At 66.1% G+C, this 56,504-nt stretch carries 53 protein-coding genes, 1 tRNA gene and 1 pseudogene; 41 read left to right on the top strand and 14 right to left on the bottom strand.

What is annotated here, in order from left to right; all coding sequences use genetic code 11:
• Positions 1-666 precede the first annotated feature (666 nt).
• The 23 genes from ACIP1U_RS26815 (at position 667) to ACIP1U_RS26925 (ending at position 25,950) form a co-directional block, all read left to right on the top strand.
• Positions 667-1,794, top strand: coding sequence for a branched-chain amino acid ABC transporter substrate-binding protein (locus ACIP1U_RS26815; protein WP_400321713.1), 1,128 nt, complete (start codon positions 667-669; stop codon positions 1,792-1,794).
• Between the two features lie 257 nt (positions 1,795-2,051).
• A complete protein-coding gene (gene livH / locus ACIP1U_RS26820; protein WP_400321716.1) occupies positions 2,052-2,978 on the top strand; it encodes a high-affinity branched-chain amino acid ABC transporter permease LivH in 927 nt (308 codons plus the stop codon).
• Between the two features lie 35 nt (positions 2,979-3,013).
• Positions 3,014-4,273, top strand: a complete 1,260-nt coding sequence (locus ACIP1U_RS26825; protein WP_400321901.1) for a high-affinity branched-chain amino acid ABC transporter permease LivM — start codon at positions 3,014-3,016, stop codon at positions 4,271-4,273.
• An 8-nt stretch (positions 4,274-4,281) separates the two neighbouring features.
• Positions 4,282-5,061 carry a high-affinity branched-chain amino acid ABC transporter ATP-binding protein LivG gene (gene livG, locus ACIP1U_RS26830; RefSeq protein ID WP_400321718.1) on the top strand — a complete coding sequence of 260 codons (780 nt, stop codon included), beginning with the start codon at positions 4,282-4,284 and terminating at the stop codon, positions 5,059-5,061.
• Positions 5,061-5,762: an ABC transporter ATP-binding protein gene (locus tag ACIP1U_RS26835; RefSeq protein ID WP_400321721.1), complete on the top strand. Its 702-nt coding sequence runs from the start codon at positions 5,061-5,063 to the stop codon at positions 5,760-5,762. The genes livG and ACIP1U_RS26835 overlap by 1 nt, the downstream gene beginning before the upstream one ends.
• A gap of 591 nt (positions 5,763-6,353) precedes the next feature.
• Entirely contained in the window at positions 6,354-7,763 is a 1,410-nt protein-coding gene (gene leuC / locus ACIP1U_RS26840) for a 3-isopropylmalate dehydratase large subunit (protein WP_400321724.1), read from the top strand.
• Positions 7,764-7,777: 14 nt separating this feature from the next.
• Positions 7,778-7,909, top strand: coding sequence for an entericidin A/B family lipoprotein (locus ACIP1U_RS26845; protein ID WP_022535977.1), 132 nt, complete (start codon positions 7,778-7,780; stop codon positions 7,907-7,909).
• A gap of 10 nt (positions 7,910-7,919) precedes the next feature.
• On the top strand, positions 7,920-8,570 hold the full coding sequence (leuD, locus tag ACIP1U_RS26850; protein WP_116322287.1) for a 3-isopropylmalate dehydratase small subunit: 651 nt from the start codon (positions 7,920-7,922) through the stop codon (positions 8,568-8,570).
• A gap of 22 nt (positions 8,571-8,592) precedes the next feature.
• On the top strand, positions 8,593-9,660 hold the full coding sequence (gene leuB / locus ACIP1U_RS26855; protein ID WP_400321728.1) for a 3-isopropylmalate dehydrogenase: 1,068 nt from the start codon (positions 8,593-8,595) through the stop codon (positions 9,658-9,660).
• Positions 9,661-9,759: 99 nt separating this feature from the next.
• Complete coding sequence (locus ACIP1U_RS26860; protein ID WP_012353360.1) at positions 9,760-9,891, top strand: hypothetical protein; 132 nt, start codon at positions 9,760-9,762, stop codon at positions 9,889-9,891.
• A 90-nt stretch (positions 9,892-9,981) separates the two neighbouring features.
• Positions 9,982-11,118 carry an aspartate-semialdehyde dehydrogenase gene (asd, locus tag ACIP1U_RS26865; protein ID WP_400321732.1) on the top strand — a complete coding sequence of 379 codons (1,137 nt, stop codon included), beginning with the start codon at positions 9,982-9,984 and terminating at the stop codon, positions 11,116-11,118.
• A gap of 291 nt (positions 11,119-11,409) precedes the next feature.
• Positions 11,410-14,241: a FimV/HubP family polar landmark protein gene (locus ACIP1U_RS26870; protein WP_400321734.1), complete on the top strand. Its 2,832-nt coding sequence runs from the start codon at positions 11,410-11,412 to the stop codon at positions 14,239-14,241.
• 128 nt (positions 14,242-14,369) lie between these two features.
• Positions 14,370-15,188, top strand: coding sequence for a tRNA pseudouridine(38-40) synthase TruA (gene truA, locus ACIP1U_RS26875; RefSeq protein WP_400321737.1), 819 nt, complete (start codon positions 14,370-14,372; stop codon positions 15,186-15,188).
• Complete coding sequence (locus ACIP1U_RS26880) at positions 15,175-15,906, top strand: phosphoribosylanthranilate isomerase (protein ID WP_400321740.1); 732 nt, start codon at positions 15,175-15,177, stop codon at positions 15,904-15,906. Before truA ends, ACIP1U_RS26880 begins: the two co-directional genes overlap by 14 nt.
• Positions 15,907-16,034: 128 nt before the next feature.
• Entirely contained in the window at positions 16,035-17,228 is a 1,194-nt protein-coding gene (gene trpB / locus ACIP1U_RS26885) for a tryptophan synthase subunit beta (protein ID WP_400321743.1), read from the top strand.
• Entirely contained in the window at positions 17,228-18,154 is a 927-nt protein-coding gene (locus tag ACIP1U_RS26890) for a DNA-methyltransferase (protein WP_400321745.1), read from the top strand. Before trpB ends, ACIP1U_RS26890 begins: the two co-directional genes overlap by 1 nt.
• 1 nt (position 18,155) lies before the next feature.
• Entirely contained in the window at positions 18,156-18,956 is an 801-nt protein-coding gene (trpA, locus tag ACIP1U_RS26895) for a tryptophan synthase subunit alpha (RefSeq protein WP_400321748.1), read from the top strand.
• A gap of 175 nt (positions 18,957-19,131) precedes the next feature.
• The gene (accD, locus tag ACIP1U_RS26900) at positions 19,132-20,004 is read left to right on the top strand and encodes an acetyl-CoA carboxylase, carboxyltransferase subunit beta (RefSeq protein WP_400321751.1); all 873 of its coding nucleotides are present in this window, start codon (positions 19,132-19,134) and stop codon (positions 20,002-20,004) included.
• A 147-nt stretch (positions 20,005-20,151) separates the two neighbouring features.
• Positions 20,152-21,462, top strand: a complete 1,311-nt coding sequence (folC, locus tag ACIP1U_RS26905) for a bifunctional tetrahydrofolate synthase/dihydrofolate synthase (protein WP_400321754.1) — start codon at positions 20,152-20,154, stop codon at positions 21,460-21,462.
• A gap of 67 nt (positions 21,463-21,529) precedes the next feature.
• Positions 21,530-22,252 (top strand): SPOR domain-containing protein, encoded by a 723-nt coding sequence (locus tag ACIP1U_RS26910; protein WP_400321757.1) that lies wholly within the window; start codon positions 21,530-21,532, stop codon positions 22,250-22,252.
• A gap of 42 nt (positions 22,253-22,294) precedes the next feature.
• Entirely contained in the window at positions 22,295-22,792 is a 498-nt protein-coding gene (locus ACIP1U_RS26915; protein ID WP_400321902.1) for a CvpA family protein, read from the top strand.
• A 109-nt stretch (positions 22,793-22,901) separates the two neighbouring features.
• Positions 22,902-24,431 (top strand): amidophosphoribosyltransferase, encoded by a 1,530-nt coding sequence (purF, locus tag ACIP1U_RS26920; protein ID WP_400321759.1) that lies wholly within the window; start codon positions 22,902-22,904, stop codon positions 24,429-24,431.
• 313 nt (positions 24,432-24,744) lie between these two features.
• Entirely contained in the window at positions 24,745-25,950 is a 1,206-nt protein-coding gene (locus ACIP1U_RS26925; protein ID WP_400321761.1) for an O-succinylhomoserine sulfhydrylase, read from the top strand.
• A 6-nt stretch (positions 25,951-25,956) separates the two neighbouring features.
• On the opposite strand, the gene ACIP1U_RS26930 is transcribed toward ACIP1U_RS26925, so the two are convergent.
• Positions 25,957-26,241 carry a hypothetical protein gene (locus ACIP1U_RS26930; RefSeq protein ID WP_400321764.1) on the bottom strand — a complete coding sequence of 95 codons (285 nt, stop codon included), beginning with the start codon at positions 26,239-26,241 and terminating at the stop codon, positions 25,957-25,959.
• Between ACIP1U_RS26930 and sugE the strand changes: the two are divergent.
• Positions 26,235-26,568 (top strand): annotated as a pseudogene (gene sugE, locus ACIP1U_RS26935) (quaternary ammonium compound efflux SMR transporter SugE). The gene ACIP1U_RS26930 and the pseudogene sugE overlap by 7 nt on opposite strands.
• 29 nt (positions 26,569-26,597) lie before the next feature.
• On the opposite strand, the gene ACIP1U_RS26940 reads toward sugE, so the two are convergent.
• The 3 genes from ACIP1U_RS26940 to rpsU all read right to left on the bottom strand — a co-directional run bounded on the left by ACIP1U_RS26940 (position 26,598) and on the right by rpsU (position 28,782).
• On the bottom strand, positions 26,598-27,461 hold the full coding sequence (locus ACIP1U_RS26940) for an ABC transporter permease (RefSeq protein WP_400321765.1): 864 nt from the start codon (positions 27,459-27,461) through the stop codon (positions 26,598-26,600).
• A gap of 13 nt (positions 27,462-27,474) precedes the next feature.
• The gene (gene nodI / locus ACIP1U_RS26945) at positions 27,475-28,386 is read right to left on the bottom strand and encodes a nodulation factor ABC transporter ATP-binding protein NodI (protein ID WP_400321767.1); all 912 of its coding nucleotides are present in this window, start codon (positions 28,384-28,386) and stop codon (positions 27,475-27,477) included.
• 183 nt (positions 28,387-28,569) lie between these two features.
• Positions 28,570-28,782 carry a 30S ribosomal protein S21 gene (gene rpsU, locus ACIP1U_RS26950; RefSeq protein WP_010814647.1) on the bottom strand — a complete coding sequence of 71 codons (213 nt, stop codon included), beginning with the start codon at positions 28,780-28,782 and terminating at the stop codon, positions 28,570-28,572.
• A 485-nt stretch (positions 28,783-29,267) separates the two neighbouring features.
• On the opposite strand from rpsU, the gene ACIP1U_RS26955 reads away from it, so the two are divergent.
• From ACIP1U_RS26955 to ACIP1U_RS26975, 5 genes are all read left to right on the top strand, one after another.
• Positions 29,268-29,657: a cupin domain-containing protein gene (locus tag ACIP1U_RS26955; protein WP_400321771.1), complete on the top strand. Its 390-nt coding sequence runs from the start codon at positions 29,268-29,270 to the stop codon at positions 29,655-29,657.
• A 48-nt stretch (positions 29,658-29,705) separates the two neighbouring features.
• Positions 29,706-30,683 (top strand): Bug family tripartite tricarboxylate transporter substrate binding protein, encoded by a 978-nt coding sequence (locus ACIP1U_RS26960; RefSeq protein WP_400321773.1) that lies wholly within the window; start codon positions 29,706-29,708, stop codon positions 30,681-30,683.
• A gap of 20 nt (positions 30,684-30,703) precedes the next feature.
• Positions 30,704-31,870: an acyl-CoA dehydrogenase family protein gene (locus ACIP1U_RS26965; RefSeq protein ID WP_400321776.1), complete on the top strand. Its 1,167-nt coding sequence runs from the start codon at positions 30,704-30,706 to the stop codon at positions 31,868-31,870.
• A gap of 12 nt (positions 31,871-31,882) precedes the next feature.
• A complete protein-coding gene (locus ACIP1U_RS26970; RefSeq protein ID WP_400321779.1) occupies positions 31,883-33,046 on the top strand; it encodes a CaiB/BaiF CoA transferase family protein in 1,164 nt (387 codons plus the stop codon).
• A 99-nt stretch (positions 33,047-33,145) separates the two neighbouring features.
• Positions 33,146-33,913 carry an IclR family transcriptional regulator gene (locus tag ACIP1U_RS26975; protein WP_400321782.1) on the top strand — a complete coding sequence of 256 codons (768 nt, stop codon included), beginning with the start codon at positions 33,146-33,148 and terminating at the stop codon, positions 33,911-33,913.
• 87 nt (positions 33,914-34,000) lie between these two features.
• Here ACIP1U_RS26975 and ACIP1U_RS26980 read toward each other — a convergent pair.
• The 3 genes from ACIP1U_RS26980 to fdxA form a co-directional block, all read right to left on the bottom strand.
• A tRNA-Asn gene (locus ACIP1U_RS26980) sits at positions 34,001-34,076 on the bottom strand.
• A 212-nt stretch (positions 34,077-34,288) separates the two neighbouring features.
• Entirely contained in the window at positions 34,289-35,398 is a 1,110-nt protein-coding gene (locus tag ACIP1U_RS26985) for an NAD(P)/FAD-dependent oxidoreductase (RefSeq protein ID WP_400321785.1), read from the bottom strand.
• 86 nt (positions 35,399-35,484) lie between these two features.
• Positions 35,485-35,808: a ferredoxin FdxA gene (fdxA, locus tag ACIP1U_RS26990; protein WP_400321787.1), complete on the bottom strand. Its 324-nt coding sequence runs from the start codon at positions 35,806-35,808 to the stop codon at positions 35,485-35,487.
• A gap of 307 nt (positions 35,809-36,115) precedes the next feature.
• On the opposite strand from fdxA, the gene ACIP1U_RS26995 reads away from it, so the two are divergent.
• From ACIP1U_RS26995 to rmuC, 6 genes are all read left to right on the top strand, one after another.
• On the top strand, positions 36,116-36,655 hold the full coding sequence (locus ACIP1U_RS26995) for a hypothetical protein (protein WP_400321790.1): 540 nt from the start codon (positions 36,116-36,118) through the stop codon (positions 36,653-36,655).
• A 68-nt stretch (positions 36,656-36,723) separates the two neighbouring features.
• Positions 36,724-37,899: a nicotinate phosphoribosyltransferase gene (gene pncB, locus ACIP1U_RS27000; RefSeq protein WP_400321793.1), complete on the top strand. Its 1,176-nt coding sequence runs from the start codon at positions 36,724-36,726 to the stop codon at positions 37,897-37,899.
• A 92-nt stretch (positions 37,900-37,991) separates the two neighbouring features.
• Complete coding sequence (locus tag ACIP1U_RS27005) at positions 37,992-38,678, top strand: lactate utilization protein C (protein ID WP_400321796.1); 687 nt, start codon at positions 37,992-37,994, stop codon at positions 38,676-38,678.
• 165 nt (positions 38,679-38,843) lie between these two features.
• Entirely contained in the window at positions 38,844-40,280 is a 1,437-nt protein-coding gene (locus tag ACIP1U_RS27010; RefSeq protein ID WP_400321799.1) for a sodium:proton antiporter, read from the top strand.
• Between the two features lie 4 nt (positions 40,281-40,284).
• Complete coding sequence (locus tag ACIP1U_RS27015; protein WP_400321802.1) at positions 40,285-41,280, top strand: 2-hydroxyacid dehydrogenase; 996 nt, start codon at positions 40,285-40,287, stop codon at positions 41,278-41,280.
• 50 nt (positions 41,281-41,330) lie between these two features.
• Positions 41,331-42,827, top strand: a complete 1,497-nt coding sequence (gene rmuC, locus ACIP1U_RS27020; RefSeq protein ID WP_400321805.1) for a DNA recombination protein RmuC — start codon at positions 41,331-41,333, stop codon at positions 42,825-42,827.
• A gap of 86 nt (positions 42,828-42,913) precedes the next feature.
• Here rmuC and ACIP1U_RS27025 read toward each other — a convergent pair whose 3' ends face one another.
• From ACIP1U_RS27025 to ACIP1U_RS27045, 5 genes are all read right to left on the bottom strand, one after another.
• The gene (locus ACIP1U_RS27025) at positions 42,914-43,195 is read right to left on the bottom strand and encodes a hypothetical protein (RefSeq protein WP_116322258.1); all 282 of its coding nucleotides are present in this window, start codon (positions 43,193-43,195) and stop codon (positions 42,914-42,916) included.
• Positions 43,196-43,377: 182 nt separating this feature from the next.
• On the bottom strand, positions 43,378-44,676 hold the full coding sequence (gene glp, locus ACIP1U_RS27030; RefSeq protein WP_400321808.1) for a gephyrin-like molybdotransferase Glp: 1,299 nt from the start codon (positions 44,674-44,676) through the stop codon (positions 43,378-43,380).
• Positions 44,677-44,725: 49 nt separating this feature from the next.
• Entirely contained in the window at positions 44,726-45,325 is a 600-nt protein-coding gene (gene mobA, locus ACIP1U_RS27035) for a molybdenum cofactor guanylyltransferase MobA (protein ID WP_400321811.1), read from the bottom strand.
• Positions 45,326-45,343: 18 nt separating this feature from the next.
• Entirely contained in the window at positions 45,344-46,468 is a 1,125-nt protein-coding gene (gene moaA / locus ACIP1U_RS27040; protein WP_400321814.1) for a GTP 3',8-cyclase MoaA, read from the bottom strand.
• Between the two features lie 227 nt (positions 46,469-46,695).
• Positions 46,696-49,830: a ribonuclease E/G gene (locus ACIP1U_RS27045; protein WP_400321817.1), complete on the bottom strand. Its 3,135-nt coding sequence runs from the start codon at positions 49,828-49,830 to the stop codon at positions 46,696-46,698.
• Positions 49,831-50,644: 814 nt separating this feature from the next.
• On the opposite strand from ACIP1U_RS27045, the gene ACIP1U_RS27050 reads away from it, so the two are divergent.
• Genes ACIP1U_RS27050 through ACIP1U_RS27065 form a run of 4 tightly spaced genes read left to right on the top strand, consistent with a single transcriptional unit; the run spans position 50,645 to position 53,946 of the window.
• Entirely contained in the window at positions 50,645-51,649 is a 1,005-nt protein-coding gene (locus ACIP1U_RS27050; protein ID WP_400321820.1) for an RluA family pseudouridine synthase, read from the top strand.
• Between the two features lie 30 nt (positions 51,650-51,679).
• Complete coding sequence (locus ACIP1U_RS27055; RefSeq protein WP_400321822.1) at positions 51,680-52,339, top strand: HAD-IA family hydrolase; 660 nt, start codon at positions 51,680-51,682, stop codon at positions 52,337-52,339.
• Entirely contained in the window at positions 52,332-52,730 is a 399-nt protein-coding gene (locus ACIP1U_RS27060) for a Rieske (2Fe-2S) protein (RefSeq protein WP_400321825.1), read from the top strand. The genes ACIP1U_RS27055 and ACIP1U_RS27060 overlap by 8 nt, the downstream gene beginning before the upstream one ends.
• 55 nt (positions 52,731-52,785) lie before the next feature.
• On the top strand, positions 52,786-53,946 hold the full coding sequence (locus ACIP1U_RS27065; RefSeq protein WP_400321828.1) for a S49 family peptidase: 1,161 nt from the start codon (positions 52,786-52,788) through the stop codon (positions 53,944-53,946).
• A 66-nt stretch (positions 53,947-54,012) separates the two neighbouring features.
• Here ACIP1U_RS27065 and ACIP1U_RS27070 read toward each other — a convergent pair whose 3' ends face one another.
• Together ACIP1U_RS27070 and ACIP1U_RS27075 are read right to left on the bottom strand one after the other, a co-directional pair.
• Entirely contained in the window at positions 54,013-54,744 is a 732-nt protein-coding gene (locus tag ACIP1U_RS27070) for an SAM-dependent methyltransferase (RefSeq protein WP_400321830.1), read from the bottom strand.
• 16 nt (positions 54,745-54,760) lie between these two features.
• Positions 54,761-55,360: a Maf-like protein gene (locus ACIP1U_RS27075; RefSeq protein WP_400321833.1), complete on the bottom strand. Its 600-nt coding sequence runs from the start codon at positions 55,358-55,360 to the stop codon at positions 54,761-54,763.
• A gap of 195 nt (positions 55,361-55,555) precedes the next feature.
• On the opposite strand from ACIP1U_RS27075, the gene ACIP1U_RS27080 reads away from it, so the two are divergent.
• The gene (locus ACIP1U_RS27080) at positions 55,556-56,146 is read left to right on the top strand and encodes a YceD family protein (RefSeq protein ID WP_400321835.1); all 591 of its coding nucleotides are present in this window, start codon (positions 55,556-55,558) and stop codon (positions 56,144-56,146) included.
• A 117-nt stretch (positions 56,147-56,263) separates the two neighbouring features.
• A complete protein-coding gene (gene rpmF / locus ACIP1U_RS27085; RefSeq protein WP_029046300.1) occupies positions 56,264-56,443 on the top strand; it encodes a 50S ribosomal protein L32 in 180 nt (59 codons plus the stop codon).
• Positions 56,444-56,504: the final 61 nt, after the last annotated feature.

The following is a 56,504-nucleotide window of genomic DNA, read 5'->3' on the forward strand; positions in this document are numbered from 1 at the left end:
CCGCACCCCGGGCTGGATCTCGCAGTGGGAAGAGATGATCACCGATCCGGAATACAAGATCGGCCGTCCGCGCCAGCTGTTCGTCGGCGCCGCCACTCGCGACGTGCCGGACGTGGCTAAGCGCTAAGCGCAGTTCATCCGATCCGCTGCGCAGTGCAGCAATTGCAGACGCCCCGGCCCGCCGGGGCGTTTGTCTTTTCTGCGCCGGTGCGCCTTGTGCAGCGCAACGACGGCAAGGGCAGGAAATTGCACCTTGAATGGTCCAGGGCGCAATTAGTGGAAAATTGTGTCGCGTTTTCCCAATGGGGTTCCGCATTTATTGTGCGATTGTCGCGTACCGCAGGAAATTTGACCCTATAATGCGGGCTGCTTTGCCGACGGCAGCCGGGCCATCCCTCCGGCATGTGGTGCGGCAAGCGGGGCAGGCGAATCGCTTGCGCAATAGAGAACGCATCAAACGTTGTCTTTCCGAACCTTGGTCCCCATACCACAGCGGGACTGACACATGCCGGGCCCCGCATCTCTTGAGCTTTTCCGCAGGCCCGTCTTCCGCGTCTCGGACCGCTTTTCTGCCGTTCCGATCTCTGTAGTCCGCGGGTGTTGTTCGATTGCGCAGGTCATTCCGTTTCTGCCCGGATGACCCAAACATAAATCGAGGAGCTCCTGATGACGCTGTCCTGCCTTACGTCCCGCATCACTTCCATTTCGCTGGCCGCCATGCTGGCCACCTTTGGCGCCGCCGCCAACGCCGAAACCGTGAAGATCGCCATTGCCGGCCCGATGAGCGGCTCGGTGGCGCAGTACGGCGACATGGTCAAGGCCGGTGCGCTGACCGCCATCGAACAGATCAATGCAGCCGGCGGCGCCGGCGGCAACAAGTTCGAAGTGGTGATGATGGACGACGCCTGCGAACCCAAGCAGGCCGTCGCGGTGGCCAACAAGATCGTCAGCCAGAACATCAAGTACGTGATCGGCCACGTGTGCTCGGGCTCGACCATCCCGGCCTCGGACATCTACGAGAACGAAGGCATCGTGATGGTTACGCCGTCGGCCACTGCGCCGCAGCTGACCGAGGCCAGGAAGCGCAAGTTCATCTTCCGCACCATCGGCCGCGACGACCAGCAGGGCCCGGCCGCCGCCCAGTACATCATCGGCAAGGTCAAGCCGAAGAAGGTGGCCGTGCTGCACGACAAGCAGTCGTACGGCCAGGGCATCGCCAGCTCGGTGAAGAAGGACCTGGAAGCCGCCAAGATCCCGGTGGCCGTGTTCGAGGGCATCAACGCCGGCGATTCGGATTACTCCGCTGTCATCACCAAGCTGAAGGCGCAGGGCGTGGACTTCGTCTACTTCGGCGGCTACCACCCGGAAATGGGCCTGCTGCTGCGCCAGGCGCGCGAGCAGGGCGTGAAGGCCACCTTCATGGGCCCCGAGGGCGTGGGCAACAAGGACGTGACCGCGATCGCCGGCCCGTCGTCGGAAGGCATGCTGGTGACGCTGCCGGCCGACTTCTCGGCCGACCCGGCCAACGCCGGCCTGGTGAAGGCTTTCGCCGACAAGAAGCGTGACGCCAACGGTCCGTTCCAGATGCCGGCCTACGCCGCCGTCAAGATCATCGGCGACGCCATTGCCGGCGCCAAGAGCACCGACCCGGCCAAGGTCGCGGCGTACATGCACAAGAACGCCTTCACCACCCCGATCGGCAAGGTCGAGTACGACGACAAGGGTGACCTGAAGTCCTTCAAGTTCGTGGTCTACACCTGGCACAAGGACGCCAGCAAGACCGCGGCGAACTGAGGCGCTTCATATCCCGAAGGGTTGCTCCCCTCTCCCGCTTGCGGGAGAGGGGCAGGGGGCGAGGGCGGGCGGATCAAAGGCTGAGGCCTGTGGGTTCAAACCGTTGGCCCCGCTTGATGTGGCTCCTCGCTAAACCACCCCTCACCCCGGCCCTCTCCCCATGCGGGGAGAGGGAGAACACCTTGCTTTGGCAAGTTCGAATGGTTTTGGTGCATCCCTGCTGAGGCCAGCTCTGCGGCTTCGAGGTTTCCCCCCCAATGAATGAATTCCTTCCACAGTTCACCCAGCAGCTGGTCAATGGCCTGACGCTGGGTGCGATCTATGCGCTGATCGCCATTGGCTACACAATGGTCTACGGCATCATCGGCATGATCAATTTCGCGCACGGCGAGATTTACATGATCGGTGCCTATGTCGGCCTGGTCACGCTCACCGCAATCGGCGCCCAGGCAGGCTACCCCCTGCCGCTGGTGCTGGGCGCCGCCTTGCTGGTCTCGGTGCTGGTCACCGGCGTCTACGGCTTCGCGGTCGAGCGGGTGGCATACCGGCCCTTGCGCGGCGGTCCGCGGCTGGTGCCGCTGATCTCCGCCATCGGCATGTCGATCTTCCTGCAGAACTATGTCCAGATCGGGCAGGGCGCGCGCGACGTGTCCGTGCCGGTGCTGATCTCTGGCGCCATCGAATTCCAGATGGGCGGCGACTTCACGGTGACCGTGCCGTATTCGCGCCTGCTGATCGTGGGCGTGACGCTGGTGATGATGATCGCGCTGACGATGTTCATCGGCCGTTCACGCATGGGCCGCGCCTGCCGCGCCTGCGCTGAAGACATGCGCATGGCCAACTTGCTCGGCATCGACACCAACAAGGTGATCTCGTTCACCTTCGTGCTGGGCGCGATGCTGGCCGCCGTCGGCGGCGTGCTGATCGGGCTGAGCATCGGCAAGCTCAATCCCTTTATCGGCTTTATCGCTGGCATCAAGGCCTTTACCGCGGCGGTGCTGGGCGGCATCGGCAGCATCCCGGGCGCGATGCTAGGCGGCGTGCTGCTGGGCCTGGCGGAAACCTTCGCCTCGGGCTACATGCCGGCCGAATACAAGGACGTGGTTGCATTCAGCTTGCTGGTGCTGGTGCTGCTGTTCCGTCCGACCGGGCTGCTGGGCAAGCCTGATGTCGAGAAGGTGTGAGGGAGGGCGAGACCATGACTAACCAAGTTTCTGCGATGTCCGCCGGGCAGGCAGCGCGCGGCGCCACGCCGGGCCAGTCGCTGAAAAACGCGATCACGGCAGCCGTGATGACGGCGATTCTGACCATCCCCATCCTGGGCCTGCAGCTCAGGCTGGAAGGCTACAAGGTGGTGCTCGAGCCGCACTGGCGTCCGGTATGGATTGCCGTGGCGGCGGTGTTTCTGTTCCAGCTGTTCAAGCCGATGCTGTCGCGTGCCGGCAGTGCCGTGCGCCTGCCGTCGATTCCGCAGCTCGGTATGCGCCAGCAGCGCGTGGCGATATGGGTGCTGCTGGCGGTCGGGCTCGTGTGGCCGTTCTTCGGCTCGCGCGGCGCGGTCGACGTGGCCACGCTGGCGCTGATCTATGTGATCCTGGGGCTGGGCCTGAATATCGTGGTGGGCTATGCCGGCCTGCTCGACCTGGGCTACGTCGGCTTCTATGCAATCGGCGGCTATACCTATGCGCTGCTGAACCAGCATTTCGGGCTGGGCTTCTGGGAATGCCTGCCGATCGCAGCGGCGATGTCGGCGACCTTCGGCTTCCTGCTGGGCTTCCCGGTGCTGCGGCTGCGCGGCGACTACCTCGCCATCGTGACGCTGGGCTTCGGCGAGATCATCCGCCTGCTGGCCAACAACCTGACCAGCCTGACCGGCGGCCCGGATGGTGTCTCGGGCATTCCCAAGCCGTCCGTGTTCGGCATCGAGATGGCGCGCAGCGCGAGCGTGGAGGGTGCCAAGACCTTCCATGACCTGATCGGCCTGGACTACAGCGGCCAGCACATGGTGATTTTCCTGTACTTGCTGGCGCTGCTGCTGGTGGGCTTCACGCTGTTCGTCACCAGCCGCCTGATCCGCATGCCGATGGGCCGTGCCTGGGAAGCGCTGCGCGACGATGAGATCGCGTGCCGCTCGCTGGGCCTGAACCCGACCCGCATCAAGCTGTCGGCGTTCACGCTGGGCGCATCGTTTGCCGGCATTGGCGGCGCGTTCTTCGCGGCGCGGCAGGGGCTGGTCAATCCGGAATCGTTCACCTTCATCGAGTCGGCGCTGATCCTTGCCGTGGTGGTGCTGGGCGGCATGGGCTCGCAGCTGGGCGTGATCCTGGCGGCAATCCTGCTGACGGTGCTGCCCGAGGTGGCGCGCGGCTTTGCCGAATATCGCATGCTGATCTTCGGCCTGGTGATGGTGCTGATGATGATGTGGCGTCCGCAGGGCCTGCTGCCCGCGAGCCGTCCCCACGTGGAGCTTCCTCGATGAATGCCCCGATGACTAATTTGCAACAAGCCGAGTTGCTGAAGGTATCCGGCCTGCAGATGCGCTTCGGCGGCCTGCTGGCCGTGGACGGCATCGATTTCGATGTCCGCAAGGATGAGGTCTTCGCCATCATCGGCCCCAACGGCGCGGGCAAGACCACGGTGTTCAACTGCGTCGGCGGCTTCTACAAGCCGACCGCGGGTGATGTCACGCTGGACGGCCACGCCATTGCCGGCCTCCCCAGCCACAAGGTGGCGCGGCAGGGCCTGGTGCGGACCTTCCAGAACATCCGCCTGTTCAAATCCCTGACGGTGGTGGAGAACCTGCTGGTGGCGCAACACCTGCAGGTGCAGGCCGGCATCCTGCGTGGCCTGTTTGCCACGCCGGCCTATCGCCGTGCCGAGCGCGAGGCGCTGGAGCGCGCCGCAGTATGGCTGGAGCGAATGGGCCTGACCAAGGTTGCCAACCGCGAGGCGGGCACGCTGTCGTATGGCCACCAGCGCCGGCTTGAGATCGCGCGCTGCATGATCACCAAGCCGCGCCTGCTGATGCTGGACGAGCCCGCCGCCGGCCTGAACCCGCAGGAAAAGGTCGAATTGCAGCAATTGATCGACCAGCTGCGCCGCGAGTTCGGCATTGCCGTGCTGCTGATCGAGCACGACATGAGCCTGGTGATGGGTGTGTCCGACCGCATCCTGGTGATGGAGCACGGCAAGCCGATCGTGATCGGCAAGCCCGACGAAGTGCGGAACGACCCGCGCGTGATCAAGGCCTACCTGGGAGAGGACTGATGCTGAAGCTGGAACAGGTCCATACCCACTACGGCGCCGTCGAGGCGCTGTCGGGCGTATCGATCGAAGTCAACAAAGGGGAGATCGTCACCCTGATCGGCAGCAATGGCGCCGGCAAGACGACGCTGATGATGACCGTTTGCGGCACGCCGCGCGCCTCGAGCGGGCGCGTGCTGTTCGAGGGCGAGGACATCACCAACCGCTCGACGCACGAGATCATGCGGCTGGGCATGGCGATCTCGCCCGAGGGCCGGCGCGTGTTCCCGAGCCTGACGGTGCTGGAAAACCTGCAGATGGGCGGCTTCTTTGCCAAGCGCGACGAGGTCGAGGCCGGCATCGAGCACGTCTTCAAGCTGTTCCCGCGCCTGAACCAGCGCGCCAGCCAGCGTGCCGGCACCATGTCGGGCGGCGAGCAGCAGATGCTGGCGATCGGCCGCGCGCTGATGAGCCGGCCGCGTTTGTTGCTGCTGGACGAGCCCACGCTCGGCCTCGCGCCGCTGATCATCGCGCAGATCTTCGACATCATCCGGACCATTCGTGACGAGGGCGTCACTGTGTTCCTCGTCGAGCAGAATGCCAACAAGGCGCTGCAGGTCGCGGACCGGGGCTATGTGCTGGAAACCGGCAAGGTGGTGCTGGCCGATACCGGTGCCAACCTGCTGGCCAACGACCGGATCAAGGCTGCGTACCTGGGCGGCTGACGAAGCCGCCCCAAAACCCGGAAGGAGAGAGCGGTTTTGGGTGCGCCCAAGCCGCCCGAGCTAGCCCAAGCAAGGTGTTCTCCCTCTCCCCTCATGGGGAGAGGGTTGGGGTGAGGGGTGGGCTAGCAAGGAACCACCAGAAGCGAGGCCAACGGTTTTTTTCTGGCATGGCGGCCTTCGCAAGGCCTGTGGTTTTATCCAACCCGGAGGCTTCGGCCAGCGCCTGCCCTCACCCCCGGCCCCTCTCCCGCGCGCGGGAGAGGGGAGCAAACCGGCACCACGCCGGCCTTTTCGCCATCCGCGAAAGCCCCCTTTCGCCAATCACATTACATTCCAGGCGTCGTCCCGGCCGGGCAGGGCGCTGATCCCCATACCCCCTGTGGCATAATCGATTGCCAAGTCAAGCATTGCAGCATCGCTTGAAATAACGCTCGCTTCAGGCGGCTTCCGGCGCGATCATCGCGATTGATTGCTATATCGACGCCCGTGTTCGCCACCGCGACCGAAGCGAACAAAAACCCCTGCAAACTACTGCGCGGCCACCGCGGACCTCTCCTGCAAGGGATCGGTCATTCGGCCCGCCATCGCATCATGGCCAAGACGCTCTACGACAAACTCTGGGATGACCACACCGTCCACGTCGAGGAAGACGGCACCACGCTGCTCTACATCGACCGCCACCTGCTGCATGAAGTGACCAGCCCGCAGGCGTTCGAGGGCCTGAAGATGGCGGAGCGTCCGGTATGGCGCATCAGCGCGAACCTGGCCGTGTCGGACCACAACGTGCCGACCACCGACCGCAGCCAGGGTATCGCCGACCCGGTGTCGAAGCTGCAGGTGGATACGCTGGATGCAAACTGCGACAGCTTCGGTATCACCCAGTTCAAGATGACCGATCACCGCCAGGGCATCGTGCACGTGATCGGGCCGGAGCAGGGCGCGACGCTGCCCGGCATGACGGTGGTGTGCGGCGACTCGCATACCAGCACGCACGGCGCCTTCGGTGCGCTGGCACACGGCATCGGCACGTCTGAAGTCGAGCACGTGCTGGCCACGCAGACGCTGCTGGGCAAGAAGGCCAGGAACATGCTGGTCAAGGTGGAAGGCAAGCTGCCGCGCGGCTGCACCGCCAAGGACATCGTGCTTGCCATCATCGGCAAGATCGGCACCGCCGGCGGCACCGGCTACACCATCGAGTTCGCCGGCTCGGCCATCCGTGACCTGACCATGGAAGGCCGCATGACCGTCTGCAACATGGCCATCGAGGCCGGCGCGCGCGCCGGGCTGGTGGCGGTGGACGACGTCACGCTGGAATACGTCAAGGGCCGCCCGTACGCGCCGCAGGGCGTGGAGTGGGAGCAGGCCGTGGCCTACTGGCGCACGCTGCATTCGGATGCGGGCGCAAAATTCGACCAGGTAGTCGAATTGCGTGCCGAAGAGGTCCGCCCACAGGTGACCTGGGGCACTTCGCCGGAAATGGTCATCAGCATCGAAGACCGCGTTCCGGATCCCGAGAAGGAAAAGGATTCGAGCAAGCGCAACGCCATGGAGCGCGCGCTGGAGTACATGGGCCTGCAGCCCAACGTGCCGGTCGAAAGCATCAATATCGACAAGGTCTTCATCGGCTCGTGCACCAACAGCCGTATCGAAGACATGCGCGCTGCCGCGTGGGTGGTGCAAAAGCTGGGCCGCAAGATCGCTGCCAACGTGAAGCTGGCGATGGTGGTGCCGGGTTCGGGCCTGGTCAAGGAACAGGCCGAGCGCGAAGGCCTGGACAAGATCTTCAAGGCCGCCGGCTTTGAGTGGCGCGAGCCGGGCTGCTCGATGTGCCTGGCCATGAACGCCGACCGCCTCGATCCGGGCGAGCGCTGCGCGTCGACCTCGAACCGCAACTTCGAGGGCCGGCAGGGCGCCGGTGGCCGTACCCACCTGGTGAGCCCGGCGATGGCAGCGGCTGCCGCCATCGAAGGTCATTTCGTCGACATCCGCAAGCTGGGCTGAGCGGAGCGCGCCAGATGAAAAGGACCCTGATCGCATTGCTGGCATGCCTGGGCATGCTGCAGCTGGCTGGCTGCAATACCATGGCCGGCCTGGGCAAGGACACGCAGGCCGCCGGCAGCTCGCTCGAGCGCGCGGCCAAGAAGTAAGGAAAGAGACATGGACAAGTTCACTGTACACAGCGGCCTCGTGGCACCGCTCGACCGCGAAAACGTCGACACCGACGCCATCATCCCGAAGCAGTTCCTGAAGTCGATCAAGCGCACCGGCTTCGGCCCCAACCTGTTTGACGAGTGGCGCTACAAGGATGTCGGCGAGCCCGGCATGGACAACAGCAAGCGTCCGCTGAACCCGGACTTCGTGCTGAACCAGCAGCGCTACCAGGGCGCGTCGATCCTGCTGGCGCGCCGCAACTTCGGCTGCGGCAGCTCGCGCGAGCATGCGCCGTGGGCGCTGACGCAATACGGCTTCCGCGCCGTGATCGCGCCCAGCTTCGCCGATATCTTCTTCAATAACTGCTACAAGAACGGCTTGTTGCCGGTGGTGCTGAGCGAGCAGCAGGTCGACCACCTGTTCAACGAGACCAACGCGTTCAACGGCTACCAGCTAACCATCGACCTGGACAAGCAGGTTGTGCTCACGCCGTCGGGCCAGGGCTACGAGTTCGACATCGCCCCGTTCCGCAAGTACTGCATGCTGAACGGCTTCGACGACATCGGCCTGACCCTGCGCCATGCTGACAAGATCAAGGCCTACGAGGCCGAGCGCGTGGCGAAGATGCCGTGGCTGAACAACCGCCTGGTCGGATAAGACTCAACGAGGGAAGACAACAATGAAGATCGCAGTCCTGCCGGGTGACGGCATCGGTCCCGAAATCGTGACGGAGGCCGTCAAGGTCCTGAACGCGCTCGACGAGAAGTTTGAACTGGAAACCGCGCCCGTGGGCGGTGCCGGCTACGAGGCCGAAGGCCATCCGCTGCCGGAGAGCACGCTGAAGCTGGCCAAGGAAGCCGACGCCATCCTGTTTGGCGCCGTCGGCGACTGGAAGTACGACAGCCTGGAGCGCGCGCTGCGCCCCGAGCAGGCCATCCTGGGCCTGCGCAAGCACCTGCAGCTGTTCGCCAACTTCCGTCCGGCGATCTGCTATCCGGAACTGACCGGCGCCTCGAGCCTGAAGCCCGAGCTGGTGGCCGGCCTGGATATCCTGATCGTGCGCGAACTGAACGGCGACATCTACTTCGGGCAGCCGCGCGGACTGCGCGAAGCGCCGGATGGCCTGTTCAAGGGCGAACGTGAAGCCTTCGACACCATGCGCTACAGCGAGCCGGAAATCCGCCGCATCGCGCATGTGGCGTTCCAGGCCGCGGCCAAGCGCGGCAAGAAGCTGTGCAGCGTCGACAAGGCCAATGTGCTCGAGACCTTCCAGTTCTGGAAGGACATCGTGATCGACGTCAGCAAGGAATATCCGGAAGTCGAGCTGTCGCACATGTACGTGGACAACGCGGCGATGCAGCTGGTCAAGGCGCCCAAGAGCTTCGACGTGATCGTCACCGGCAATATGTTCGGCGACATCCTGTCGGACGAGGCCGCCATGCTGACCGGCTCGATCGGCATGCTGCCGTCGGCGTCGCTGGATGCGAACAACAAGGGCCTGTACGAGCCCTCGCACGGCTCGGCGCCGGACATCGCCGGCAAGGGCGTGGCCAATCCGCTGGCGACCATCCTGTCGGCGGCGATGATGCTGCGCTACTCGCTGAACAAGGCCGAGCAGGCCGACCGCATCGAGAACGCCGTCAAGAAGGTGCTGGCCCAGGGCTACCGCACCGGCGACATCCTGACGCCGGGCTGCAAGCAAGTTGGCACCCGCGAGATGGGTGAAGCCGTACTGGCGGCACTGTAAGTCACACACAAGTGGGCACCGCCAGCGCGGTGCCCTGCGCTTTATTTGTCCCCAATTTGCACGGTGCGGCAGCGCCGCAAATTCGTGTAGACTCTGCGAATGGCCCGATTTTCCCAGTCCACCCTGACTGCTGTTGTCGCCCTGACCGCCACCCGCGGCCCGGTCGGCACGATTTCGCTCGGCCAGACCGCAACGACGATTAAAACCATTATTAAAACCGCGATCGCCTAGATCCGTTCGTCGTGCCTGCCCGTCTTCCCCGCGCAGCCACGCCGGGCGAGGAAAATGGCGGGGAAGTAAAAATCACATCCGAGGTAAATCATGATTGTAGGTCTCGTCGGTTGGCGGGGTATGGTCGGCAGCGTCCTGATGCAACGCATGCAGGAAGAGCGTGACTTCGACCACATCGAACCCGTCTTCTTCAGCACGTCCAACGCCGGCGGCAAGGCGCCCGCCATGGCCAAGAACGAAACCACGCTCAAGGATGCCAACGACATCGAGGCACTGAAGAAGTGCGACGTGGTGCTGACCGCCCAGGGCGGCGACTACACCAACGAGGTCTTCCCCAAGCTGCGCGCGGCTGGCTGGAAGGGCTACTGGATCGACGCGGCTTCGTCGCTGCGCATGAAGGACGATGCCATCATCGTGCTGGATCCGGTCAACCAGGGTGTGATCAAGGACGCGCTGTCCAAGGGCGTCAAGAATTTCATCGGCGGCAACTGCACGGTCAGCTGCATGCTGATCGGCCTGGGTGGCCTGTTCCAGGCCGACATGGTCGAATGGATGACCTCGATGACCTACCAGGCCGCTTCGGGCGGCGGCGCCCAGCACATGCGCGAACTGCTGACGCAGTTCGGCACGCTGAACGCGTCGGTCAAGCCGCTGCTGGACAACCCGGCATCGGCCATCCTGGAAATCGACCGCCAGATCCTGGCGACCCAGCACGGCCTGTCGGCGGAAGAAACCAAGCAGTTCGGCGTGCCGCTGGCCGGCAACCTGATTCCCTGGATCGACAAGGACCTGGGCAACGGCCAGTCCAAGGAAGAGTGGAAGGGCGGCGCCGAGACCAACAAGATCCTGGGCCGTGGCGAAGGCTTCCTGGGTGCGACCGGCGCCACGCCGATCGCAGTGGATGGCCTGTGCGTGCGCATCGGCGCGATGCGCTGCCACTCGCAGGCACTGACCATCAAGCTGCGCCGCGACGTGCCGCTGGACGAGATCGAAGGCATGCTGGCTGCCCACAACCCGTGGGCCAAGGTGGTGCCGAACACGCGTGAAGCCAGCATGACCGACCTGACCCCGGCGGCCGTGACCGGCACGCTGACGATCCCGGTTGGCCGCCTGCGCAAGATGCAGATGGGCGGCGAGTACCTGTCGGCCTTCACAGTCGGCGACCAGCTGCTGTGGGGCGCGGCCGAGCCGCTGCGCCGCATGCTGCGTATCCTGATCGAATCCTGATGGGAAGCTGCCTGGTTGCGTCCGTTGCAGCCAGGCAACAGAAAAGACCGCTTTGCCGACAACGCCGCGCCCACGCGCGGCGTTGTTGTATCCGGGCGCCTATTTTCCCGGGCGATGCGTCACAATACGCCGGCATGCGCCCCGGCCCGCAGGGGTCGGCGCCTGCGCGCCGGCTGGTAAGGGGGTGCAACCAAAAGGGGCTGCAACCAGAATACCCCGCCAGCCTGCCGGACCTGTTTATGGGGTCGGTTTGTCGATGTATATCGCTACTAAAACATAACGGAGCATAAGGTGAGTGTGAGCCAACATCGCCGGAAAGATGCGCCTACTGCCCGTCAGCGCTGGTCAACGCTGGCCGTCACGGCACTGGGCCTGCTGCTTGCGCAGCCGGCCGCATATGCCGCGGGGTTCGGGCAATTGCGGGTTCAGTCGAATCTGGGGCAGCCGCTGCAGGCTGAGATCGACATCAGTGGGGTCACGCCCGAGGAGGCTGCCGGGCTGAACGTCAAGCTGGCGTCGCCGGGGGCGTATGCCGCAGCCGGGCTGACCTACCAGCCAGCGGTCAGCACGCTGCGCCTGGAGATCGAGCGCCGCCCGAACGGCAGCTATGTCGCCAAGGTCCGTTCGTCGCAGCCGATCAGCGAGCCGTTCGTCGACATCCTGGTCGACATGAGCTGGGCCAGCGGCAAGGTTTCGCGCGCCTACACATTCCTGCTTGATCCCGCCGGGGCCAAGCCTACCAACGAGACATTCTCGCCGTCGGCGGTGGTGCAGGCGGCAACGCCCGACGCTTCACCCGCCACCGCGCCGCAGCCTGCGGCTGCCGCACCGCAAGCGGCCGTGCAGGAAGCCGCGCCCGCCGCCGCATCGGCGCGTCCGGCTGCACCGGTGCGCCCGGCACGTCAGGCCAGGCGAGCGCCGGCACCGGCGGCCGCAGCCAGCGCCGACATGGCGCCGGGCGGCGGCTATACCGTCAAGCGCGGCGATACGCTGTATGGGATCGCCGGCGAAGCCGTACAGGGCGCCGAATCTGTGTCGCTGGACCAGATGCTGGTCGCGCTCTACCGCAACAATCCCAACGCCTTTATCGGCGGCAACATGAACCGGCTGCGCAGCGGCGCGGTACTGCAGGTGCCGACCCAGCAACAGGCGCAGTCCGTCACGCCCAAGGAGGCGCGTCGCGAAGTGGTTGCGCGCACGCAGGGCTTCGACGCCTATCGCAGCCGCCTGGCGAGTGCCGCCGCGGCCAAGTCGGTCGAGCCCGACAGCGGCCGCCAGCAGTCGGGCAACGTCACGGCGCGCGTGCAGGAACAGGCGGCCCCGGCCGATGGTCCGCGTGACGAACTGAAGCTGAGCAAGGCCGAGCGGGGCGCGCAGGCCGATGCAGCCGCCAAGGCCGAGGCCAACGTCGCGCGCGAGCGCCAGGTCAAGGAAGCCGAGGCGCGCCTGGCGCAGCTGGAAAAGAACATCGGCGACATGCAGAAGCTGCTCGAGCTGAAGAACGCCGAGATCGCCAAGCTGAGCCAGGCCAGCCAGTCTGCGCTGGCCGACAAGGAAAAGGAAAAGGCGGCCGCGGTGGCCAAGCCTGAAGCCGCCGCACCGAACGTGGTGACTGCCCAGGCGCCGAAGGCGGATGCCGTGGAACCGGCGGCAGCGGCGGGCGCTGCTGCCACAGCGGTGCCCGATGCCGCCAGTGCCGCCGCTGTCACTGCCGCTGCACCGGCGGTGGCTGCCGCCGGCGCTTCAGCGCCGCAGGCAGCCGCAGCCGCGCCGGCATCGGCCCCGACAGCCAAGCCGGCGCCGCCTGTGGTGGCACAGCCCGCACCGGTGCAAGAGCCGTCGTTCCTTGACGGCCTGCTGGCCAACCCGATGCTGCTGCCCGGCGGCGGCCTGGTGGTGGCGCTGCTCGGCGTCTACGCGATCTATCGCCGTCGCCAGCAGCAGAAGGAAGGCGAGGCAACCGGCTTCGGCGACAGCATCCTGTCGCAGGAAAGCACGGTGATGGCCGGCACCAATTCGCTGTTCGGCGCCGCCGGCGGCCAGAGTGTCGACACCTCGCAGCACAGCGTGTTCGGCGCCGACTTCCGCATCGGCAACAACACGCCGGAAGCCAACGAGGTCGACCCGATCGCCGAGGCCGAGGTCTATATCGCCTACGGGCGCGATGTGCAGGCGGAGGAAATCCTGCGCGAAGCCCTGGAGAAAAACCCGGAGCAGCAGCCGGTGCGGCTCAAGCTCCTGGAGATTTACAGCAACAGACAGGATGTGGAAGGTTTCCGCGTGATAGCAGAAGAAATGTTCGCCCAGACCGGCGGACACGGTGCGGAATGGCTGAAGGCAGCAGAAATGGGGCGCGCGCTCGAGCCGGGCAACGCGCTGTACCTGGCGGTGACGCCGGACGCCGCGGGTCCGGACACGGCCTCGCCCGCGACGGACCAGTGGCGCACGCAGGACCCTTCACAGGATCCGGCATCGATCCCGCGCCTGGAGCCCTCGCTGGGCGACCTGGCGTTGCCGCTGGACGCCTTCCCGGCGCCCGCGGCGGGCGACCCGATCGTAGCGCCGGCATCGGCGGCGATGGTGTTCGGTACGGATTCGGACCCGACCGAGCCGGCCGTGCGCCTGGATGGCGGACTGGGCCTGGACTTCCCGGCCCGTGCCACCGACCCGCTGGCCGACGATCTGGAGGAGCACGCGCACGACGTGCCGCGCCTGGACACGCCGACCCGTTCGCGCCCGCTGGAGTTCGACATGTCGGGCCTGTCGCTGGACCTGGGCAGTGGGCCGTCGGCCATCAGTGGCTCGCCGGCCGCGGCGGACGAAGCCTTCGCGCCGTTGCCTGCGACGACCATGCTGCGCGATGGCAAGCTGGCCGAGCCGATCGACCTGTCGCGCGTCCCCGACGAGACCAATCCCGACACCGCCCGCGGCGTTTCGCCCAGCACGCTGTCGACCGATGGTGTCGACAGCGGCCGCGATATGCAGATCAAGCTCGACCTGGCCCGTGCCTATATCGAGATCGGCGACAAGGAGGGCGCGCGCGAGCTGCTGCAGGAAGTGGTTGAGCAGTCGCAGGACCCGCTGCAGGCCGAGGCCCGTTCGCTACTGCTGGAAGTGGCCTGAGCTATCATTGACGGTCCGCCGCGGCACACGCTGCCGCGGCCTGAAGCGATGCGCCGGAAGCGTCCCTTCCGGCGCATTTGCTTTTCCGGCGCGCATTGCTTGCCCGCCGCCATGCTTTTTCCCCTGACATGAACCGCATCGCACTTGGCCTGCACTACGACGGCGCCGCCTTTTCCGGGTGGCAGTCGCAGCCGCACCGCAATACCGTGCAGGATCGCCTCGAAGACGCCATCGAGCGCTTCGCCGGCGTGCGCCTGCTTACCACCGTCGCGGGGCGCACCGATGCCGGCGTGCACGCGCTGGGGCAGGTGATCCACCTGGATACCGAGCTGGAACGCGAGCCCTTTTCCTGGGTGCGCGGCGTCAACACCTTCCTGCCCCCGTCGATCGCACTGCAGTGGGCGCTGCCGGTCGATGAAGGTTTCCATGCCCGCTTCCTGGCGTACGAGCGCATGTATTACTACGCGCTCTACACCGGTCCGCACCGGGTGCCAATGGTTCATGGCCGCGCCGGCTACCAGATCTTGCCACCCGGACAACGGCTCGACGCAGACGCCATGCGCGAAGCCGCGGCTTATCTGATCGGCGAGCACGATTTTTCCGCTTTCCGCGCCGCCGAATGCCAGGCCAAGTCGCCAGTCAAGACCATGTACGACGTCACCATCCGCGACGACGGCAACTGGGTGTTCCTGCGCTTCCGCGCCAGCGCCTTCCTGCACCACATGGTGCGCAACCTCATGGGCTGCCTGGTGGCCGTTGGCCGCCGCCGTTACCCCCCGCAGTGGCTGGCGCAGGTGCTGGCCGGGCGCGACCGCAAGCTGGCGGCGCCCACGTTCATGCCGGATGGCCTCTACCTGGTCGGGGTCAAGTATCCTGATGCTTACCCGATCCCGGCGGCGGACCCATCCGCGAGCCTGTTCCATGGAGTGTTCGATGACGCAGCCTGAGGGCAGTGCGGTGCACCTGCCGCAGCGCACCCGCATCAAGATCTGCGGCCTGACGCGCGAGGACGACGTGCGCGCCGCCGTCGATGCCGGCGCGGACGCGATCGGGCTGGTGTTCTACCCGAAGAGCCCCCGCTACGTCGACGTAGCGCAAGCCGCGGCGCTGGCCGAGGCCGCCGGGCCGTTCGTCGCGGTGACGGGCCTGTTCGTCAACGCCGAACTGGAAGACATCGCCCACGTGGCCGAGCGTGTGCCGTTGACGCTGCTGCAGCTGCACGGCGATGAAACTCCGCAGTTCTGCACCCAGGCCGCCCAGCGCTGCAGGCTGCCGTTCCTGCGCGCCGCCCGTGTCCGTCCGGGGCTTGATTTGGTAGAATTTGCCGACCAATACCGTGATGCCGCTGCCTTGCTGCTTGATGCCTTCGTCGAAGGCTACGGCGGTGGCGGCCACGTCTTCGACTGGACCCTGATTCCTCCGGCATGGCTTCCGCCCAATCCTCCGGTTCCGGCAACCGGCAGCCCGAACGCAAGCGGCGCTCCTCGCATCGTTTTGAGTGGTGGGTTGAACGCGCAAAACGTCGCTGGCGCGATTGAACGCGTGCGCCCTTACGCCGTGGATGTCAGCAGCGGGGTAGAGGCCGCCAAGGGCGTGAAAGACCACGCCCGCATTGCCGAGTTTGTGCGCGCTGTCCGCAGCGCCGGGGCCGGATCAGCCGGATAGAAGCCCGATTCGCTCCCCGCATACCGCGCCCGTCCGCTTTTTCCATACCCATGACGGGCATCGCGCACCCAGTCAACCAGGCGAGCCTTGCCGAGTGAGGCAAGGCCGCTGTTCCGAAGAGCCTAGACATGTACGACCTGCCCGATTCCCGTGGCCATTTCGGCCCCTATGGCGGCACCTTCGTTTCCGAGACGCTGGTCCACGCGCTGGACGAGTTGCGCGAAGCCTATGCGCACTCTCAGAAGGACCCGGAGTTCGATGCCGAATTCCGCCGCGAGCTGAAGCACTTTGTCGGCCGCCCGTCGCCGATCTACCACGCGCAGCGCTGGAGCGAGACGCTCGGCGGTGCGCAGATTTACTTCAAGCGTGAAGACCTGAACCACACCGGCGCGCACAAGATCAACAACGTCATTGGCCAGGCGCTGCTGGCCAAGCGCATGGGCAAGCCGCGCGTGATCGCCGAGACCGGGGCAGGGCAGCACGGCGTGGCCACGGCCACCATCGCCGCCCGTTTCGGCATGGAGTGCGTGGTCTACATGGGCGCCGAGGACGTCAAGCGCCAGGCCGCCAACGTCTACCGCATGAAGCTGCTGGGCGCGACCGTGGTGCCGGTGGAAAGCGGCTCGCGCACGCTCAAGGACGCGCTCAATGAAGCCATGCGCGACTGGGTCACCAACGTCGAGAACACCTTCTACATCATCGGCACCGTGGCCGGCCCGCACCCGTACCCGATGATGGTGCGCGACTTCCAGTGCGTGATCGGCGAGGAGGCAAAGGTGCAGATGCCCGAGCTGGCCGGCCGCCAGCCGGATGCCGTGATCGCCTGCGTCGGCGGCGGCTCCAATGCGATGGGCATCTTTTACCCGTATATCGAGCATAAGGACGTGCAACTGATCGGCGTGGAAGCCGCCGGCGACGGCCTGGACACCGGCCGCCATGCCGCTTCGCTGACCGGCGGCACGCCCGGCGTGCTGCACGGCAACCGCACCTACCTGCTGCAGGACGAGAACGGCCAGATCATCGAGACGCATTCGGTCTCGGCCGGCCTGGACTACCCCGGCGTCGGCCCCGAGCACGCCTGGCTCAAGGACAGCGGCCGCGCGCAATATGTGCCGATCACCGACGAGGAAGCCCTCAAGGCCTTCCACGACTGCTGCCGCATCGAGGGCATCATCCCGGCGCTGGAGTCGAGCCACGCGATCGCCTACGCCTGCAAGCTGGCGCCGACGCTGCCCAAGGACAAGCTGCTGCTGGTGAACCTGTCCGGGCGCGGCGACAAGGACATGCATACCGTGGCCGAACGCGCGGGGCTCAAGCTCTGATGCGCGCGCTGCCTCACCCCCAGGGCCTCGCCGTTGGCGGGGCCGACGACTTGCCTGGCGCGTCCGACGCACCCCCGCTGCAATTGTTCCAGGAAGACATGTTCGAGGGCATTGCCCGCCTGCCGGACGGCTCGGTCGACCTGATCGTCGCCGATCCGCCGTACGGGCTGGGCAAGGACTATGGCAACGATTCCGACCTGCTGTCGGGCCAGGCCTACCTGGACTGGTCCGAGCGCTGGATGGACGCGGTCGTGCCCAAGCTCGCGCCCAAGGGCACGCTCTACCTGTTCTGCACCTGGCAGTATTCGCCGGAGCTGTTCGTGATGCTCAAGCGGCGCCTGACGATGATCAACGAGATCATCTGGGACCGCCGTGTGCCCAGCATGGGCGGTACCACGCGCAAGTTCTCGTCGGTGCACGACAACATCGGCTTCTTTGCCAAGGCGCGCGACTACTACTTCGATCTCGACCCGGTCCGCATCCCGTACGACCCCGAGACCAAGAAGGCGCGCAGCCGTCCGCGCTTCGAGGGCAAGAAGTGGCTGGAGGTGGGCTACAACCCCAAGGATCTGTGGAGCATCTCGCGCATCCACCGGCAGGACCCCGAGCGCGCCAACCACCCGACGCAGAAGCCGCTGGAGATCGTCGAGCGCATGGTGCTGTCGAGTTGCCCGCCGGGTGGCCTGGTGCTGGACCCGTTCGCGGGCAGCGGTACCACCGCGGTGGCATGCCAGCGCCACGGCCGGCGCTTTGTCGGCTACGAGATCAACCCGGAGTACGTGCAGGTGGCGTGCGGTCGCGTGGCCGCGGCCGCGCAAGCCATGCCCGCGATCGAGCCTGGTGGTGCTCCAACCCTGGCCACCCCAACCCTGGCCGCCGCCAACGACGACGCCTCGCCGGCGCCGCGGCCTCACCTGATTCCCTGATATGTCCCGTATCCAGAAGACGTTCGCGGCGCTGGCCGCGCAGCAGAAGAAGGGCCTGATTCCATTCATTACCGCCGGCGATCCCGAGCCTGGCCTGACCGTGGCGCTGATGCACGCGCTGGTGGCGGGCGGCGCCGATGTGATCGAGCTGGGCGTGCCATTCTCCGACCCGATGGCCGACGGCCCGGTGATCCAGCGCGCCTCCGAGCGCGCGCTGGCGCAGGGCGTGTCGCTGACGCAGGTACTGCAGTGGGTGCGCGAGTTCCGCCAGACCGATGCCGAGACTCCGGTGGTGCTGATGGGCTACGCCAACCCGATCGAGCGCATGGGCGAAGAGGCCTTTGCCAAGGCCGCGAGCGCGGCTGGCGTGGATGGCGTGCTGGTGGTTGACTATCCTCCCGAGGAGTGCGAGTCCTTCGCCGGGCTGATGCGCGACAACGGCATGGACCCGATCTTCCTGCTGGCGCCGACTTCTACCGATGCGCGCATCGAGGCGGTCGCCCGCGTGGCCAGCGGCTACTTGTACTACGTGTCGCTCAAGGGCGTGACCGGCTCCGCATCAATCGACCTGGACAGCGTGGCTTCGCGCCTGCCCCTGATCAAGCAGCACGCCAACCTGCCAGTGGGCGTGGGTTTCGGCATTCGCGACGCGCAGACCGCGCGCGCGATCGGCAGCGTGTCCGATGCGGTGGTGATCGGCAGCCGGCTGGTGCAACTGCTGGAAGACACGCCGCGCGAGCAGGCGGTGGCGGCACTGCAGGCGTTTATCGCCGAGATCCGCCAGGCGCTGGACAGCAAGTGATCTAATCCGGGCTCGGTGGACCTCGATAAGTGATGCGATGTGCTCAATCTGCGCGCCGCGCTTCGAGGTCACGGGCCCGGCGTGGTAAATTTGCGGGTTGATTCCCTGCCACCTGCCGAAGTGCGCCCTGACACAGGGTTTGCCGGCGGCGCGCAGCTATCCGAAAGGAGCTTTCATGAGCTGGTTGGATAAACTCCTGCCCCCCAAGATTCAACAGACCGACCCCCGTACCCGAAAGGGCATCCCGGAGGGGTTATGGGTCAAGTGTCCGTCGTGCGAGTCGACCCTGTACCGGACCGACGTCGAGGCAAACCTGCACGTCTGCCCCAAATGCGACCACCACATGCGCATCAACGCGCGTGCGCGCCTGGACGCGCTGCTGGACGCCGAAGGCCGCTATGAAATCGGCCAGGAGATCGTGCCGGTCGACGCGCTCAAGTTCAAGGATTCGAAAAAGTATCCGGACCGCATCAAGGCGGCCATGGAAGATACCGGCGAGACCGACGCCATGGTGGTGATGGGCGGTGCCATCCACACCATCCCGGTGGTGGCGAGCTGCTTCGAGTTCGAATTCATGGGCGGTTCGATGGGTTCGGTGGTGGGTGAGCGCTTCGTGCGCGGTGCGCAGGCCGCGCTCGAGCAGAAGGTGCCGTTCATCTGCTTTACCGCCACCGGCGGCGCGCGCATGCAGGAAAGCCTGCTGTCGCTGCTGCAGATGGCCAAGACCACGGCCATGCTGAACCAGCTGAGCGCGAGCAAGCTGCCATTCATCAGCGTGCTGACCGACCCGACCATGGGCGGCGTGTCGGCCTCGTTCGCCTTCCTGGGCGACGTGGTGATTGCCGAGCCGAAGGCGCTGATCGGCTTTGCCGGCCCGCGCGTGATCGAGCAGACTGTGCGCGAGAAGCTGCCGGAAGGCTTCCAGCGTTCGGAGTTCCTGCTGCAGAAGGGCGCCATCGACATGATCGTCGACCGCCGCAAGCTGCGCGCCGAACTGGCGCAGCTGCTGGCGCTGCTGCAGAAGCAGCCGGCCGACGCGGTGGCATAACGTCGCAAATATCGCTGTACTGAAGGCGCGGGTGGTTGACGCGCCTTTCGCCTTTCTTGGACGCCCGCGGCGCCGGCCCTTGACTTTGCGCCCGCCTGCCCGAATCTGGTAGCAAACGCTTTCCTTCGCTTTCCTTGCCCACCTGAAATGCCCGTCTTCCACACGCTCCCCGAATGGCTCACCCATCTCGAAACCGCCCACCCCGTGGGCATCGACATGGGCCTGACGCGTATCACGCGCGTGAAGGAGGCCCTCGGGCTGCGCATCGACGCCACGGTCTTCACTGTGGGCGGCACCAATGGCAAGGGCTCGACCTGCGCGATGCTCGAGCGCATCCTGCTTGAGGCGGGCTACAAGGTGGGCTGCCATACCTCGCCGCACCTGATCTCGTTCAACGAGCGTGCTCGCCTCAACGGCGAGATGGCGACCGATGCGCAACTGCTTCCGCACTTCGAGGCAGTCGAGCGCGCGCGCAACAGCTTTGCCGACCCGGTCAGCCTGACGTACTTCGAGTTCACCACGCTGGCGATCATCCATTTCTTCGCGGCTTCCGGCCTGGACGCGATCATTCTCGAAGTCGGGCTGGGCGGTCGCCTGGATGCGACCAATGTGATCGATACCGACTGCGCCATCGTCACCAGCGTCGATATCGACCATACCCAGTACCTGGGCAACACGCGCGAGGAAATCGGCTTCGAGAAGGCCGGCATCTTCCGCCCCGGCGTGCCGGCGGTCTGCGGCGACCCGATGCCGCCCAAGTCGCTGGTGGCGCATGCCGAGGCCATCGGCGCCGAGCTGTGGCTGGTGGGCCGCGATTTCCACTTCCACGCGGCCAAGGGCCAGGAACGCCAGCAATGGGACTGGAGCGGCGGCGGGCGCAAGCTCAACGGCCTGGGCTACCCCGCGCTGCGCGGCGCCAACCAGCTGCTGAACGCCGCCGCCGCGCTGGCCGCGCTGCAGGCCATGCGCCCGCAATTGCCGGTTAGCGCGCAGGAAGTGCGCAACGGGCTGGCGTTCGTCGAGCTGCCGGGGCGCTTCCAGGTGCTGCCGGGACGGCCCGCGGTGATCCTCGACGTGGCGCATAACCCGCATGCGGCCGCCACGCTGGGGCAGAACCTGGAGAACATGGGCTTCTTCCGCTACACCTATGCGGTGTTCGGCGCGATGCAGGACAAGGATATTGCCGGCGTGCTGCAGCACGTGGCCGACAAGGTTGACCACTGGTGCCTGTGCGACCTGCCGACCGAGCGCGCCGCCAGCGCCGCCGACGTGCTGGCGAAGCTGGAGGGGGGCGGTTTCCGCGCCGGCCCCGACGCCACCGCCGCCTGCTTTTCCAGTCCAGAGGCGGCGTTCCGCGACGCCATGGAGAGAGCGACCGAGAATGATAGAATTCTGGTCTTCGGATCGTTCTATACCGTCGCCGGCGTGATGGCCTATCGGGCCACGCAAGCCAACTGACCTGGCACTGAGCGGCAAACGCAACGACCGGCCCCTGTCAGAGGGGGCTGTCGCACCGAACCAATCTATGGGCCTGCTTTCGCTGTTTTCTTCCCGCAAGGGCAACGACCCGGCACCAGAGCGTGCGCGCCGCCAGCGCAACGACCCGGGTGCAGGCATCGCCTCGTCGCGCCGTCTCGCCGACGAATATGCCGACGACACGCTGGACCCTGAATTCCCGCAGAAGCAGCGCGCGCGCCGCCGCCTGATCGGCGCCGTGGTGCTGGTGGTGGCCGCGGTGATCGTGCTGCCGATCGTGTTCGAGACCAAGCCGCGCCCGGTAGCCGACGATATCGCGGTCAAGGTCAGCGGCGGGCAGGGCAGCAGCAAGCCCCGCGTCGAGCCGCGCAAGGCCGACCCGCTGCCGCCGGCGCCGGCGGCCCGCAGCGACGCCGCGGCGCTCGATGCCGGCGAGGAAATCGTCAATACGGCGGACAAGCCTGCCGACAGGCCCGCCGACAAGCCCATCCAGCGCGCCGAGGCCAAGCCCGACGCCAAGCCTGAGGTCAAGCCCCAAGGCAGCGGCAAGTACCTGATCCTGATTGGCGCGTTCTCGTCGGAAGAGAAGGCGAAGACCTGGCTGGCCAAGCTCAAGGCGAGCAAGGTGCCGGCGTATGTGGAAAAGAAAGTGCTGGCCGACGGCGAGCGCATCCTGTTGCGCGCCGGTCCCTTCAGCGACCGCGACGCCGCCGATGCCGCCGACAAGCGCGTGCGCGCGGCGGGCCTGACCTCGAAGGTAATCGAACAGTAAGGGCCAGCGCTGCCTGGCGCGTGGGCGCGGCAGCGAGCAATGATGCAGCCGACTTTCTTCGACTACGCCGTGGTCTTCATCCTGCTGGCGTCGGGCGCGCTGGGCGTGCTGCGCGGCCTGGTGCGCGAGGTGCTGTCGCTGATCGGCTGGGTGGTGGCATTCTGGGTCGCATTCCGCTACGGCACGGTGGCCGCGGGCTGGATGCCCGAGTCGCTGCCCGGCGGCGAGCTGGCCCGCCACGCGCTGGGTTTCGTGGTGCTGCTGATCGGCACCGTGCTCGGGGCGTCGCTGGCCGGCATGGTGGTCGGGCAGTTGCTGGAGAGCACGGGCCTCAAGCCTGCGGACCGCGGGCTCGGGCTGGTGTTCGGGTTGCTGCGCGGCGCGCTGCTGGTGATGGTGATGGTGACGCTCGCCAGCCTGACGAAATTGCCGGAAGAGCCGTTCTGGCGCGATGCGGTGAGCCGCCCTTACGTGATGCAGGCCTTGGAATCGGTGAAGCCATGGCTGCCGCCGGAGCTGGCGAAGTACGTCAAGACATGACATGAAGCCGGGCATGGTGCCCGGCCAGTAGTACGCAGGCCTTGCGGTCCGGAAGGATAGCCGGACCAGGCTGCGCCCCCTGATTCAAAGCCTTTCCTGGGAGCTTGGCATGTGCGGTATCGTCGGTGTGGTTTCAGCCACGCCTGTCAACCAACTGATTTACGATAGCCTGCTGTTGTTGCAACATCGCGGACAGGATGCTGCCGGCATCGCCACCGCCAACGGCAGTACTTTTCACATGCACAAGGCCAACGGCCTTGTGCGCGATGTCTTCCGCACCCGTAACATGCGCAGCCTGCCGGGCGACGCCGGCATCGGCCAGGTGCGTTACCCGACGGCCGGCTCGGCGTCGAGCGAGGAAGAGGCGCAACCGTTCTACGTCAACGCGCCGTACGGCGTGATCCTGGCGCACAACGGCAACCTGACCAACTGGCAGCAACTGCGCGAAGAGATGTTCCGCCGCGACCGTCGCCACATCAACACGCACTCCGATACGGAAGTGCTGCTGAACGTGCTGGCCGACGAACTGCAGCGTGCCAGCAGCGGCATGGCGCTGGATCCGGACACCATCTTCACCGCGGTGAGCGGCCTGCACCGCCGCGTGCGTGGTTCGTACGCGATCGCCGCGCAGATCGCCGGCTACGGCATGCTGGCTGTGCGCGACCCGTTTGGCATCCGCCCGCTGTGCCTGGGCAGCATCGAGACCCCGACCGGCAAGGAGTGGATGGTGGCCTCGGAGTCGGTGGCGCTGGAAGGCATCGGCTACAAGCTCGAGCGCGACGTGGCAGCGGGCGAGGCGATCTTCATCGACCTGGACGGCAAGCTCTATAGCAAGCAGTGCGCCGACAACCCGGTGCTGACGTCCTGCATTTTCGAGTACGTCTACCTGGCCCGCCCCGATTCGTGTATCGACGGCGTTCCCGTCTACGACGCGCGCCTGCGCATGGGTGACTACCTGGCCGAGAAGATCCGCGAAGAGGTGTCGGCCGGCGACATCGACGTGGTGATGCCGATCCCCGACTCCAGCCGCCCGGCGGCGATGCAGGTGGCCAACCGCCTGGGCGTGAACTACCGCGAAGGCTTCTTCAAGAACCGCTACGTCGGCCGTACGTTCATCATGCCTGGCCAGGCGGTGCGCAAGAAGTCGGTGCGCCAGAAGCTCAACGCGATGGGTGTCGAGTTCAAGGGCAAGAACGTGCTGATCGTCGATGACTCGATCGTGCGCGGCACCACCTCGTTCGAGATCGTGCAGATGGCGCGCGACGCCGGCGCCAACAAGGTGATCTTCGCCTCGGCAGCGCCGCCGGTGAAGTTCCCCAACGTGTACGGCATCGACATGCCAACCCGCAGCGAACTGGTGGCGCACGGCCGCACGCACGAAGAGATCGCAAAGATCATCGGCGCGGACAAGCTGGTGTACCAGGACGTGGAAGCGATGAAGCAGGCGGTGCGCGACATCAACCCGGCGCTGAAGGACTTCGATGCGTCGTGCTTCGATGGCCGTTACGTCACCGGCGATATCGACGAGGCCTACCTGAATCGCCTGGAAACGGCGCGCAGCCAGGCCGACCGTGACGGCACCGGCGGCGACACCGAGCGCTCGTCACTGCACCTGCAGCGCTCCGGCGGCAACGAGTAAGCCGCGCGCCGCGCGCCCGTGCGTTGACGGATGCGAAGCCCGGCCGTAACATGGCCGGGCGTCGATTTGATAGTCAGCTTGCGGACGCGGGTCCAGCCCGAAACAGCTAAAGAGATGGTGGTTGCAACGTTTGCCAATGCGCGCAGTGCTTGCGCAACTGGCCGATCGACCGCCACAGCCTGCCGAAGGCCTCCGCAGAACAGCAAGCCCGTCGATCCGACCATTCGATCGCACGGGCTTTTTTCATGGCCGGCCGCCTTGCCGCGGCAGGCCACAACCATTGCATTCGCGCGGGTACGACCGCGCCACCAGCATGAACGAACCGCTCAATCCTGAATCGCTCGGCATCGATACCCTTGGCGTGCGCGCCGGCACGCTGCGCAGCGAGTTCATGGAGCATTCCGAGGCCATGTACCTGACCTCCAGCTTCTGCTTCAACAGCGCCGCAGAAGCCGCCGAACGCTTTGCCAACTCGGAAGAGGGCTTCACGTATTCGCGTTTCACCAACCCGACCGTGTCGATGTTCCAGTCGCGGCTGGCCGCGCTGGAAGGCGCCCAGGCCTGCATGGCCACGGCGTCGGGCATGAGCGCGATCCTGTCGGTGGTGCTGTCATCGATGCAGGCCGGAGATCACCTGGTCAGCTCGCGCGCGATCTTCGGCTCGACCATGACGTTGTTCAGCAATATCTTCGGCAAGTTCGGCGTGGAGACGACCTTTGTCGATCCGACCGACCTCGAAGCGTGGCGTGCCGCCGTTCGTCCGAACACCAAGCTGTTTTTCCTGGAAACGCCGTCGAACCCGCTGACCGAAGTGGCGGATATCGCCGCGGTGGCTGACATTGCCCACAACGCCAATGCGCTGCTGGTGGTGGATAACTGCTTCTGCTCGCCGGCGCTGCAGCAGCCGATGAAGTTCGGCGCCGACATCGTGGTGCACTCCGCCACCAAGCATATCGACGGCCAGGGCCGCGTGCTGGGCGGCGCGGTGCTGGGCTCGCACGATTACATCATGGGCAAGGTGTTCCCGTTCGTGCGTACCGCCGGCCCGACGCTGTCGGCGTTCAACGCGTGGGTGCTGCTCAAGGGCATGGAGACGCTGGCGATCCGCATGGAGCGCCATTCGTCCAGCGCGCTGGCTCTGGCGCAGTTCCTGGAGTCGCACCCGGCCGTGGCGCGCGTGTTCCACCCGGCGCTGGCCTCGCACCCGCAGCACGAGATCGCCATGCGGCAGCAGAGCGGCGGCGGCGCGATCGTTTCGTTCGAGCTGAAGGGCGCCACGCCCGAGCAGCAGCGCGCCAATGCGTGGCGCGTGATCGACAACACGCGCCTGTGCTCGATCACCGGCAACCTGGGCGATACCCGCACCACCATCACGCACCCATACACCACCACGCACGCGCGCGTGAGCCCGGAGGCGAAGGCGGCCGCTGGCGTCGGCGAAGGGTTGATCCGGCTGGCGGTGGGGCTGGAGTCGGTCGAGGACCTGAAGGCCGATCTGCTGCGCGGGCTCGGGGAATAAGCGAAGTCACTCCGTTGGCGGAGGCGGGTCGTCGCTGCCGGCGACGGCCTTCACGCCGGCGGCGGTGACGTCATAGGTGGTGCCCACTGCTGTCGAGGCCACGCTGACAGCGGCCGAGCCCACCGTCACCGCGGCGCTGCCAACCGCCATGGTGGCGCCCACCACCATGCACCCGCCCAGCGAGACGGTAGCCAGTGCGGCTGCCAGCGCCAGGGCAACGCGCTGCAAGGTGGCGGATTCTCCGCTATCGTTGCGCACGGTATGTTGCAACGGGATATTTCGGTATGGCATGGACACTGCTGGCCCTGGCAGGGCTGTTCGAGGTGGTGTGGGCAATCGGGCTCAAATACACCGACGGGTTCACGCGCCTGGTGCCGAGCGTCATCACGCTGGCCGGCATGGCCATCAGTGTGATCCTGCTGGCACTGGCTCTGCGTCACATTCCCGTGGGAACCGGTTACGCGGTGCGGACCGCGGGTGTGGATCAGAATCGGCGCGGTCGGCACCGCGATCCTCGGCATCATACTCTTCAATGAGCCCGCGACCGCGGCGCGCATCGGCTGCATCGCGCTGATCGTGTGCGGCATAGCCGGGCTCAAGCTGGTGGGCAGCGCCTGAGCCTGCCCGCCCCCAATTTCAGCGCGAACTCAGCGCAGCATCCGCCGGCGCAGCAGCACCAGCGAAACCACCAGCGCGGCCGCCGCATAGGCGGCGAGCACGGCAAGGTGCAGGCCGGCGCCTTCCACAGGCCGGCCCAGCATCAGCGGCCGGATCAGCTCGACCGCGTGCGCCAGCGGCAGCAGCCTGGTGGCAGCCTGCACGCCTTCCGGCAATTGCTCCACCGGAAAGAACACGCCCGACAGCAGCAGCATCGGCGTCATCACCAGCGTCTGGTAGAACATGAAGAAGTCGTAGCTGGGCGCCAGCGCGGTGACGATCATCGCCAGCGCGGCGAAAGCAATGCCGGCCAGCACGATCACCGGCAGCGCCAGCAGCGCGCCCGGCATTTGCGCATAGCCCAGCGCGGCCGCCACCAGCATGATCGCCAGGCCCGACAGCACCGCCTTGCTGGCCGCCCAGAAGATCTCGCCCAGTACCACGTCGCCCAGCGTCAGCGGCGCGTGCATGATCGCTTCCCAGGTGCGCTGCACGTGCATGCGCGAGAAGGCCGAGTACATCGACTCGAAGCTGGCCGACATCATCACGCTCGATGCGGTGGTGCCGGCAGCGAGGAAGGCGATGTACGACACGCCGTTGACCTGGCCCACCATCAGCCCCAGCCCGAGGCCGAGGCCGAACAGGTAGATCATCGGGTCGGCCAGGTTGCCGATCATCGACGGGATGGCCAGCTTCTTCCACACCAGGTAGTTGCGGTACCAGACCATCATCCAGTTGCGCATGTTGCGCGGCAGCAGCGGCTGCGGATAGGTCTGGCGCGTTGCCGGGCCAGCGCTCCGGGTGGCGATGGCGGGTCTTTCGGACGTATCGGTGCGGGGGTCCTGTTCGCTCATGTCAGTCCCTGGTTCAATCCCGCATCTCGCGGCCGGTCAGCTTGAGGAACACGTCCTCCAGGTTGGCCGGGCGGTGCAGGTAGCGCACGCCGTTCCTGCCGTGCAGCGCCGCCAGCAGCGGGGCGGGCTCGCGCACGTAGCAGAACAGTGTCTCGCCGCTCATTTCGGTGCGCTGCGCCAGCGGTGTCAGCGTGCCGCGCAGCGTGTCCAGTTCGTCGCCGTAGACCTCGACCACATCGCAGCCGATCTGGCTGTCGATCAGCTCGTGCGGCTTGCCCTCGGCGATCTTGCGCCCGCCATCGATCACGCACAGGTAGTTGCACAGCCGTTCGGCTTCTTCCATGAAGTGCGTGGTCAGCAGGATGGTCTTGCCGCTCGCCATCAGCGATTTCAGGCGCTCCCAGATCAGGTGGCGCGCCTGCGGGTCCAGCCCGGTGGTGGGCTCGTCCATCACCAGCAGGTCGGGATCGTTGATCAGCGCGCGTGCCACCGTCAGGCGTCGGCGCATGCCGCCGGAGAGGTCGCGCACCTGCGCGTCGGCTCTGTTCTCCAGCCGGGCGAATTCGAGCAGCCTGGGCACGCGCCGCTCGATCTCGGCCGACGACAGCCCGAAGTAGCGCCCGAAGATGCGCAGGTTCTCGATCACGGAGAAATCCGGGTCGAGGTTGTCGAACTGCGGCACCACGCCCACGCGCATGCGCGCCTGCGGCGCACGCTCGGGAATGGGCTCGCCGCACAGCGTCAGCGTCCCGGCCATCGGCGTGGTCAGGCCCAGCAGCAGGCGCAGCGTGGTGGTCTTGCCGGCGCCGTTGGGACCAAGCAGGCCATAGCACTGGCCGCGAAACACCTGGAGGTCGAGGTCGTCGACGACGACCGTATCGCCGTATTGCTTGCGCACCTTGCGCAACTCGAGGATGGCAGTCAAGGCAGGGGTCCGGTGGGCGCCCCAGGGGGCGCAATATCCGCCATTATGCCGGGCATCGGCGCAACGCTCAGGTGGCGCAGTGCAGCAAAAGCCGCCAGCCCGGAGCGGGCCCGGACGCGCATTCCCTGCGGGCATAAAAAAACCGCCAGCGAACTGGCGGTTTTTTGGCGAAGCTTGCCCGAATCAGTACATCTTCTTCGGCAGCATTTGCATGCGCAGGCGCTTGCGCAGGCGAGCTTCGGCGGCCTTCTTCTTGCGCTTGCGCTCGGTCGTCGGCTTCTCGTAAGCGGTGCGGCTCTTGAGTTCAACGATCAGGCCAGTCTGCAGAATGGCACGACGGAAACGCCGCATTGCAACTTCAACGGGCTCACCGGGTTTCAAGACGATCTTAGTCAATTCAGTCCTTTAGGGGATTGCCGCGGTAGCGGCTGGTTCACACGGGGGGAAACTGCTGTCGCCGGAGCGACTGGTATTGCACGCTGGGCATAGGCCCGGTGCGCCCCCGCGAACCTGAAAGATGTGGACGTTTCAGTCCGTGCAGCCAGTGTCAGGGGTGATAGCGCCAGGTCCGAATACAACTGGAGCCTGACAGTACCGGTTTCCATGAATGCTATACGCCCGTAACTATGGCATGTATACGACGCGCCTGTCAAGAATGGCGTGCGATCGGCGCCGCAGGACAGGGCGGCAAGCCGCGAATTATCCGCCTTTCCTCGCTCGTCCTCCAGTCCACCGGATCAGCCGATGATGACCCAGACGCTGCCTCCCGGTAAACCCGCAAGGCGCCCGAAATTGTTTGACGAAGAAATTCATATGTATAAACTAAGATTCACAGATATGAATTAGTCGCCAACATGGCGAGGTTCCGACAGGAGAGCAACGTGCCGCAACCCCCGGTTTATTTCATCTCGACCGAAGACGTCGAGGGCTACCACCCAGCCAACCACGTCGGCACGCTGAACCGCCGGCTGATTGGCCCCGAGACCGTTGGTTCGCGCCATCTGGAAGTGATCCACGGCACCATCGAAAAGGGCAAGGGCGCGCTGCCCCACGCGCACCCCGGCATCGAACAGGTGTGCTACGTGCTGGAAGGCCGGGCCATTGCCGAGGTCGGCGGCCAGCGCAAGGAACTTGGCCCAGGCGATTGCTGCTTCTTCCCGCCGGACGAGATGCATGTGTTCACGGTGGTAAGTGAAGAGCCAGCCAAGATCCTGGTGATCTATTCACCGCCTTACGAGGAATCGCCTGAGCGCGTGATACGGCCCGCCTGAGACGCGGCCGGTTACGGCAAGGATTCATATAACGACAGGAGACAGACCGTGAAGTGCTTCAAGACCGCTTTCGCCAGCGTGGTGCTGGGATGTGCCGCCGCGCTGTTTGCAACACCGGCGCTGGCCGCCGATGAATTTCCCTCCAAGCCGCTGCGCCTGGTGGTGCCGTTCGCCGCCGGCAGCGGCACCGATGCCGTGGCGCGGCTGACCGCCAAGTACCTGGGCGAATCGCTGCAGCAGCCGGTGGTGGTCGACAACAAGCCGGGCGCCAACGGCACCATCGCCGCCGAATTCGTCGCCAAGGCGCCAGCCGACGGCTATACGCTGTTCATGACCACCAACACCACGCATTCCGCCAACCCGTCGCTGATGAAACAGCTGCGCTACGACCCGGTCAAGGACTTCACGCCGGTCTCGCGCATGGGCAACCTGCCGTTCATGCTGGTGGTCAATCCGCAACTGCCGGTGAAGACGCTGCGCGAGTTCATTGACTACGCCAAGGCGCATCCTGGCATGAGCTACGCGAGCGGCAACAGCACCGGCATCGTCGCCGGCGCGACGCTGTCAAAGATGGCGGGCCTGAAGATGCTGCACGTGCCGTACAAGAGCACGCCGCCGGCGATGACCGACGTGATGGGCGGCCAGGTGCAGGCGATGTTCGTCGACTTTGCCGCGGGCATCGCCAATGTGCGCGCCGGCAAGCTGCGCGCGCTGGCCGTGACGACCGCGCAACGCAGTGCGCTGCTGCCCGACCTGCCGCCGGTCGGCAGTGCGCCCGAACTCAAGGGTTTCGATATCACGTCCTGGAACGGCGTATTCGCACCCGCCGGCGTGCCGGCGCCCGTGGTGGAGCGTCTCAACCGCGAGCTGGTTGCTATCGCCACCAGCAAGCAGCATGCCGCGCAGTTCCACGCGCTGGGCTTTGAGCCATTCGGCAGCACGCCCGCCGAGCTGAACCAGTTTGTCGTGGCCGAACTGCAGAAGTGGTCGCGGCTGGTGAAGGACGCGGGCATCCAGCCGGAATAAACAACGAGACAGGCAAGCACATGAATTTCGATCTCTCCGAAGAACAGGCATCGATCGTCGAAGCCGTGCAGCAGGTCTGCACGCAGTTCGGCATGGAATACTGGGACCGGCTCGACAAGTCGGGCACCTACCCGCACGAGTTCTACAAGACTTTGTGCGAGGGCGGCTGGCTGGGCGTGGCGATGCCCGAGGCGTTCGGCGGCGCCGGTCTCGGCATCCTGGAAGCGGCGCTGGTGATGCAGACCATCTCGCAGTCGGGCGCGGGCATGACCGGTGCCTCGGCGGTGCATATGAACGTGTTCGGCCTGAACCCGGTGGTGGTGTTCGGCACCGAAGAGCAGAAGGGCCGCTTCCTGCCGCCGCTGATCGCCGGCAAGGAGAAGGCCTGCTTCGGCGTGACCGAGCCCGATGCGGGCCTGGACACCACCAAGCTCAAGACCTTTGCGCGCAAGGTGCCGGGCGGCTATTCGGTGAGCGGGCGCAAGATCTGGATCTCGACCGCGCAGGTGGCCGACCGCATGCTGTTGCTGGCGCGCACCACGCCGCTGGAGCAGGTGAGGAAATCGACGGAAGGGCTGTCGCTGTTCTACACGAAGGTTGACCGCAGCAAGATCGAGATCCGCGAGATCGACAAGATGGGCCGCGCCGCCGTCGATACCAACATGCTGTTCATCGACGACCTGTTCATCCCGGAAGAAGACCGGATCGGCGAGGAGGGCAAGGGCTTCGAATACATCCTGCATGGACTGAACCCCGAGCGCATCCTGATCGCCGCCGAAGCCATCGGGCTCGGCCGCGCCGCGCTGGCGATCGCCACGCAGTATGCCAAGGAGCGCGTGGTCTTCGGCCGCCCGATCGGCATGAACCAGGGCGTCCAGCACCCGCTGGCGCAGGCGTGGATGCAGCTGGAATCGGCCAACCTCATGATGCTGAAGGCCGCCGCGCGCTACGACGCGGGGCAGTCCTGCGGGGCCGAGGCCAACGCGGCCAAGTATCTCGCAGCCGAGGCTGGCCACAACGCGTGCCAGACCGCGATCCTGACGCTGGGCGGCATGGGCTATTCGCGCGAATACCGCGTCGAGCGCCTGCTGCGCGAGTCGTATATCCCCCGCATCGCGCCGGTCAGCCCGCAGCTGATCATGTGCTTTATCGCCGAGCGAGTGCTGGGTTTGCCAAAATCGTACTGAACGGGACGGAAGATGCACAACGAGCAAGCGCCCGCGCCGGCGGCAACCGGCCCGCTGGCAGGCATCCGCGTGATCGACATGACCTCGGTCGCGATGGGTCCGTACGCCACGCAGATCCTTGGCGATATGGGGGCCGAGGTGATCAAGGTCGAAGCGCCCGCCGGCGATGTGTTCCGCCATGCCGAGCCGGCGCGCCATGCCGCGATGGGCGCGAGCTTCCTCAACCTGAACCGCAACAAGCAGTTCGTCGTGCTCGACGTCAAGCAGCCGGACGACCTTGCCGCGCTGAAGGCGCTGATCGCCACGGCGGATGTCTTTGTCTCCAACGTGCGGCCACAGTCGTTGCGCAAGCTCGGGCTGGACTATGTCTCGCTACGGGCGGACCATCCGCGGCTGATCTATTGCGGCGCCTATGGCTATTCGGAAGCGGGCCCGTATGCTGGCGCACCGGCCTTCGACGACATCATCCAGGCGCGCAGCGGGATGGCGCAGTTCCAGGGCGCCAACTCGAACGAGGGGCCGCAGTACGTCAACACCATCCTGGCCGACAAGGTCGCCGGCCTGACTGTCGCCTACGCGATCCCGATGGCGCTGTATGAGCGTGAGCGATCGGGGCAGGGGCAGGCCATCGAGGTGCCGATGTTCGAGACGCTGGTGTCCTTCCTCGCCACCGAGCAGCTCGCCGGGCAGACTTTCGTGCCGCCGCTCGGCCCTGCTGGCTATCCGCGCGTGATGTCGGCCCACCGCAAGCCGTACCGCACCAGCGACGGCCATCTTGCTCTGCTGCCCTATACCAGCGCGCAGTGGCTGCGCTTTTTCGACCTGTCAGGCCATGCCGAACTGGCGCGCGATCCGCGCTATGCGACCCCGGCCGCGCGCAGCGCCAATATCGACGCGCTCTACGCCACGCTGGCCGAGATCGTCGCGCAGCGCACTACCGCGGAGTGGCTGGCGTTGTTGCGCGACGCCGATATCCCGCACAGCGAGCTGCCGCATTTCGACAGCCTGGTGGATGACCCGCACTTGCGCGCCACCGGCATGATGTTCGAATACGACCATCCGAGCGAAGGACGCCTGCGTGGCGTCGGCATCCCCACGCGGTTCTCACGCACGCCCGGCAATATCCGCAGCTGGCCGGAAGGCTTGCCAAAGGCGCAGGACGACACCGGCACCTGATTCGGCCGCACCGGGATCGGCAGGTGCCGCCCGCATGTGGTGTACCAACGCGCCGCGTACAATTCCGCCCAAAGCACACGGAAGTCGAGGAAGCCAACGATGGCAGAAAACGAAGCGGCGGAAAAATCCGGTTACGGCAGCGTCAAGACGGCGCTGCGCGTGATCGAGATCATGGAGATCTATGCGCGTGAAGGGCGCTCGCTGACGCTGACCGAACTGGCGAAGCTGCTGGGCGCGCCGATGTCGAGCTGCCTCGGGCTGATCCGCACGCTAGCCTCGCTGGGCTACCTGTACGAAACCGGCCGCCGCCAGGGCTATTACCCCACGCGGCGGTTGCTTGATATCGCTCAGCGCATCGCGCGCAACGATCCGCTGCTCGAGCGCGTGCAGCCGGTGCTGGAGTCGCTGCGCGATGACACCGGCGAAACCGTGATCTTCGGCAAGCTGCAGGACGACGGCCGCGTGCTGTACCTGGAGGTGCGCGAGTCCGCCAATCCGGTGCGCTATATCGCCGCGCCGGGCGAGCTGCGCGACGCGCACGTCAATTCCATCGGCCGCGCCATTCTCGGCACCATGACCCTGGAGAGCCGCGCGGAACTGCTGGCCGGCGTTTCCTTTGCGTCGCGCACCGGACGCACGGTGGACTCGCTGCGTGTGTTCGAAGCAGCGATGCAGCAATGGCAGGCACAGGGGTGGTATCCGAACTTCGGCGAGTCGTTCCCGGATTTGGGGGCCATCGCGATTCCGGTATCGCTCGGCGGTGTTGTCTACGGGATGTCGGTGGCGGGGCCGCTGCACCGGGTCGAAGCCAATGCGGAGGCTATCGTTGTGGCACTGAAGGCCGCAGGCGGCTCACTGCAGGGATAAGCGAAGGGTCGGGGCGCTGGGGGCAGCCGCGAATGAAAGCCCCAAACGAAAAAGCCCGGTGCGTTTGCACCGGGCTTCCGTATCGGTTGGCTCCCCGACCTGGGCTCGAACCAGGGACCTGCGGATTAACAGTCCGTCGCTCTACCGACTGAGCTATCGGGGAACAGCTGAGAAAGCGATTATAGCCAGTTTCTCTTTTTGTCGTCAACACCTTGGCAACATTTTGTTTGTCATCAGGTGCTTCGGAACGGCTGGCTGGCTGCTTCCCACGTTGGTGTTCAACAGCGAGGCCGCATTATAGCGACGGTTTTTCGTTTGCGCCAGAAAAAAGCCGCCTTGTGGCGGCTTTTTTCTGCGGCATCGTGAAGCGCCGGATCAGTCGAACACCGGTGATTCCACGCCCAGGACCTTGTGCAGCTTCGGCGAGGTCGTGGTGTACTGCATGTGGATTTTCTTCTCGGGGAAGATATACGGCGCGGCACCGAACGCGGCCAGCGCAGCCTCGTGGAAGCCCGACAGGATCAGCTTCTTCTTGCCGGGGTAGGTGTTGATGTCGCCCACCGCAAAGATGCCCGGGATATTGGTCTGGAATTTCTCGGTATCCACCTTGATCTGCTTGCGCTCCAGGTCCAGGCCCCACTCGGCGATCGGGCCGAGCTTGGGCGACAGGCCGAAGAACACCAGCAGGTCGTCCAGCGGCAGGCGGCGGGTCACGCCGTCGGCACCAGTCACCTTGATCTCGGTGAGCACGCCGTCCTTCTCCTCATAGCCGCCGATCTGGCCAACCAGGAACTGCATTTCCATCTGTTCGCACAGTTCCTTCATCTTGGCCACCGAGGCCGGCGCGGCACGGAAGCCGTCGCGGCGGTGGATCATCACCACCGACTCGGCCTTGCCGACCAGGTCCAGCGTCCAGTCCAGCGCCGAGTCGCCGCCGCCGACGATCACCAGGTTGCGGCCGTGGAAACGGATTGGATCCTTGACGCGGTAGAAGAGCTGCTTGCCGTCGAACTTGTCGAGGCCCTCGACCTTCAGCGTACGCGGCTGGAACGAGCCCACGCCGGCAGCGATGAAGATGGTCTTGGTGATAAAGCGGGTCCCGAGCGACGTCTCGACGAAGAAGCGGCCGTCTTCACGGCGCTCCACCACGGAGACTTCCTGGCCCAGGTGGAAGGTGGGCTCGAACGGCTCGATCTGCTTGAGCAGGTTGTCGGTCAGTTCCTGGCCGGTGCAGCTGGGCACGGCGGGGATGTCGTAGATGGGCTTGTCCGGATACAGCTCCACGCACTGGCCGCCAACGACTTTCAGGGAATCGATCACGTGGGCCTTGATTTCGAGCAGGCCCAGTTCAAACACCTGGAACAGGCCCACCGGACCGGCGCCGACGATCAGCGCGTCGATTTCGAGCGGCTGGCCGCCGGCGGGGCTGCCGCCTTCGACCTGCTTGGTCGCGTCGGCAACGGGATTTGGAATGCTCAAGTCCATATTCGTCCTGATACGTTGGTTGGGCACGCGGGTGCCCGGCATTGCGGAAAGCGCGTGGGGACGGCTTTCTTTGCTGCCTGGTGCGCTCAGCGCTCCAGGTACTGCAGCTTGTCGGTGGCGTCCTTCCAGTCCTCGGCCTCGGCCAGCGGGGCCTTGGTCTTGGTGATGGAGGGCCAGGCGCGTGCCAGTTCGGCGTTCAGATCAATGAACTGCTGCTGGTCGCCCGGCACGTCTTCCTCGGCATAAATGGCGTTCACCGGGCATTCGGCCACGCAAACGGCGCAGTCGATGCACTCATCCGGGTCGATGGCCAGGAAGTTCGGGCCTTCGCGGAAACAATCCACCGGACAAACGTCAACGCAGTCTGTATAGCGGCAACGGATGCAGGATTCGGTGACAACGTGAGTCATTTCGGTTCCAGGAAAACGGGTCGGCTTTTGATGGGAAACTGTGGGGCCGCTTCTTGCCGGCGGACGCCTCCATCTGCCATGGCGGGCAGGGATGGACGGGACGAGCGCCGGCCGTGGCCTTTCGGAAACCGATATTGTAGCCGAGCCTTCTGGCAAGAATAGCGGGTCTATATAGCTGGATCAGATAGTTTTCTTATTTCTTTATGTGTTTTTGATCCACGACATGGCAGGCCGCTAGCGTGCTTGCGCAACCGCAGGCATGATGAGGCCGCCTGAATGCCACATGCCTCCACGCCGGGAGATTCCTATGCCACGCCAGCTATGTTGTTGCCGCCGCGCCGCCTTGCTGTCGCTGCTTGTGATGCTGGCGGCATTTACCGGGATGCCCCCGCTTGCCGGTGCCCAAGCCCTGGTCCAGCCGGGCATGGCGGACAGCGTGGTGTCCCGGCTGGTTGCATGGCGCGCGCGATCCGAGGCCCCGGTCGCCTTGCCGGCGCTGACCGCCTTCGACTGGGACCACTTCAGCGTGACCGATTCACCGGCGGGCGATGCCATCGCCCATTGCGGCCGCGCCGGCCTGATGCCTTGCGGACCCGAGTTGAACCCGAAGCCGGGGGACCGGATGCAGGTGCTGCGCTTCGAGCGCGCTGGCGCTGCGGTCTACAGCGAGCGCATCCTTGCCGCGGATGGCGCCTTTGCCGAGCCACTGCCGCAGCGCGTGCCGCGCAGCGCCGCCACGCTGGTGTCCTGCCGCGGCAGCGACGGCCAGGCGCTGTGGTGCCTGCAGGGCAGGGCAGCGGGGAAGCCGACCCTGCGCGCGCCGCAACCGTTCCTCGACGGGGCCTGAGTGCCCCGGACGCGCACAGTCTCGGTTAGCATGTCGGACTGACCCGGCACATCGCCGTCTGGCTAGCCATGATCATCCAGTCTCTGCTCGACACCGACCTGTACAAGTTCACGATGATGCAGGTGGTCCTGCACCAGTTTCCGCAGGCGCAGGTCGAATATCGTTTCAAGTGCCGCAATGCCGGCATCGACCTGACGCCGTATGTCGATGAAATTCGTGCAGAGATCGCACACCTGTGCCAGCTGCGATTCACTGACGACGAACTCGCCTACCTGCGCGGCCTGCGCTTCATCAAGAGCGATTTCATCGACTTCCTCGGCCTGTTCCACCTGAACGAAAAGTACGTGTCGGTGCGCGAGGCGCCGCAGGGCAACGGCGAGATCGAGATATCGATCATCGGCCCGTGGCTGCATACCATCCTGTTCGAAGTGCCGGTGCTGGCGATCGTCAACGAGGTCTACTTTCGCCGCACCCAGCCGCGGCCCGATCTCGCCGGCGGCCGCCGCCGCCTGGAAGACAAGCTTGCCTTGCTGCAGCAGCCGGAACTGGCCGATTGCGTCATCGCCGACTATGGCACGCGCCGGCGCTTCTCGCGCGACTGGCAGGAAGAGGTGTTGCTGACCATGCGGCGCGAGCTCGGTCCGCAGCTGGCCGGCACCAGCAACGTCCATTTCGCCCGCCTGCACAACATGGTGCCGCTCGGCACGATGGCGCACGAATACCTGCAGGCCTGCCAGGCGCTGGGACCGAGGCTGCGCGATTCGCAGGTGTACGCGCTGGAACGTTGGGCGCGCGAGTACCGCGGCGACCTTGGCATCGCGCTGTCAGATACCTACGGCTTCGATGCCTTCCTGCGCGACTTCGACCTGTACTTCTGCAAGCTGTTCGACGGCGTGCGCCATGACTCGGGCGACCCGATCGCGTGGGGCGAGCGCATGGTGGCGCATTACGCCGCCAACCGCGTCGACCCGCGCACCAAGACGCTGATCTTCAGCGACAGCCTGGACATCCCGCGCGTGATCGAACTCTTCGAGCGCTTCCACGGCCGCTGCCGGCTGGCGTTTGGGGTCGGCACCAACCTGACCAACGATCTCGGCTACACGCCACTGCAGATCGTGATCAAGATGGTCCGCTGCAATGGCCAGCCCGTGGCCAAGCTGTCGGACACGCCGGAAAAGACCATGTGCGACGATACCGGCTACCTGTCCTACCTGCGGCAGGTGTTCTCGGTCCAGCCGGCATAGCGGGATTCCGGCGCGCCGTGCCGTGCCGCGGCAACTATAATCGGCGCATCGCGCAACTTGCCGCATCCTTGCCAACCGCACTGCCAGGCCTTATGGAAACCAACGACGCCCGCGACCGCATCTTTGCCCGCATCCGTGCCGCACAGGGCAGGCCGCACCAGCCCACGCAGGGCGAACGCGGCGCGGTGGCCGACTACCTCGCGCGCCATCCGCAAGGCCCGCGCCCGGTGCCGGCTGCCGATCTCGTCGAAGCCTTCCTGCTGCAGGCCCAGCGCATGGCTTCCACCGTCGACCGCGTCGCCGCCATGGACGAAGTGCCGGCGGCCGCGCGGCGTTACCTCGACAGCCTGAACCTGGTGCAGCGCGCGGTGGCATGGGATGCGCTGGGCACGCTGCCATGGCAGGACGCCGGCATCGCGGTCGAATGCCGGCCGCCGCTGCGCGAGGTAGAGGCCGACCGCGACCATGGCGACCTGGTCGGCATCACCGGCTGCTTCTGCGCAATCGCCGAGACCGGCTCGCTGATGCTCCTGTCGGGACCGACGACGTTCGCCTCCGCGGCACTGCTGCCGGAAACGCATATCGCGGTGGTGCCGCGCTCGCGCGTGGTCGCCGGGCTGGAAGACGCCTTCGCGCTGGTGCGCAGCGAGCGCGGCGAACTGCCGCGCGCGACCAATATCATCAGCGGCCCGTCGCGCACCGGCGATATCGAGCAGACCATCGTGCTGGGCGCGCATGGCCCGTATCGCGTGCATGTGATCGTGGTCGAGCAGGATTGAGCCATGGGGCAGCACGGACGTAAGAATCGCCTGTAAACGCGCGCCGCGGCACGGTTGCGCGAGGCGGTTGGATTACACTTGCAGGCTTGCCGTGCGAGCCGCACGCCGTTCGGGGCGCGGGCTCGATGCACCATGAATGCTGCATTCCCGAGGAGATCCTGCCTGATGCGACGTGCTTTCGTACAGTTGCCGATGTTGACCATGCTGGCCGCTGTCCTTGCTGTTTTCCCCCTGGCCGCGCATGCCGCGGACCTCGACGGGGCCGCACTGTCGCCGCTATGGGGGCTGCCGTTTGCCGGCATCCTGCTGTCGATCGCGCTGTGGCCCCTGCTCGCGCCGAAGTTCTGGCATCACCACTATGGCAAGATTGCCGCGGGCTGGGGACTGCTGTTCCTGCTGCCGTTCGCCGCGGTGTTCGGCACGCATGCGGCTGCCGCCAGCGCGGTGCATGCGCTGCTCGCCGAGTACATCCCGTTCATCTCGCTGATCGCTGCGCTCTATATCGTCGCGGGCGGCATCTGCGTGCGCGGCAATCTGCACGGGACACCAAGGCTCAATACGGGCATCCTGGCGCTGGGCACGCTGCTGGCGAGTTTCATGGGGACGACTGGCGCGGCGATGCTGCTGATCCGGCCGCTGCTGCGCGCCAACGACAACCGTCGGCACGTGGCGCACGTGGTCGTGTTCTTTATCTTCCTGGTGGCCAATGCCGGTGGCTCGCTGACGCCGCTGGGCGATCCGCCGCTGTTCCTGGGTTTCCTGAAGGGCGTGGACTTCTTCTGGACCATGCGCCACATCTACCTGGAGACGCTGTTTATCTGCGCGGTGCTGCTGGTGGTGTTCTACCTGGTCGACCGCCACTACTACCGCAACAAGGAAGAAGAGCTGCCGCAGAAGAACGATCCTACGCCGGACTCGCACGGCATCTCGATCGACGGCAAGATCAACTTCGTGCTGCTGCTGGCCCTGATCGGCCTCGTGCTGATGAGCGGGCTGTGGCAGCCGGCCATCTCGTTCAACGTCTTCGGCACCGACGTGCCGCTGCAGGCGGCGGTGCGCGACGCGCTGCTGATCGTGGTGGCGGTGGTGTCGCTGCTGGTCACGCCGCACACCGCGCGCGCTGGCAACGAGTTCAACTGGGAGCCGATCCTGGAGGTCGGCAAGCTGTTCGCCGGCATCTTCCTGACTATCATCCCGGTGATCGCCATGCTCAAGGCAGGCACCGACGGCGCCTTTGCCGGCGTGATCCGCGCGGTCAGCGACAGCAACGGGCAGCCGGTCGACAGCATGTATTTCTGGGCGACCGGGCTGCTGTCGTCGTTCCTGGACAATGCGCCAACCTATCTGGTGTTCTTCAACACCGCCGGCGGCGATGCCGCCACGCTGATGACGCGCGACGCCTCGACGCTGGCCGCGATTTCCGCCGGCGCGGTGTTCATGGGCGCCAATACCTATATCGGCAACGCGCCCAACCTGATGGTAAAGGCCATTGCCGAGAACCGCGGCGTGCGCATGCCGAGCTTTTTCGGCTACATGCTGTACTCGGGCATCTTCCTGATGCCGCTGTTTGTCATCATGACCTTCCTCTTCTTCCACGTGTGATGCCATGAAGCCGTCCGTCCTTGTCACCCGCGCCATCTATCCCGAAGTGATCGACCGCCTGGCGCAGTATTTCGATGTCGACGACAACCAGCAGGACGCGGTGCTCGATGCCGCCACGCTGAAGTCCCGGCTGGCTGGCAAGGCCGGCGTGCTGGCCAACGCCGCCGACCGCATCGACGCAGATCTGGTCGCCGTGTTGCCGTCGCTGCGCGCGGTGTGCAACATGGCCGTCGGCTACAACAACCTCGACGTGCCGGTGCTGACCGCCGCAGGCATCGTCGCCACCAACACGCCCGACGTGCTGACCGAGACCACCGCCGACTTCGGCTGGGCGCTGCTGATGGCCACCGCGCGCCGCGTCACCGAGGCCGAGCAATACCTGCGCGCCGGCAAGTGGCAGCGCTGGAGCTACGACATGCTGGTCGGCATGGACCTGTACGGCAGCGCGCTCGGCATCCTGGGCATGGGCCGCATCGGCCAGGCGCTGGCGCGCCGTGCCAGCGGGTTTGGCATGAATGTGCTGTATCACAACCGCAGCCAGCTGCCGGCGGACACCGAGCGCGGGCTCAATGCCCGCTACGTCAGCAAGGAGGACCTGCTGCGCCAATCCGATCACCTGCTGCTGGTGCTGCCTTACGGCCCGCAGAGCCACCATGCCATCGGCGCCGCCGAGCTGGCGCTGATGAAGCCGACGGCGACGCTGGTCAACCTCGCGCGCGGCGGCATCGTCGACGACGCCGCACTGGCGCAGGCACTGCGCGACAAGCGCATCTTCGGCGCCGGGCTGGATGTGTTCGAGGGCGAGCCCAGTGTCCATCCGGATCTGCTGACGGTGCCTAACGTCGTGCTGACGCCGCATATCGCCAGCGCCTCGGAGAAGACCCGCCGCGCCATGGCGATGCTGGCCGCCGACAACCTGATCGCCGCGCTCGACCAGGGCCCGCAGGCCGGCCATCCGCCCACCGTGATCAACACTGAGGTCATGCCGCGCCGCCGCTGAGGCGCGCCCGGTTGTCCGTCGCGGTTGTCCGTCACCTAACCTGTCGCTGCATGTCCCTGATTCCGTACCTGACGCTGGCCGTGGCACTGCTCGCGGTCGTCCTGCTAGTGATCGTGCTGTTGCGCCAGCAGGCCGCCTCGCCCGGCGCCGATCTGGCCCGTCAGCTTGCCGAAATGCGCGTCGAAGGGGCGCGCGGCATGGAGCGCGTGGAGCGTGAGGTTCGTACTGACGTAGCCGAGGCGGCGCGCGGCAATCGCGACGAGTCGGCCCAGCAGATGCTGCGCTTCCAGCAGGCGCTGTCGTCGCAGTTGACCGGCATCGCCACGCTGCAGAACAACCAGATCGACACCTTTGCGCAGCAGCTCGCCAAGCTGACCGAGTCCAACACGCAGCAGCTCGAGCACGTACGCCAGCACCTGATGCTGCAAAGCCAGCAGGCGCGCGACGAGCAGGCGGGGGCACTGCGCCGCTTCGGCGACGGCTTGCAGCAGCAGCTTGCGCAGATGTCCGAAGCCAACGAACGCCGGCTGGCAGAGGTGCGCGCCACGCTGGAGCAGAAGCTGCGCGACATCGAGGCCAACAACGCAGCCAAGCTGGAAGAGATGCGCCGCACCGTCGACGAAAAACTGCATGCGACGCTGGAGCAGCGCCTGGGCGAGTCGTTCCGGCTGGTCTCGGATCGCCTCGAGCAGGTGCATCGGGGGCTGGGCGAAATGCAGGCGCTGGCGCAGGGCGTGGGCGACCTGAAGAAGGTGCTGACCAACGTGAAGTCGCGCGGCACCTGGGGCGAAGTCCAGCTTGAGATGCTGCTGGAGCAGATACTGACGCCGGACCAGTACGGCAAGAATGTCGAGACGGTGCGCAACTCCGGCGCGCGGGTGGAATTTGCCATCCGCTTGCCCGGCAAGGCCGCGGGCGGCGGTGGCGACGGCGGCGCGCCAGTGTGGTTGCCGGTCGATGCCAAGTTTCCCAAGGAGCAGTACGAGCGACTGGTCGATGCCCAGGAGCGCGGCGACCCGGAGGGCGTCACCGCCTTTGGCCGCGAACTGGAAGTTGCGTTGCGGCGCGAGGCGCAGACCATTGCCGAGAAGTACCTGGCGCCGCCGCAGACCACGGATTTCGCCGTCCTGTTCCTGCCGACCGAAGGGCTGTACGCCGAAGTGCTGCGACGCCCCGGCCTGACTGACCTGCTGCAGCGCAACTACCGCGTCACCGTGGCGGGCCCGACCACGCTGACCGCGCTGTTGAACAGCCTGCAAATGGGCTTTCGCACGCTGGCACTGGAAAAGCGCTCGAGCGAAGTGTGGGAGGTGTTGGGCGCGGTCAAGACCGAGTTCGGCAAGTTCGGTGACGTGCTGGCCAAGACCCGCGACACGCTCGAGCGCGCGGCGCGCAATATCGAGCAGGCCGAGGTGCGCACGCGTCAGATGGCGCGCAAGCTGCGGACGGTGGAAGCGCTGCCGGGCGATGCCGCGCAGCAGTTGCTGGGACTAAACGGGGTGGAAACTGTGGATGCGGCCGAGACGCCGGATGACAGCGGCGGCTGAGCGCGCGCCAGAGCAGGGACGGCCCGCAGTGGGGCCGGATGGCCGGCAACCTGCCGGCCTGTGGAATACCGTGAATCAGCTTGGGTTCAGCGGTCCTCTTCGGGCGCCAGTTCGCGCACGTGGACTTCGATGCCGCCAAAGCGGGCGGCCACCCAGTTGTAGGCCTTGCACGCCAGCCACAGCAGGCCGAAGCCGATCAGCGCGTTCAGGATGATCGCGCTGAAGACCGTGATCGCTGGCAGGTCGCCATAGCGGATAAAGGTGACAAACAGGCCCAGCGAGACGATTGGCAGGGAGAAGCACAGGTAGACCAGCACCAGCGCGCGGGCGGTCTTCACGGGGTGGAGGTAGGCGATCTCCTGATTCATGACGGGGGATAACTTGATTGTTGCTGAATCGTGCGCCAAGTGTAGCGACTGGCCGACCCCAAGCATAGCCCGCTGCCCGCGCCGCGGCCGAAAGCCGTGCGCCGGACACGTCACGGCGGCAAATGTGCAGCACAAATACGACACATTGCGGCCGCAGCGAAGCGGCCGGCCGGTCGCCGCGCTCAGATCAGCCCGTCGAACAGCATGACCTCGATCGGATCGCCGGCCTTGACCGAGTCCTGCTCGTGGCCGAGCACGATAAAACAGTTGGCCTCGCTCATCGAGCGCAGTACGCCCGAGCCTTGCTGGCCGGTGATGCGCACTTCCCACTGACCGTCTGCCGCCCGGGCCAGGATGCCGCGCTGGTATTCGGTGCGGCCCGGCTTCTTGCGGATGGCCTGCGCGCTGCGCACCTGCAGCAGCGGCAGTGGCGGCACGTTGGCGCCCATCAGCCGGTGCAGCGCGGCACGCACGAAGTGGTAGAAGGTGACCATTACCGCGACCGGGTTGCCTGGCAGGCCGAACAGCAGCGCCGAGTGCTGGCCCTCGCCGCCAGTGCTGATGCGCCCGAATGCCATCGGCCGGCCCGGGCGCATCGCGATCTTCCAGAACGTGACATCCCCCAGGCGCGCCATGATCTGCTTGGTGTAGTCGGCTTCGCCGACCGAGACGCCGCCGGAGGTGATGACCGCGTCGGCACTCTCGCAGGCGGTGCGGAAGGCCGCTTCCAATGCCTCGGGCTCGTCGCGCACCACGCCCATGTCGAGTAGTTCGACGTTCATCCGGCGCAGCATGCCGTGCAGCGTATAGCGGTTCGAGTCGTAGACGCAGCCAGCGTCCAGCGGCTCGCCGATCGAGCGCAATTCATCTCCGGTGGAGAAAAAGGCCACGCGCAGGCGCCGGCGCACGCGAACTTCGGCAATGCCCAGCGAGGCCAGCAGGCCCAGGTCGGCTGGCTGGAGGATGCGGCCCGCCGGCAGTGCGGCCTGGCCGCGCGCCAGGTCTTCGCCGCGCAGGCGGCGATTGTCGCCGGAGCGCGCGCAATCGGCGGCAAAACGGATGCGCGCACCGTCGGCCACCGTTTCGACGAATTCCTGCGGCACCACCGTGTCGCAGCCGGCCGGCATCACCGCGCCGGTCATGATGCGTACCGCCTGCACGGCCGTGGGTTCGAGCGCGCCAGCGCCGCCGGCGAAGGCGCTGCCGATCACTTCCAGTTCGACGGTGTTGGTCTGCGCCGCGGCGAGCGCTTCACTGCGGAAGGCGTAGCCGTCCATGGCCGAGTTGTCATGGGCAGGCACGTCGATAGTCGAGACGATGTCCTCGGCCAGCACGCGGTCGAGCGCGCTGCGGATCGGCAGCTGTTCGATGCCGCGCACCGGCTCCACCACCTCGCCGATGATGCGGTTGGCCTGGTCCACCGGCAGCGCGGTGGGGTCGTAGTCGGACAGGCAGGAAATGACGGATTGCAGGGAAGGCATGGTGGCTCGGCGGCGGGTGATTGCGTTATCGGCGACTAGCGGGCGAGGACTAGCGGCTTTCGTGCGTGCGCAGTTCGTCCAGCGTGTTGATATTGGCGAAGGCCGCGGCGTCGTCGAACATCACCTCGGCCAGCCGGTGCGAGGCGGCCCACGTCTCGATTTTGCGGCCGCCGCCGGAAAGATACGCGACCAGGCTGTCGAGCGCGCTGACCGGCATCAGGCAGAACACGGGTTGGGTCTGGCGCTTGCCGGCTTCATCCAGCGTGACCGGAATCGCCAGTTCCGCGCCCTCGGACTCGATTGCCTGCGTCAGCCGTGCCACGAGGTCGATGGGAAGAAAAGGCGAGTCGCACGGCGCCGTCACCATCCAGGATGTGCCGCACTGTTCCAGCCCCGCAAGCATGCCGGCCAGCGGCCCGGCAAAGTCGGGCACGGTGTCGGTGTAGACCGGCACGCCGAACGATTCATAGGCGGCAAGGTTGCGGTTGGCGTTGATGATCAGGCCGCCGACCTGCGGGCCGAGGCGCATCATCGTGTGCATCGCCATGGGCGTGCCGTGCAGCGGCTGCAGTCCCTTGTCGGTGCCGCCCATGCGGCTGCCCCTGCCGCCTGCGAGAATCAGGCCGGTGATGTCGTCGCGTGCAATCATGAAGGTGCGGCGGCGGGTTCAGCCGCCGATATAGGACATCTCGATCTTGCGCTCGGCCCGTGCCTGGCGCACCGCCGGGTCGCCGCGCTGCTCGGAGTAGTTGTCGGTGCGCCCCTGCCAGACCTGGGCGATCGCGTTCGAGATCTCCAGATCGCTGTAGCCGCCGCGCAGCAGCGCGCGCAGGTCATAGCCCTCGGTGGCGAACAGGCACAGATATAGCCGGCCTTCGGTGGACAGCCGGATGCGGCTGCAATCGCCGCAGAACGCATGGGTAACGCTGGAAATCACGCCGATTTCGCCGCTGCCGTCGCGGTAGCGCCACCGCTCGGCGGTTTCGCCGGTGTAGTTGGCCTGCACGGGTTCCAGCGGGAACTCGGCATCGATGCGGCGCACGACCTCGGCCGAGGGCAGCACCTCGTCCATCTGCCAATGGTTGCTGGCGCCGACATCCATGAACTCGATATAGCGGACAATGATGCCGCTGTGGCGGAAATGGCGTGCCATCGGCACGATTTCCTGGTCGTTGGTGCCGCGCTTGACCACCATGTTGACCTTGATCGGCGCCAGGCCAACGGCCTGCGCGGTCTCGATGCCGTGCAGCACGTCGGCGACGGCGAAGTCGACGTCGTTCATGCGGCGGAAGGTGGCGTCGTCGATCGCGTCCAGGCTGACGCTGACGCGCGTCAGGCCGGCGTCGCGCAGCGAGCGCGCCTTGCGCGCCAGCAGCGAGGCATTGGTGGTCAGCGTCAGGTCGAGCGGCTTGCCAGAGACGGTCTCGATCTTTGCCAGCATCTCGACCAGATGCTCGATGTTCTTGCGCAGCAGTGGCTCGCCGCCGGTCAGGCGGATCTTCTCGACGCCTTGCGCGACGAACAGGCGCGCGGTGCGTTCGATTTCTTCAAAGCTGAGCAGTTCCGAGTGCGGCAGGAAGGTGTAGTCCTTGTCGAACACTTCCTTCGGCATGCAGTAGACGCAGCGGAAGTTGCAGCGGTCCGTCACCGAGATGCGCAGGTCATGCAGCGGCCGGCCGCGGGTGTCGGCCACCAGGCCGGTGGGCGCTTCCAGCTTGCCGGGGATGCGCGGCGTCATCGAATGGTAGCGATGGTCGCGCAGGTCGAAGATCGGGATGACGGATTCAGTCATGGCCTGTGGGTGGGCGCTGCTCCGGCGAGTGGCCAGGCAAGGCCAGGCCGGGGGACTTCGGTAGCGCGGATGCATTTGCTGCCATTCTAGCCGAGTGGGCGCCCGGGGAACCGCATTCCCGCGAATCGCGGGGATTTGCCGTGCATGAAAAAAGGGACAGCCAAGGCTATCCCTCGGACTGTCCCTTTTGCAGCGGCATGGGTGCTAGCAGCGGCACCCGACCAGGCTTACTGCTGCGACGCCATTTCCACCTCGCGACCTTTGGTCTCGACCAGGATCATCGGACCCTGGGGCAGCGGCGGCAGCGGCTTGCGCTCGCGCGGCACGCGCGGCGCCGGCACGATGCGGGCAGCGGCTTCCTGGGCCGTGCGAAGCTTGTCGGCATCGGTGTGGACCCATTGCAGGCCGGCGCCGGCAAGCATCGGCTCGAGGCTTTCCATTGCGACTGGCGCAGCGGCAGGGGTGGCCGGTGCTGCCGGTGCGGCTTGGACCACCTGAGCGACCTGGGCCACCTCAGCCAGCGCGGCGGCCGGTTCCGCGGCGGGCGCGGCCACGGCAGGGGCGGGTTCCACGGCTGCGGCCACGACCGGCTCGGCCACGGCTTCGGCGGCGATTGCCTCGGTCACTGCTGCGGCGGCTTCCGTTTGCACGGCCACGGTGGTCGGGGCGGGTTCGGCCACAGGTGCGGCTACCGGTGCCGGTTCGGCTGCGGGGGCCGGGGTCACGCCTTCCGGCACGGCGATTCGGATCGCTTCGACGCTTTCCGCGGCGGCAACAGCGACAGCTGCCTGCGGTGCCGGTTCGGTTTGCGGGGCGGCCTGGGGTGCGGCCTGCGGGATGGCCTCGGCGGTCACCGGAGCGATGCCTTCGGCGGCTTCGGCAGCGCCTTCCAAAGCGGCTTCGCCTTCACCTTGCATACCCTGGCCGGCTTCGTCGCGCTCGCGGCGATAGCGGTTGCGGCCGCGGCGGTTACGGCGGCGGCGCTCTTCGCCCTCGGCGGTTTCGGCGAATCCTTCGGCACCTTCCGGCAGTTCGGCGCGCACGGCTGGCGCTTCATCTGCGGCGGCTTGCGGCAGCACGCCCAGCGCCTGGGCGGCAGCTACGGCTTCCGGTTGCGGCGCTTCACCGGCCTCGGCCTCACGCAGGTCGCCGCGCTCACGCTGGCGGTCGCGCTGGCGCTCGCGGCGTTCCTGGCTGCGCTCGCGGCGGCCTTCCTGGCGGGCTTCGGCGCGCTCGCCCTGGGCACGTTCACCCTGGGCGGCTTCAGCCTGGCGGGCGACGGCCGGAGTGGCCTGGCCTTCCTGCTGGCGCGGCTGGCGGCCCTGGCGCTCGCCACGGCCTTCGCGTTGTTCGCCGCGTTCGCCTTGCTGGCGCTCGGCACGTTCACCACGCTCTGCACGCTGACCGCGAGGCTGGCGGTCGCCGCGTTCCTGTCGCTCGCCACGCTCACCGCGCTCACCACGCTCGGCACGTTCACCGCGCTCGGCACGCTCGGCGCGCTGGCCACGGCCTTCGCCGCGCTGACCGCGCTCGCGGCGGCCTTCACCACCGCGGCTTTCAGCGGCCGCCACAGGCTTGGCCGGCTCAACCACCGGCGCAGGCGCCGGACGCGCGCCGAACAGGCCCTTCAGCCAGGCGATAAAGCCGCCGGCTTCCACCGGCTTGGTGGCAGGGACGGGCGGAGCTGCCGGTGCAGTTTCCGGACGCGGGGCGCGCTCCGGACGCGGCACGGAGACCGGAGCCGGCTGTTCCGGCGTGATGCCCTTGACCGCTGCTTCCTGGCGCGGCTTGGCTTCTTCCTTGCGGCGGCTGCTGTAGCTGGTGTCGGCTTCCAGTTCCTTGGCGGCGGCCTCGGCCATCTTGTAGCTGGCGGTGCTGTCTTCCAGGCGCGGGTCGTCGTGGCGCAGCCGCTCCAGCTTGTAGTGCGGCGTTTCCAGGTGCTTGTTCGGGATCAGCAGCACGTTGACCTTGAAGCGCAGCTCGATCAGGTTGATTTCCTGGCGCTTCTCGTTCAGCAGGAACGCAGCGACCTCCACCGGCACCTGGCAATGGATGGCGGCGGTGTTTTCCTTCATCGCCTCTTCCTGGATGATGCGCAGCACCTGCAGGGCGGACGATTCGGTATCGCGGATATGGCCGGTGCCGTTGCAGCGCGGGCAAGTGATGTGCGAGCCCTCCGACAGCGACGGGCGCAGGCGCTGGCGCGACAGCTCCATCAAACCGAAACGGCTGATCTTGCCCATCTGCACGCGGGCCCGGTCGTGGCGCAGCGCGTCCTTCAGGCGCGTTTCCACGTCCTTCTGGGCCTTGCCCGACTCCATGTCGATGAAGTCGATCACGATCAGGCCACCCAGGTCACGCAGGCGCAACTGGCGGGCGATCTCGTCGGCGGCCTCGAGGTTGGTGCGCAGCGCGGTTTCCTCGATGTCGGCGCCCTTGGTGGCGCGGGCCGAGTTCACGTCCACGGAGACCAGTGCCTCGGTGTGGTCGATCACGATGGCGCCGCCCGACGGCAGCATGACCATGCGCGAGTAGGCCGACTCGATCTGGTGTTCGATCTGGAAGCGCGAGAAGAGGGGCACGTCGTCCCGGTACTTCTTCACGCGGTTCATGTTGTCAGGCATCACCACGCTCATGAAGGCGCGGGCCTGTTCGTAGATCTCGTCGGTATCGATCAGGATCTCGCCGATATCCGGCTGGAAGTAGTCGCGGATGGCGCGGATCACCAGGCTGGATTCCAGGTAGATCAGCAGCGGGGCCTTGTTGTCGCCGGCGGCGCCGTCGATGGCCTTCCACAGTTGCAGCAGGTAGTTCAGGTCCCACTGCAGTTCTTCGGCCGAGCGGCCGATGCCCGCGGTACGGGCAATGATGCTCATGCCTTCCGGCACGGCCAGCTGCGCCATGGTCTCGCGCAGTTCCTGGCGGTCTTCGCCTTCAATGCGGCGGGACACACCGCCGCCGCGCGGGTTGTTGGGCATCAGCACCAGGTAGCGGCCAGCCAGCGAGATGAAGGTGGTCAGGGCCGCGCCCTTGTTGCCGCGCTCTTCCTTCTCGACCTGGACAATCAGTTCCTGGCCTTCGTGCAGGGCATCCTGGATGCGCGCGTTGCGCACGTCGATGCCTTCCTTGAAGAAGGCGCGGGCAACTTCCTTGAACGGCAGGAAGCCGTGGCGCTCTTCGCCGTAGTTGACGAAGCAGGCTTCCAGCGAGGGTTCGATACGGGTGATGACACCCTTGTAGATGTTGCCCTTGCGCTGTTCGCGCCCGGCAGTCTCGATGTCGATATCGATCAGCTTCTGACCGTCGACGATGGCGACGCGCAATTCCTCCTGTTGCGTCGCGTTGAACAGCATGCGTTTCATCGCAATACCTCACTCCAGAGCCGCGGTTGCACCGTCTGGGCGGTTTCCGCGGCGATTCATGGAGCACGCGAGGGAGCGAGCGAAGGCGCGAGAATTGCCGGAAAGCGCCGCTTCGCGCAAAGGCGAGCGGCTGGGCGCGGGTGAAAGAGAGGCGATGACGTCGGGGTAACGTCCGCAGGGTGGGAGAGGGCGCCGGCGGCTGCTCTGGCAGACACTGGCGCGTTCCCGTTCCGGAGGCGATGCAAGACGCCGGCATGACCGGCACCGGCGCGGCGCCGGCGGCATCGCGGCCGGGCCGCGGAAGGCCTAGACGCGTCAAAGAGCAAATTTTTCGGACACGGCAAGGCTGCCGATGCTGCCTGACATCTCCTGGCGGGCGCACCTACTACTTCTTGGAGTTCTGCGACCGGGCGCCGGTATTTCCAGTCAGGCGGCAGGCTGGCCTGCCGGCCGGCACCGTTTCCCGGTGCGGGCGGGACTTCTCTCACCGAAGCGGATGCCGGCAGGGCATCCACTCTTAAATTCTGTTTTACCTGAACACTCTGTTCCCACGTCATCACCTGCTGCGCCGAAGCCTCCTTTGGGCGACTTCCTGCGTGCCGGCGATATCGTGCGTGCTGCTTTTACTGCCATTTGGCCGTCTGGCGCCCGCGCGGATCACGCAATGAAGCGGCGCAGGGCGGAAGACGGGCCGGGCTGGCGGCGACCCCAAGTGTAGAATGCGGTCAATCCAAGATTAATCACGGGATTGATCGCTTACACAGGTCTTGCGCTGCCGGCCCCCGGCCGGAACAGCGAGGAAATTATATTGAAAATGAATGAGTTACGCCATCAAATTGAAAAGCCTGCCGATGTAGCGCCGGCAAGCCCGCAGGTGGCGTATGTCACGATCGACGAGGGCTCTGAAGGCCAGCGCATCGACAACTTCCTGCTGAAGGTGGCCAAGGGCGTACCCAAGAGTCATATCTACCGGGTACTGCGGTCGGGCGAAGTCCGCGTCAACAAGGGGCGTATCGATGCCACTTATCGCCTGCAATCGGGCGACGTGGTTCGAATCCCTCCGATGCGTGTGGCGTCTTCGTCTCAATCCGCCGGGGCGCAGCCGGTACCAGCCTGCGAATTTCCCGTGCTGTTCGAAGATGCGCAGTTGCTGGTTGTGAACAAGCCTGCCGGCATGGCGGTCCATGGCGGCTCGGGCGTTGCGTTCGGCGTGATCGAGCAGTTGCGCCAGGCGCGGCCCCAAGCCAAGTTCCTCGAGCTGGTGCACCGGCTCGACCGCGAAACCTCGGGCATCCTGGTGCTGGCCAAGAAGCGCTCTGCGCTGGTCCACCTGCATGAGCAGATCCGCGGCAACAGCATGGATAAGCGGTATTTCGCCTGCGTGGCCGGCGAGTTCCCCAATAACCGGCAGCATGTGAAGCTGCCTCTATATAAGTACACCACGCCCGACGGCGAGCGGCGCGTGCGGGTACAGGCCGACGGGCTGGCTTCACACACGGTATTCAACCGGATCGAGGCGTTTCCCGGCTTTACCTTGCTGGAAGCCGAGCTGAAGACGGGCCGGACGCACCAGATTCGCGTCCACCTGGCCCATTCGGGATTCCCGATCGTCGGCGACGAGAAGTATGGCGATTTCCCCCTGAACAAGTCGCTGGCGCGTTCCGCCGCCAATCCCGGCATCAAGCGCATGTTCCTGCACGCCCACCGGCTGGTGTTCATCCACCCGGCGACGGGGGCGCCGCTGGCGGTCGAGGCACCGTTGCCAGACGAATGCGTCGGATTCCTGCAACAATTGCGACAGCTGCGCGCCCCGGAGTAGGGCCGCGCGATCAACGCCACAAGGACAACCATGGCCAGGCAACAATTTGACCTGATCGTTTTCGACTGGGACGGGACACTGATGGACTCGACCCCGACCATCGCCAAATGCATCCAGCTGGCCAGCCGCGACCTGGGACTGCCCGTGCCGGACGACAGCGCGGCCAGCCATGTGATCGGGCTTGGGCTGAAGGATGCATTGTCGTACGCTGTGCCGACGCTGGACCCAGTCGACTACCCGCGCCTGGCGGAGCGCTATCGCTACCATTTCCTGACCCGCGACGCCGACCTGGTGCTGTTCGACGGGGTGCGGGAGATGCTGCAAACGCTGCGAGGCGAGCACTATTTCCTCGGCGTCGCCACCGGCAAGACCCGCGTCGGCCTGCAGCGCGCGCTGGCCGCCAGCGGCCTGACGCAGCTCTTCGACGCCACCCGCTGCGCCGACGAGACCTTCTCCAAGCCGCATCCGGCCATGCTGCAGGAACTGACGCGCGAGCTGGGCCAGGACATGGAGCGCACTGTCATGGTGGGCGACACCACCCATGACCTGCAGATGGCGGTCAATGCTGGTGCTGCCGGCATTGGTGTATGTTATGGTGCACATCCGGGCGACTCGCTGCGGGCGATGGCGCCGGTGCATTGCGCCACGTCGATCGCCGACCTGACCGATTGGCTGCTGGCTCATGCCTGAGGCCGCGGCTGGCCAGGGGCCGGTGCGGCTGTGCGCTGCGGCAGACCTGGAGGAGGGCGGCCTGGGGGTGCGCTTCTCGGTGGTGCTGGACAGCCGCGAAATCGGCGCCTTCGTGGTGCGCTTCGACGGTGCTGCGCATGGCTACCTGAACCAGTGCGCGCATGTGCCGATGGAGCTCGACTGGCAGGAGGGGCGGTTCTTCGATAGCTCGGGCCTATACTTGATGTGCGCTACACATGGCGCGGTTTATGCGCCGGATAGCGGCGAGTGCGTTGGCGGTCCCTGCCGCGGCGCGGCGCTGGCCAAGCTGCGCGTCGAAGAGCGCGATGGCCAGGTCTTCTGGTTCCCTGAAGGTCCGTACCAGGCCGCCGCGCAAGCGGACGGCGCCTGAATGACGGGCGGCCCGGCCGCCCGTTCTGTTTCCAAGCTTTCCACGAGCGAGTTGCATGACTGAAGAACAGAAGCCGCCTAATGGTCAACCGGGAGCATCGGGCGAATCGCGTGAGCCTGGGCAGGACGATGCGAACCGGCCCGAGTCCGAGCGCCTCGTTACCGCGAAACAAGCCGACTATCCGCTGGAGAACGAACTGCGCGCCGGCGACGATGCGGCGCGGCGCGAGCAGCGCGAACGCAAGGCCCGCATGGCTGGGGGCAGCGGTCCGGTGGGCGCGGCCGGCTGGGAGCGCGACGTCCTGGAAAAGGTGCTGACGGCATCGCTGCGCGAGCAGCGCGCCGCACGCCGCTGGCGCATCTTCTTCCGTTTCGTCGGACTGGGCCTGCTGGCGCTGATCTTCGTCGCGCTGTTCGATTTCAAGGGCGACGGCATCAACACGTCCGACCGCCATACCGCGATGGTCACGCTGGAGGGCGAGATCGCGGCCGGTACGCCGGCCGGCGCCGAGTCGATCAATGCTTCGCTGCAGGCGGCATTCGCCGATGCCAACGCCGCCGGCGTGATCCTCAAGATCAACTCGCCGGGCGGCTCGCCGGTGCAGGCCGGCATTATCAACGATGAGATCCGCCGGCTGCGCGGGCTCTATCCGTCCAAGCCGTTCTATGTCGTGATCGAGGAAATGTGTGCCTCGGGTGGCTATTACGTGGCAGCGGCGGCCGACAAGATCTATGTCGACAAGGCCAGCATCGTCGGCTCGATCGGCGTGCTGATGGATGGTTTCGGCTTTACCGGCCTGATGGACAAGCTGGGCGTGGAGCGCCGGCTGTACACCTCCGGCGCCAACAAGGGCATGCTAGACCCGTTCTCGCCGCAGGTCCCCAGGCAGAAGACCTATGCCGAGGAGATGCTCAAGGAAATCCACGAGCAGTTCATCGGCGTGGTCAAGGAAGGCCGGGGAGACCGGCTCAAGGACGACCCGGAACTGTTCTCCGGGCTGTTCTGGTCGGGCGAGCGCAGCATCGAACTCGGCCTGGCCGACGCGCTGGGGACCGCCGATTCCGTCGCGCGCGACGTGCTCAAGGCCGAAGATATCGTCGACTACACAGTCAAGGAAAACATTGCCGAGCGCGTGGCCAAGCGCTTCGGCGCCGCGGTCGGCACCGCGGCGATGAAGACCATGCTGTGGAGCACGCGCATGCAAGGCATGCACTGAGACGGCGTGATTCGCCAAATGCAGAAAGGGGCGCAGTTGCGCCCCTTTCTGCATTTGCTGGCGTGTTCAGGCCGCCAGCAGCGAGAAGATCGCAGGCCGCTTGTGCAAGTCAATCCGATCCGCGCGCCACGCCGACAGCGGCAGCGTGACGATGGTTTCAGTCGGCAGCGTCAGGTCCACCGCCACCGACAGCAGCGTGGTGCCGGCGCAATGCTGGCGCATCGCTTCGAGCAGCGCCGCGTTGCGGTACGGCGTTTCGATGAACACCTGGGTCTGGCTAGCCTTGCGCGAGCGCTGCTCCAGCTCGCGCAGCCGCTGCGCGCGTTCGTTGGCATCGACCGGCAGGTAGCCGTTGAAGGCAAAGCTCTGGCCGTTCAACCCCGAGCCCATCACCGCCAGCAGGATCGAGCTGGGCCCGACCAGCGGCCGTACCCGGATGCCGCGTGCGTGTGCCAGCCGCACCAGCTCGGCGCCGGGATCCGCCACCGCCGGCACGCCGGCTTCGGAAAGCAGGCCGCCATCGCGGCCGGCCTGGATCGGCGCGAGCAGCTCGGCCAGCGCGTCGGCACGGGTGTTGACGTTCAGCTCGCGGATCTCGATCTGCTGGATAGGTCGTGCCAACGGGGTGCTTTCGCCCAGTTTCTTCAAAAAGGCGCGCGCGGTCTTGGCGTTCTCTGCGACCAGGTAGTCGAGGCCGGCGGCGATCTGCTGCACGCCGGCGGGAATGACTTCGGCCAGCGGATCGGCTTCGTCGCGCTTGCCGAGGGTATTGGGAATCAGGAAAAGATTGCCGCTCATGGTTGGCTCCGGTGCGTCATGCCGCGAGCAGCGGGTAGCCCGCCTGGCGCAGCATGCCGGTCAGCGCGATCAGCGGCAGACCGACCAGCGCCGTGGGGTCGTCGGACTCGACGCGCGCCAGCAATGTGATACCAAGTCCTTCGGATTTGGCGCTGCCCGCGACATCATAAGGACGTTCCAGCAGCAGGTAGGCTTCGATCTCGGCATCGCTCAGGTCGCGCATGGCCACGCGCGTCTGTATGTCGGCCAGTTGCACGGTGCCAGTGCGCCCGTCCAGCAGGCACAGCGCCGAATGGAAGGTAGCGGTGCGCCCGCGCATGCGGCGCAGTTGCGCGACGGCCTTGTCGTGTGTGCCGGGCTTGCCCATCTGCGCCCCGTCCAGCGTCAGCACCTGGTCCGAGCCGATCACCAGCGCACCCGGGTGCCGCGCCGCGATGGCCTCTGCCTTGCGCTGCGACAGGCGCAGGGCGGTTGCCTCCGGCGCTTCGCCGGCAAGTGGAGTTTCGTCGATGTCCGGGATGGCCACTTCGAAGGGGATGCGCAGCCGCTCAAGCAGCTCGCGGCGGTAGGGTGAGCCGGAGCCAAGGATCAGCCTGGGACGGGGGGTTTGGTGCATAAGTGATTGAAACGGAACAAGAATGAGGCAAGGTTTGCCTGGCAAGACCTTTGACCTCCACAAGGTTTACGTCGTATAATCGCGCGCTTTGCCGCATCCGCACCCGGGCGCTGTGCCGCCGATGTGCGCGGCCGCTGTCAGCGCAGGCGTGGATTGTGGCGAGCCAGTCATTGCAATACGACCGGAGTCACGCACATGACCCAGCCAATTGACCTGCGCGCGCTCGATCTCTTTGCGCTCTGCCGCAAGAGCGAAAGCCTGACCGGCGACGTGGCAGTGCGGGATTTGCCGCGCATCTTAGCCGAGACCGCCGCGCAAGCGCCAGCCTCGGCACCCGAAGAGACGTTTGCCTACACGGCCACCGGCTTCGTGCGCGAAGAGGCGGCCGAGCCGGGCGCCCCGGTGGCGCAGCGGCTGTTCCTCGATGTGACCGTCAAGGGCCGGATGTGGCTGGATTGCCAGCGCTGCCTGACGCCGTATGCCGAGCCGATCGATACGGCGACGCGTTTTGAGGTGGTGGAGAGCGAAGAAGCGGCCGATGCCGCGCCAATGGATGACGACGAAGTCGACGTGATCGCCGGCTCCAAGCGTTTTTCGCTGCTGGAACTGATTGAAGATGAGGTGCTGCTGGCGTTGCCGGTGGCCCCCAAACATGACGCCTGCCCGTCGGTGCACGAAAGCCTCGTGACCGGCACGGACGGCGAGGCCCAGCCCGAAGCTGAGCCAGAAGAAGAAAAGCGGCCGTCGCCCTTTGCGGCGCTGGCCGGCCTGAAGAACAAGCACTGAGGCCAATCGGACCGACGGCGCGTTCCGCAGGTGGTAGTTGAAGCATCCGGCCGGGCCCCGGCTACGCCTTGGGCGGGATGCGTGTGTTAATATTGAAAAATTCTCGAAGGAGTCATCATGGCTGTTCAACAGAACAAGAAGTCGCCGTCCAAGCGCGGCATGCATCGTTCGCACGACCACCTGACGGTCGCCCCGCTGGCCGTCGAGCCGACCACCGGCGAAACCCACCTGCGCCACCACGTCAGCCCGAACGGCTACTACCGTGGCCGCAAGGTCATCAAGACCAAGAACGACTGATAGCTTCGTGGCGTGACATTGCGTCTCGCTCGCGCATGCCTGTAAGTCGGACACAAGACGG

Origin of the sequence: Cupriavidus sp. NPDC089707 (genome assembly GCF_044748965.1) — a bacterium.
In the GTDB taxonomy this organism is placed as follows: Bacteria; Pseudomonadota; Gammaproteobacteria; order Burkholderiales; family Burkholderiaceae; genus Cupriavidus.

Bases quoted from the DNA above. Each gene is read 5' to 3' on its own strand.
- ACIP1U_RS26925 (WP_400321761.1), top strand. From the start codon at position 24,745: ATGAACGAACCGCTCAATCCTGAATCGCTCGGCATCGATACCCTTGGC.
- leuC (WP_400321724.1), top strand. From the start codon at position 6,354: ATGGCCAAGACGCTCTACGACAAACTCTGGGATGACCACACCGTCCAC.
- ACIP1U_RS26845 (WP_022535977.1), top strand. From the start codon at position 7,778: ATGAAAAGGACCCTGATCGCATTGCTGGCATGCCTGGGCATGCTGCAG.
- rpmF (WP_029046300.1), top strand. From the start codon at position 56,264: ATGGCTGTTCAACAGAACAAGAAGTCGCCGTCCAAGCGCGGCATGCAT.
- leuB (WP_400321728.1), top strand. From the start codon at position 8,593: ATGAAGATCGCAGTCCTGCCGGGTGACGGCATCGGTCCCGAAATCGTG.
- ACIP1U_RS26985 (WP_400321785.1), bottom strand. From the start codon at position 35,398: ATGGACTTGAGCATTCCAAATCCCGTTGCCGACGCGACCAAGCAGGTC.
- ACIP1U_RS26965 (WP_400321776.1), top strand. From the start codon at position 30,704: ATGAATTTCGATCTCTCCGAAGAACAGGCATCGATCGTCGAAGCCGTG.
- folC (WP_400321754.1), top strand. From the start codon at position 20,152: ATGCCCGTCTTCCACACGCTCCCCGAATGGCTCACCCATCTCGAAACC.
- ACIP1U_RS26890 (WP_400321745.1), top strand. From the start codon at position 17,228: ATGCGCGCGCTGCCTCACCCCCAGGGCCTCGCCGTTGGCGGGGCCGAC.
- truA (WP_400321737.1), top strand. From the start codon at position 14,370: ATGAACCGCATCGCACTTGGCCTGCACTACGACGGCGCCGCCTTTTCC.
- ACIP1U_RS27025 (WP_116322258.1), bottom strand. From the start codon at position 43,195: ATGAATCAGGAGATCGCCTACCTCCACCCCGTGAAGACCGCCCGCGCG.
- ACIP1U_RS26825 (WP_400321901.1), top strand. From the start codon at position 3,014: ATGTCCGCCGGGCAGGCAGCGCGCGGCGCCACGCCGGGCCAGTCGCTG.
- ACIP1U_RS27070 (WP_400321830.1), bottom strand. From the start codon at position 54,744: ATGAGCGGCAATCTTTTCCTGATTCCCAATACCCTCGGCAAGCGCGAC.
- ACIP1U_RS26975 (WP_400321782.1), top strand. From the start codon at position 33,146: ATGGCAGAAAACGAAGCGGCGGAAAAATCCGGTTACGGCAGCGTCAAG.
- mobA (WP_400321811.1), bottom strand. From the start codon at position 45,325: ATGATTGCACGCGACGACATCACCGGCCTGATTCTCGCAGGCGGCAGG.
- ACIP1U_RS27045 (WP_400321817.1), bottom strand. From the start codon at position 49,830: ATGAAACGCATGCTGTTCAACGCGACGCAACAGGAGGAATTGCGCGTC.
- ACIP1U_RS26835 (WP_400321721.1), top strand. From the start codon at position 5,061: ATGCTGAAGCTGGAACAGGTCCATACCCACTACGGCGCCGTCGAGGCG.
- ACIP1U_RS26910 (WP_400321757.1), top strand. From the start codon at position 21,530: ATGGGCCTGCTTTCGCTGTTTTCTTCCCGCAAGGGCAACGACCCGGCA.
- livG (WP_400321718.1), top strand. From the start codon at position 4,282: ATGACTAATTTGCAACAAGCCGAGTTGCTGAAGGTATCCGGCCTGCAG.
- ACIP1U_RS27065 (WP_400321828.1), top strand. From the start codon at position 52,786: ATGACTGAAGAACAGAAGCCGCCTAATGGTCAACCGGGAGCATCGGGC.
- ACIP1U_RS26940 (WP_400321765.1), bottom strand. From the start codon at position 27,461: ATGAGCGAACAGGACCCCCGCACCGATACGTCCGAAAGACCCGCCATC.
- accD (WP_400321751.1), top strand. From the start codon at position 19,132: ATGAGCTGGTTGGATAAACTCCTGCCCCCCAAGATTCAACAGACCGAC.
- ACIP1U_RS26860 (WP_012353360.1), top strand. From the start codon at position 9,760: ATGGCCCGATTTTCCCAGTCCACCCTGACTGCTGTTGTCGCCCTGACC.
- ACIP1U_RS27015 (WP_400321802.1), top strand. From the start codon at position 40,285: ATGAAGCCGTCCGTCCTTGTCACCCGCGCCATCTATCCCGAAGTGATC.
- ACIP1U_RS26915 (WP_400321902.1), top strand. From the start codon at position 22,295: ATGCAGCCGACTTTCTTCGACTACGCCGTGGTCTTCATCCTGCTGGCG.
- trpB (WP_400321743.1), top strand. From the start codon at position 16,035: ATGTACGACCTGCCCGATTCCCGTGGCCATTTCGGCCCCTATGGCGGC.
- pncB (WP_400321793.1), top strand. From the start codon at position 36,724: ATGATCATCCAGTCTCTGCTCGACACCGACCTGTACAAGTTCACGATG.
- purF (WP_400321759.1), top strand. From the start codon at position 22,902: ATGTGCGGTATCGTCGGTGTGGTTTCAGCCACGCCTGTCAACCAACTG.
- ACIP1U_RS27005 (WP_400321796.1), top strand. From the start codon at position 37,992: ATGGAAACCAACGACGCCCGCGACCGCATCTTTGCCCGCATCCGTGCC.
- leuD (WP_116322287.1), top strand. From the start codon at position 7,920: ATGGACAAGTTCACTGTACACAGCGGCCTCGTGGCACCGCTCGACCGC.
- livH (WP_400321716.1), top strand. From the start codon at position 2,052: ATGAATGAATTCCTTCCACAGTTCACCCAGCAGCTGGTCAATGGCCTG.
- ACIP1U_RS27060 (WP_400321825.1), top strand. From the start codon at position 52,332: ATGCCTGAGGCCGCGGCTGGCCAGGGGCCGGTGCGGCTGTGCGCTGCG.
- fdxA (WP_400321787.1), bottom strand. From the start codon at position 35,808: ATGACTCACGTTGTCACCGAATCCTGCATCCGTTGCCGCTATACAGAC.
- asd (WP_400321732.1), top strand. From the start codon at position 9,982: ATGATTGTAGGTCTCGTCGGTTGGCGGGGTATGGTCGGCAGCGTCCTG.
- ACIP1U_RS27010 (WP_400321799.1), top strand. From the start codon at position 38,844: ATGCGACGTGCTTTCGTACAGTTGCCGATGTTGACCATGCTGGCCGCT.
- ACIP1U_RS27080 (WP_400321835.1), top strand. From the start codon at position 55,556: ATGACCCAGCCAATTGACCTGCGCGCGCTCGATCTCTTTGCGCTCTGC.
- glp (WP_400321808.1), bottom strand. From the start codon at position 44,676: ATGCCTTCCCTGCAATCCGTCATTTCCTGCCTGTCCGACTACGACCCC.
- ACIP1U_RS27050 (WP_400321820.1), top strand. From the start codon at position 50,645: ATGAATGAGTTACGCCATCAAATTGAAAAGCCTGCCGATGTAGCGCCG.
- ACIP1U_RS27075 (WP_400321833.1), bottom strand. From the start codon at position 55,360: ATGCACCAAACCCCCCGTCCCAGGCTGATCCTTGGCTCCGGCTCACCC.
- moaA (WP_400321814.1), bottom strand. From the start codon at position 46,468: ATGACTGAATCCGTCATCCCGATCTTCGACCTGCGCGACCATCGCTAC.
- ACIP1U_RS26970 (WP_400321779.1), top strand. From the start codon at position 31,883: ATGCACAACGAGCAAGCGCCCGCGCCGGCGGCAACCGGCCCGCTGGCA.
- ACIP1U_RS26880 (WP_400321740.1), top strand. From the start codon at position 15,175: ATGACGCAGCCTGAGGGCAGTGCGGTGCACCTGCCGCAGCGCACCCGC.
- ACIP1U_RS27055 (WP_400321822.1), top strand. From the start codon at position 51,680: ATGGCCAGGCAACAATTTGACCTGATCGTTTTCGACTGGGACGGGACA.
- rmuC (WP_400321805.1), top strand. From the start codon at position 41,331: ATGTCCCTGATTCCGTACCTGACGCTGGCCGTGGCACTGCTCGCGGTC.
- ACIP1U_RS26930 (WP_400321764.1), bottom strand. From the start codon at position 26,241: ATGCCATACCGAAATATCCCGTTGCAACATACCGTGCGCAACGATAGC.
- trpA (WP_400321748.1), top strand. From the start codon at position 18,156: ATGTCCCGTATCCAGAAGACGTTCGCGGCGCTGGCCGCGCAGCAGAAG.
- ACIP1U_RS26995 (WP_400321790.1), top strand. From the start codon at position 36,116: ATGCCACGCCAGCTATGTTGTTGCCGCCGCGCCGCCTTGCTGTCGCTG.
- ACIP1U_RS26815 (WP_400321713.1), top strand. From the start codon at position 667: ATGACGCTGTCCTGCCTTACGTCCCGCATCACTTCCATTTCGCTGGCC.